The 57,671-nt window shown below is 58.2% G+C and carries 53 protein-coding genes and 2 tRNA genes (1 of these 55 running past the window's edge); 33 read left to right on the top strand and 22 right to left on the bottom strand.

All coding sequences use genetic code 11. The features are described 5' to 3' along the window. A protein-coding gene (locus tag WG915_RS10135; RefSeq protein ID WP_339565264.1) for a YeiH family protein crosses the window boundary here: on the bottom strand, window positions 1–961 show its 5' portion. Its footprint begins 8 nt before the window's first position; the window shows 961 of its 969 coding nt (coding positions 1–961); its start codon is at window positions 959–961; the stop codon falls past the left edge of the window. A gap of 51 nt (window positions 962–1,012) precedes the next feature. Here WG915_RS10135 and WG915_RS10130 point away from each other — a divergent pair, with 51 nt between their 5' ends. The 3 genes from WG915_RS10130 (at window position 1,013) to WG915_RS10120 (ending at window position 3,571) form a co-directional block, all read left to right on the top strand. After that, window positions 1,013–2,290, top strand: coding sequence for an alpha/beta fold hydrolase (locus WG915_RS10130; RefSeq protein ID WP_339565263.1), 1,278 nt, complete (start codon window positions 1,013–1,015; stop codon window positions 2,288–2,290). A 97-nt stretch (window positions 2,291–2,387) separates the two neighbouring features. Next, window positions 2,388–3,374: a bile acid:sodium symporter family protein gene (locus WG915_RS10125; RefSeq protein ID WP_339565262.1), complete on the top strand. Its 987-nt coding sequence runs from the start codon at window positions 2,388–2,390 to the stop codon at window positions 3,372–3,374. Window positions 3,375–3,445: 71 nt separating this feature from the next. After that, entirely contained in the window at window positions 3,446–3,571 is a 126-nt protein-coding gene (locus tag WG915_RS10120) for a hypothetical protein (RefSeq protein ID WP_339565261.1), read from the top strand. Between the two features lie 21 nt (window positions 3,572–3,592). Here the strand turns inward: WG915_RS10120 and WG915_RS10115 are convergent, their stop codons facing one another. Genes WG915_RS10115 through WG915_RS10100 form a run of 4 tightly spaced genes read right to left on the bottom strand, consistent with a single transcriptional unit; the run spans window position 3,593 to window position 8,461 of the window. Beyond that, window positions 3,593–5,167 (bottom strand): dipeptide ABC transporter ATP-binding protein, encoded by a 1,575-nt coding sequence (locus tag WG915_RS10115; protein WP_445227826.1) that lies wholly within the window; start codon window positions 5,165–5,167, stop codon window positions 3,593–3,595. 5 nt (window positions 5,168–5,172) lie between these two features. Next, window positions 5,173–6,003 (bottom strand): ABC transporter permease, encoded by an 831-nt coding sequence (locus tag WG915_RS10110; RefSeq protein WP_339565259.1) that lies wholly within the window; start codon window positions 6,001–6,003, stop codon window positions 5,173–5,175. Beyond that, window positions 6,000–6,944, bottom strand: coding sequence for an ABC transporter permease (locus tag WG915_RS10105; RefSeq protein ID WP_339565258.1), 945 nt, complete (start codon window positions 6,942–6,944; stop codon window positions 6,000–6,002). Before WG915_RS10105 ends, WG915_RS10110 begins: the two co-directional genes overlap by 4 nt. Further along, the gene (locus WG915_RS10100; protein ID WP_445227825.1) at window positions 6,941–8,461 is read right to left on the bottom strand and encodes an ABC transporter substrate-binding protein; all 1,521 of its coding nucleotides are present in this window, start codon (window positions 8,459–8,461) and stop codon (window positions 6,941–6,943) included. The genes WG915_RS10105 and WG915_RS10100 overlap by 4 nt, the downstream gene beginning before the upstream one ends. 91 nt (window positions 8,462–8,552) lie before the next feature. Between WG915_RS10100 and WG915_RS10095 the strand changes: the two genes are divergently transcribed. Then, window positions 8,553–9,083, top strand: a complete 531-nt coding sequence (locus WG915_RS10095) for a hypothetical protein (protein WP_339565257.1) — start codon at window positions 8,553–8,555, stop codon at window positions 9,081–9,083. Between the two features lie 158 nt (window positions 9,084–9,241). Next, window positions 9,242–11,101, top strand: a complete 1,860-nt coding sequence (locus WG915_RS10090) for a BCCT family transporter (protein WP_339565256.1) — start codon at window positions 9,242–9,244, stop codon at window positions 11,099–11,101. 96 nt (window positions 11,102–11,197) lie between these two features. On the opposite strand, the gene brnQ is transcribed toward WG915_RS10090, so the two are convergent. Next, the gene (gene brnQ / locus WG915_RS10085) at window positions 11,198–12,583 is read right to left on the bottom strand and encodes a branched-chain amino acid transport system II carrier protein (RefSeq protein ID WP_339565255.1); all 1,386 of its coding nucleotides are present in this window, start codon (window positions 12,581–12,583) and stop codon (window positions 11,198–11,200) included. A gap of 133 nt (window positions 12,584–12,716) precedes the next feature. Beyond that, window positions 12,717–14,564: an ABC transporter ATP-binding protein gene (locus WG915_RS10080; RefSeq protein WP_339565254.1), complete on the bottom strand. Its 1,848-nt coding sequence runs from the start codon at window positions 14,562–14,564 to the stop codon at window positions 12,717–12,719. 98 nt (window positions 14,565–14,662) lie between these two features. On the opposite strand from WG915_RS10080, the gene WG915_RS10075 reads away from it, so the two are divergent. Further along, window positions 14,663–15,205 (top strand): hypothetical protein, encoded by a 543-nt coding sequence (locus tag WG915_RS10075; RefSeq protein WP_339565253.1) that lies wholly within the window; start codon window positions 14,663–14,665, stop codon window positions 15,203–15,205. Here WG915_RS10075 and crtI read toward each other — a convergent pair. Together crtI and WG915_RS10065 are read right to left on the bottom strand one after the other, a co-directional pair. Continuing rightward, window positions 15,202–16,674 (bottom strand): phytoene desaturase family protein, encoded by a 1,473-nt coding sequence (gene crtI, locus WG915_RS10070; protein ID WP_339565252.1) that lies wholly within the window; start codon window positions 16,672–16,674, stop codon window positions 15,202–15,204. The genes WG915_RS10075 and crtI overlap by 4 nt on opposite strands. After that, a complete protein-coding gene (locus WG915_RS10065; protein WP_339565251.1) occupies window positions 16,674–17,501 on the bottom strand; it encodes a phytoene/squalene synthase family protein in 828 nt (275 codons plus the stop codon). The genes crtI and WG915_RS10065 overlap by 1 nt, the downstream gene beginning before the upstream one ends. Before the next feature lie 116 nt (window positions 17,502–17,617). On the opposite strand from WG915_RS10065, the gene idi reads away from it, so the two are divergent. After that, window positions 17,618–18,172 (top strand): isopentenyl-diphosphate Delta-isomerase, encoded by a 555-nt coding sequence (gene idi, locus WG915_RS10060; RefSeq protein ID WP_339565250.1) that lies wholly within the window; start codon window positions 17,618–17,620, stop codon window positions 18,170–18,172. Here the strand turns inward: idi and WG915_RS10055 are convergent. Both WG915_RS10055 and treS read right to left on the bottom strand, forming a co-directional pair. After that, window positions 18,162–19,319 (bottom strand): phosphotransferase, encoded by a 1,158-nt coding sequence (locus WG915_RS10055; protein WP_339565249.1) that lies wholly within the window; start codon window positions 19,317–19,319, stop codon window positions 18,162–18,164. The genes idi and WG915_RS10055 overlap by 11 nt on opposite strands. Before the next feature lie 9 nt (window positions 19,320–19,328). Next, a complete protein-coding gene (gene treS, locus WG915_RS10050) occupies window positions 19,329–21,080 on the bottom strand; it encodes a maltose alpha-D-glucosyltransferase (RefSeq protein ID WP_339565248.1) in 1,752 nt (583 codons plus the stop codon). A gap of 105 nt (window positions 21,081–21,185) precedes the next feature. Between treS and WG915_RS10045 the strand changes: the two genes are divergently transcribed. Genes WG915_RS10045 through WG915_RS10035 form a run of 3 tightly spaced genes read left to right on the top strand, consistent with a single transcriptional unit; the run spans window position 21,186 to window position 24,908 of the window. Further along, window positions 21,186–22,745, top strand: coding sequence for an FMN-binding glutamate synthase family protein (locus WG915_RS10045; protein ID WP_339565247.1), 1,560 nt, complete (start codon window positions 21,186–21,188; stop codon window positions 22,743–22,745). Continuing rightward, window positions 22,746–24,728 carry a M3 family metallopeptidase gene (locus WG915_RS10040; RefSeq protein WP_339565246.1) on the top strand — a complete coding sequence of 661 codons (1,983 nt, stop codon included), beginning with the start codon at window positions 22,746–22,748 and terminating at the stop codon, window positions 24,726–24,728. Window positions 24,729–24,740: 12 nt separating this feature from the next. Beyond that, window positions 24,741–24,908 (top strand): hypothetical protein, encoded by a 168-nt coding sequence (locus WG915_RS10035; RefSeq protein WP_339565245.1) that lies wholly within the window; start codon window positions 24,741–24,743, stop codon window positions 24,906–24,908. Window positions 24,909–25,172: 264 nt separating this feature from the next. On the opposite strand, the gene malQ is transcribed toward WG915_RS10035, so the two are convergent. Further along, complete coding sequence (gene malQ / locus WG915_RS10030) at window positions 25,173–27,281, bottom strand: 4-alpha-glucanotransferase (RefSeq protein WP_339565244.1); 2,109 nt, start codon at window positions 27,279–27,281, stop codon at window positions 25,173–25,175. Window positions 27,282–27,377: 96 nt separating this feature from the next. Here malQ and WG915_RS10025 point away from each other — a divergent pair, with 96 nt between their 5' ends. The 13 genes from WG915_RS10025 (at window position 27,378) to WG915_RS09965 (ending at window position 40,501) form a co-directional block, all read left to right on the top strand. Then, the gene (locus tag WG915_RS10025; RefSeq protein ID WP_339565293.1) at window positions 27,378–29,204 is read left to right on the top strand and encodes an AMP-dependent synthetase/ligase; all 1,827 of its coding nucleotides are present in this window, start codon (window positions 27,378–27,380) and stop codon (window positions 29,202–29,204) included. 116 nt (window positions 29,205–29,320) lie between these two features. Continuing rightward, the gene (locus tag WG915_RS10020) at window positions 29,321–29,995 is read left to right on the top strand and encodes a hypothetical protein (RefSeq protein WP_339565243.1); all 675 of its coding nucleotides are present in this window, start codon (window positions 29,321–29,323) and stop codon (window positions 29,993–29,995) included. After that, a complete protein-coding gene (hemW, locus tag WG915_RS10015) occupies window positions 29,992–31,101 on the top strand; it encodes a radical SAM family heme chaperone HemW (RefSeq protein ID WP_339565242.1) in 1,110 nt (369 codons plus the stop codon). Before WG915_RS10020 ends, hemW begins: the two co-directional genes overlap by 4 nt. A gap of 10 nt (window positions 31,102–31,111) precedes the next feature. After that, window positions 31,112–32,125: a heat-inducible transcriptional repressor HrcA gene (gene hrcA, locus WG915_RS10010; RefSeq protein WP_339565241.1), complete on the top strand. Its 1,014-nt coding sequence runs from the start codon at window positions 31,112–31,114 to the stop codon at window positions 32,123–32,125. A 15-nt stretch (window positions 32,126–32,140) separates the two neighbouring features. Beyond that, entirely contained in the window at window positions 32,141–33,262 is a 1,122-nt protein-coding gene (dnaJ, locus tag WG915_RS10005; protein ID WP_339565240.1) for a molecular chaperone DnaJ, read from the top strand. Continuing rightward, window positions 33,259–34,014 carry a 16S rRNA (uracil(1498)-N(3))-methyltransferase gene (locus tag WG915_RS10000; RefSeq protein WP_339565239.1) on the top strand — a complete coding sequence of 252 codons (756 nt, stop codon included), beginning with the start codon at window positions 33,259–33,261 and terminating at the stop codon, window positions 34,012–34,014. The genes dnaJ and WG915_RS10000 overlap by 4 nt, the downstream gene beginning before the upstream one ends. A gap of 196 nt (window positions 34,015–34,210) precedes the next feature. Further along, window positions 34,211–35,197, top strand: coding sequence for a PhoH family protein (locus tag WG915_RS09995; protein ID WP_339565238.1), 987 nt, complete (start codon window positions 34,211–34,213; stop codon window positions 35,195–35,197). Next, window positions 35,198–35,743: an rRNA maturation RNase YbeY gene (gene ybeY / locus WG915_RS09990; protein WP_339565237.1), complete on the top strand. Its 546-nt coding sequence runs from the start codon at window positions 35,198–35,200 to the stop codon at window positions 35,741–35,743. Then, window positions 35,743–37,038: a hemolysin family protein gene (locus WG915_RS09985; RefSeq protein WP_339565236.1), complete on the top strand. Its 1,296-nt coding sequence runs from the start codon at window positions 35,743–35,745 to the stop codon at window positions 37,036–37,038. The genes ybeY and WG915_RS09985 overlap by 1 nt, the downstream gene beginning before the upstream one ends. Continuing rightward, a complete protein-coding gene (era, locus tag WG915_RS09980; RefSeq protein ID WP_339565235.1) occupies window positions 37,035–37,955 on the top strand; it encodes a GTPase Era in 921 nt (306 codons plus the stop codon). Before WG915_RS09985 ends, era begins: the two co-directional genes overlap by 4 nt. A 6-nt stretch (window positions 37,956–37,961) precedes the next feature. Beyond that, window positions 37,962–38,699 (top strand): DNA repair protein RecO, encoded by a 738-nt coding sequence (recO, locus tag WG915_RS09975; protein ID WP_339565234.1) that lies wholly within the window; start codon window positions 37,962–37,964, stop codon window positions 38,697–38,699. Between the two features lies 1 nt (window position 38,700). Next, entirely contained in the window at window positions 38,701–39,435 is a 735-nt protein-coding gene (locus WG915_RS09970) for an isoprenyl transferase (protein WP_339565233.1), read from the top strand. Window position 39,436: 1 nt separating this feature from the next. Beyond that, window positions 39,437–40,501, top strand: coding sequence for a VIT1/CCC1 transporter family protein (locus WG915_RS09965; RefSeq protein ID WP_339565232.1), 1,065 nt, complete (start codon window positions 39,437–39,439; stop codon window positions 40,499–40,501). Between the two features lie 72 nt (window positions 40,502–40,573). Here WG915_RS09965 and WG915_RS09960 read toward each other — a convergent pair whose 3' ends face one another. Beyond that, window positions 40,574–41,002, bottom strand: a complete 429-nt coding sequence (locus tag WG915_RS09960; protein ID WP_339565231.1) for a Fur family transcriptional regulator — start codon at window positions 41,000–41,002, stop codon at window positions 40,574–40,576. Between the two features lie 54 nt (window positions 41,003–41,056). After that, complete coding sequence (locus WG915_RS09955) at window positions 41,057–41,383, bottom strand: ArsR/SmtB family transcription factor (RefSeq protein ID WP_339565230.1); 327 nt, start codon at window positions 41,381–41,383, stop codon at window positions 41,057–41,059. Window positions 41,384–41,672: 289 nt separating this feature from the next. On the opposite strand from WG915_RS09955, the gene WG915_RS09950 reads away from it, so the two are divergent. From WG915_RS09950 to WG915_RS09940, 3 genes are read left to right on the top strand one after another with little or no spacing between them, the layout of a single operon-like run. Then, entirely contained in the window at window positions 41,673–43,052 is a 1,380-nt protein-coding gene (locus tag WG915_RS09950) for a glycine--tRNA ligase (protein ID WP_339565229.1), read from the top strand. 4 nt (window positions 43,053–43,056) lie between these two features. Then, window positions 43,057–43,569 (top strand): hypothetical protein, encoded by a 513-nt coding sequence (locus tag WG915_RS09945; RefSeq protein WP_339565228.1) that lies wholly within the window; start codon window positions 43,057–43,059, stop codon window positions 43,567–43,569. Window positions 43,570–43,581: 12 nt separating this feature from the next. After that, complete coding sequence (locus WG915_RS09940; protein ID WP_339565227.1) at window positions 43,582–44,031, top strand: hypothetical protein; 450 nt, start codon at window positions 43,582–43,584, stop codon at window positions 44,029–44,031. Here the strand turns inward: WG915_RS09940 and WG915_RS09935 are convergent. Continuing rightward, the gene (locus WG915_RS09935) at window positions 44,028–46,043 is read right to left on the bottom strand and encodes a TPM domain-containing protein (RefSeq protein ID WP_339565226.1); all 2,016 of its coding nucleotides are present in this window, start codon (window positions 46,041–46,043) and stop codon (window positions 44,028–44,030) included. The genes WG915_RS09940 and WG915_RS09935 overlap by 4 nt on opposite strands. Before the next feature lie 100 nt (window positions 46,044–46,143). On the opposite strand from WG915_RS09935, the gene WG915_RS09930 reads away from it, so the two are divergent. Continuing rightward, complete coding sequence (locus tag WG915_RS09930) at window positions 46,144–47,400, top strand: deoxyguanosinetriphosphate triphosphohydrolase (RefSeq protein WP_339565225.1); 1,257 nt, start codon at window positions 46,144–46,146, stop codon at window positions 47,398–47,400. Window positions 47,401–47,513: 113 nt separating this feature from the next. Here the strand turns inward: WG915_RS09930 and WG915_RS09925 are convergent, their stop codons facing one another. Both WG915_RS09925 and WG915_RS09920 read right to left on the bottom strand, forming a co-directional pair. Continuing rightward, complete coding sequence (locus WG915_RS09925) at window positions 47,514–47,756, bottom strand: hypothetical protein (RefSeq protein ID WP_339565224.1); 243 nt, start codon at window positions 47,754–47,756, stop codon at window positions 47,514–47,516. Beyond that, on the bottom strand, window positions 47,746–48,246 hold the full coding sequence (locus WG915_RS09920; RefSeq protein WP_339565223.1) for a ribonuclease domain-containing protein: 501 nt from the start codon (window positions 48,244–48,246) through the stop codon (window positions 47,746–47,748). Before WG915_RS09920 ends, WG915_RS09925 begins: the two co-directional genes overlap by 11 nt. 38 nt (window positions 48,247–48,284) lie before the next feature. On the opposite strand from WG915_RS09920, the gene dnaG reads away from it, so the two are divergent. After that, window positions 48,285–50,171: a DNA primase gene (gene dnaG, locus WG915_RS09915; protein WP_339565222.1), complete on the top strand. Its 1,887-nt coding sequence runs from the start codon at window positions 48,285–48,287 to the stop codon at window positions 50,169–50,171. Between the two features lie 15 nt (window positions 50,172–50,186). Here the strand turns inward: dnaG and WG915_RS09910 are convergent, their stop codons facing one another. From WG915_RS09910 to WG915_RS09900, 3 genes are all read right to left on the bottom strand, one after another. After that, complete coding sequence (locus WG915_RS09910) at window positions 50,187–50,429, bottom strand: hypothetical protein (protein ID WP_339565221.1); 243 nt, start codon at window positions 50,427–50,429, stop codon at window positions 50,187–50,189. A 167-nt stretch (window positions 50,430–50,596) separates the two neighbouring features. Further along, window positions 50,597–52,912: a nitric-oxide reductase large subunit gene (locus tag WG915_RS09905; protein ID WP_339565220.1), complete on the bottom strand. Its 2,316-nt coding sequence runs from the start codon at window positions 52,910–52,912 to the stop codon at window positions 50,597–50,599. A 269-nt stretch (window positions 52,913–53,181) separates the two neighbouring features. Beyond that, window positions 53,182–53,254 (bottom strand) — tRNA-Asn (locus WG915_RS09900). Between the two features lie 164 nt (window positions 53,255–53,418). On the opposite strand from WG915_RS09900, the gene WG915_RS09895 reads away from it, so the two are divergent. From WG915_RS09895 to WG915_RS09880, 4 genes are all read left to right on the top strand, one after another. Beyond that, a tRNA-Ile gene (locus tag WG915_RS09895) sits at window positions 53,419–53,495 on the top strand. A 160-nt stretch (window positions 53,496–53,655) separates the two neighbouring features. Continuing rightward, window positions 53,656–54,930, top strand: a complete 1,275-nt coding sequence (locus WG915_RS09890) for a dicarboxylate/amino acid:cation symporter (protein ID WP_339565219.1) — start codon at window positions 53,656–53,658, stop codon at window positions 54,928–54,930. A gap of 11 nt (window positions 54,931–54,941) precedes the next feature. After that, window positions 54,942–55,739 (top strand): serine hydrolase domain-containing protein, encoded by a 798-nt coding sequence (locus tag WG915_RS09885; RefSeq protein ID WP_339565218.1) that lies wholly within the window; start codon window positions 54,942–54,944, stop codon window positions 55,737–55,739. A gap of 183 nt (window positions 55,740–55,922) precedes the next feature. Next, window positions 55,923–56,243 carry a hypothetical protein gene (locus WG915_RS09880; protein WP_339565217.1) on the top strand — a complete coding sequence of 107 codons (321 nt, stop codon included), beginning with the start codon at window positions 55,923–55,925 and terminating at the stop codon, window positions 56,241–56,243. Here the strand turns inward: WG915_RS09880 and WG915_RS09875 are convergent. Continuing rightward, window positions 56,240–56,500, bottom strand: coding sequence for an acyl carrier protein (locus WG915_RS09875; protein WP_339565216.1), 261 nt, complete (start codon window positions 56,498–56,500; stop codon window positions 56,240–56,242). The two genes, WG915_RS09880 and WG915_RS09875, sit on opposite strands and share 4 nt — an antisense overlap. A 61-nt stretch (window positions 56,501–56,561) precedes the next feature. Between WG915_RS09875 and WG915_RS09870 the strand changes: the two genes are divergently transcribed. Next, window positions 56,562–57,512 (top strand): alpha/beta fold hydrolase, encoded by a 951-nt coding sequence (locus WG915_RS09870; protein ID WP_339565215.1) that lies wholly within the window; start codon window positions 56,562–56,564, stop codon window positions 57,510–57,512. A 67-nt stretch (window positions 57,513–57,579) separates the two neighbouring features. On the opposite strand, the gene WG915_RS09865 is transcribed toward WG915_RS09870, so the two are convergent. Continuing rightward, window positions 57,580–57,671: IS3 family transposase (locus WG915_RS09865; RefSeq protein ID WP_339564728.1), on the bottom strand; the 92-nt coding region annotated here is incomplete at its 5' end.

Raw genomic sequence — 57,671 nt, 5'->3', positions numbered from 1 at the left:
GGATCGTGCCGATTACCGCAATCGTGATAACAACGCAGGTCACCGCAAGGCCGACCAAGAAGGGCTTCAAACCCGAACGACGAAGCGCAGCGAGCGTCACAGAGGTGCCGAGGGCAAACATCGCAGCAGCAAAGAGCCACGTGCGCAGCGTCTCCACACCGTGCAGGAATTCTCCAGGAAGCGGAAGAAACGTGCGGATAAGCACAGCAAGCAAGAATCCCTGGATGAAGAGTGGGAACATCGTCTTGACGGAGGGCTTCGCGCCCGAACCGAGGCCGATGAGCACCACTACCGGCGCAAGGAGCAGAACGCGGCCGAGTTTGATGGCTACCGCTAACTCCACGGAACCCAAAATGGATCCGGCTGCAACCACTTGACCCACTTCATGGGTGGCGCCACCGATAAACAAACCAGCCTGCTCCGGACTCCAACCCAGTCCCATCGCGGCAACCGGACCAACGAAGATCATCAGCGTTCCCAGCACCACGATGACGGCCACTGCTGAGGCGAATTCTTCAGCTTTCCGCTTAGGTAAGACGCTCTCCACCGCGCTGATGGCCGCGGCGCCACAGATCGAACAACCCGCGCCGATCATCAGCACGTGTTCCTTGGATAGTGAAGAGAACTTGGTGAGCGCATAGGTGCTGGCCAAGCCACCAGCCACGATCGCAACAATAGTGAGCAAGGTGCCCACGCCAAGGTGTGCGAGCGCAGATAAGGAGATGGAGAAGCCGAGGATCGCCACACCGAAGCGCAGGACCTGTTTGGCGGAAAAGGCCAGGCCTGGCAGCCAACGCTCGGAAAGGCGGGCGGAATTACCGAGCACGATTCCTAGCAAGATAGCCAGGAGGATGAGAACGCTGACACCCGTGCTTGCTTTGATCCAGTAATCAAGCAGGTAAGCCACCAGTGCTCCAGCAAAACTCAAAGCGAGGCCCGGAGCAATCTTCTGTACAGTCATGGCCTCCATTGTGCACCTGCCATTGCACAGAGAAAAACTACAGTGGTGGTTATGACTCTTGCTTCGCAACGCACACGCCGCCTCGGCCACACCTTCATCCAGCACACGCTCGAGGTGCCGCTTGATCATGGTGATCCGGCAGGTCCAGCCATCTCGATCTTTGCCCGGGAGATAGTCCGCGATGGTGGCGAAGCGCTCCCAATGCTGGTGTATCTGCAAGGTGGCCCAGGGTTTCCGGCCGCCCGGCCTACCGATCTAGGTGGGTGGCTGGGGCCGATGCTCGCCAACTATCGGGTCCTGCTGTTTGACCAGCGTGGCACCGGCCGCTCCGCGCGGATAGACGCTGACACTGAGTTCGATGCACACACCCTGTCTTGCCTGCGTGCCGACGCCATTTGCGCTGACGCCGAGGCGCTCCGCCAGGCCTTGGGATTGCAGAAGTGGAATCTCCTCGGCCAGAGTTTTGGTGGCTTCTGCATCACCACCTACCTTTCCCAGTACCCGAATGCAGTGGACCGAGCCTTTCTCACCGGCGGGCTCCCGGCGGTCGGGGTGGATGTCGATGATATCTATCGCGCTACCTACACTGCGCTGGGGCGTCGTCACGAGGCTTTCTATCAACAGTTCCCATGGGCCCAGCAGCGGATACGGGAAATCTGTGCACATTTGGATGCTTCAGCTGAGCTATTGCCAACCGGGGAACGACTCAGCTCCCGAAGGTTCCGCACGATTGGCATTGAACTCGGGAGGGGAAGCGGTTTTGACTCTCTAGGCTATCTACTGGAGGAGCCGTTTCGGACGGTGCGCGGTGAAAAGAAGTTGCGATCCGATTTCCTCGTCGATGTTGGACAACGAGTTTCTTTCGCTGCGGCACCACTGTATGCGGCGCTACACGAGTCCATCTATGCGGGTCCGGGGCGGGCTACCGAATGGTCTGCGCAGCGTGTTCGTGCTGAAATGCCGGGTTTTGAGGAGGATGCGGATCCGCGTAGCGCCGATAAGTTTTATCTCACCGGTGAACACATCTATCCCTGGCAGTTTGAGGAGGATCCCGCGCTGCGGCCGTTCGCGGCGGTGGCGCAGGAACTGGCCGCAAAAGCGGATTTTCCGGAGCTCTATGATGTGCGCGGGTTGGCGTCGACAGGCGCTGTAGCGGCGGCAGCGGTCTACCTTGATGACGTCTTCGTTCCCTTCGCCTATTCGATGAATACTGCCGCGATGTTTCGTGATCTGCGTCCGTATGTGACCAATAGGTTCCAGCATGACGGGGTGCGTGTGGACGGGGCTGGGATAGTTGCCGAACTGCAGAGGCTTATCGACGACCATTAAATAGTAGCTTGCATCACAGCACAGCTTCCCATATATTGAGAATATCCAACCGCTAGGTGGGATATATTCTGTTGTTGAGATCGCAGGGGAGTCCGCTATGAGCGTCGAAGTACCGCACACCGTGCCAGAAGAAGATCGTTCCGCCGCGATCGCAGTCGCGGCCTTCCCGGCAGTGATTCTGCTCGCAGCAGTAGCAGCCTTCTTCTTTCCAAGCCCATTTTTGCCGTTGGCCAAGTACGTGACCACGATGCTCATGATCATCATGTTCACCATGGGGCTTACGCTCACCATCCCGGACTTCAAAGAGGTGGCCAAACGCCCCGTCCCCATTTTCATCGGGGTCGTCGCCCAATTCGTGGTCATGCCGCTGGGCGCTGTCTTCGTGGCCAAGATCTTCGGTTTTAGCCCGCAGTTAGCCGTGGGGCTGTTGCTGCTCGGCGCAGTTCCCGGCGGTACTGCTTCCAACGTCATCGCGTACTTGGCTAAGGGAGATGTGGCATTGTCCGTGGCCATGACCTCCGTGTCCACTTTGCTGTCGCCGATCATGACTCCCGCTCTGATGCTGTTGCTCGCTGGCGCAGAAACAAACGTCGATGCCGCCGGCCTTGCGATGGGATTGGTGAAGACGGTGTTGGTCCCGGTTATCGGTGGCCTGGTCATTCATATCGTTGCGCCGAAACTGGTCAACTCCATCATCCCGATCCTGCCGTGGTTGTCCATCCTGGCAATTGCGGCCGTGGTGTGTCCCTCAGTGGCCAAGAGCTCAGCAAAGCTGGCTACAGTCGGTATCGCAGTATTCCTGGCGGTAATAGTCCACAACCTGTTGGGTTATGCCTTGGGATATTTGTCTGCCAAGGCAGCAAAGGAACCCGTCGCGGCGTGCCGAACCACCGCGATTGAAGTGGGCACCCAGAACTCGGGGCTGGCTACCGGCATGGCCGGCCAGTTCTTCTCAGCGGAGGCGGCGCTGCCGGGCGCGGTGGCTACGGTTATTCACAATGTGAACGGTGCCATCATCGCGCACTTCATGCGGCGTCACGACAAAACTGTGGCTACCCGCGAAAAGGTGCGTGTCTTCTCTTAGGTGCATCGGTGGTGGGCTACGCTTTGAGGAAAACGTCTGCATCCTTAAATCTAAGGAGTCAGGAGATTTCCATGGAGTTTCACACGCTGTCTGCCGCTGAACAGCAAGAATTCGATCGGCTTGTCTCTGAGCTCGAGGTACCTGAAGAGCACACTCTCGATATCGCCGTAGTTGTGACTGCGGTGTACACCAGCTAACACCTGCTCCGAATCAGCCAATCAGCCCACCGAAAGCCGCGGAATCGCGGCTAGCAGTGCCTGAGTGTATTCGTGCTGCGGCTGTTCGTAGACCTGTGCCACCGTGCCAGATTCCACGATGCGTCCCTTATTCATCACGAGGACATCCGAACACACCTGGCCCACCACGGACAGATCGTGCGAGACAAAGATCATTGACATCCCATGCGCCGTGATAAGGTCCTCGATCACGTTGAGCACCATGGCGCGCACCGACACGTCGAGCGCGGAAACCGGCTCGTCGGCAAGCATGATTTTGGGGCGTACGGTCAGGGCGCGCGCGATGGAAATACGCTGGCGCTGGCCGCCGGAAAACTCGTGGGGAAAGCGCTCCAGGGCAGTGCTTGGAATACCAACCTCGTCGAGTACCTCGCGTACCCGCCGCTCCCGATCCGGTCGGGACCAGCCCCGCAGCGGTTCAGCAACGGAGTCTGCGATGCGCATGCGTGGATCCAGGGAGGAGAACGGGTCCTGGAACACCATCTGGGTTTCACCGTCCACTTGCACCGAGCCGGTGGTGGGCTGATCTAGACCAGCGATAATCCGCAATACCGTGGACTTACCGGAACCGGAGCCGCCGACTACGCCGAGACGCTGCCCCTCACGCAACGTCAGGCTGATGTCCTCGGCAGCCACCGTGGCAGTGCTGCGCAGTAGGGAGCGATGTCGATAAGTCTTGCTCACGCCCTCCACTCGCACGATCTCTTCGCCCAAGGGTGGGCGCGGTGGAGTGCTGTGCGCAACACCGGGGCGGTAACTCCCATCCTGCGCGGACTTCACTGTGTACAGATGCCCCGAAGCATCGCGTGCACTCAGATCTGATGCTGCGAGCAAGCCTCGCGTGTAGTCGTGCTGTGGTCGCTGCAGCACCTGCTCGGTGGCTCCGTCTTCTACGATCTGCCCATCTTTCATCACTAGGACGCGCTCACAGATCGTGGCGACGAGCCCCAAATCGTGCGTGATGAACAACAGTGCCGTGCCGCGTCGTTGCGCTAGTCGCACGATGAGCTCCACGATCTGCCGCTGTACAGTCACATCCAACGCCGTGGTCGGTTCATCGCAGAGCAACAGTTCGGGTTCATTAGCCAGGGCCATAGCGATGAGCACCCGCTGACGCTGCCCGCCAGACATTTGGTGGGGGAAGCGTCGTGCTAGCTCCGGGCTAAGACCGACATCCTCCAGCAGCTCCGACGTGCGTTGCTGTGCCTCGCTTTTCGACGCCCGGCCGTGCACCGACATGACCTCTGCAATTTGCGCTCCTACCGTCATCAGCGGATTCAGCGCGGTCATTGGTTCCTGGAAGATCATGGAAATGTTCTCGCCACGGAGTTGGGAAAGGTCGCGCTCACTAGTGGTGAGCAGCTCCCGACCCGCAAAGTCTACGGAACCGGTGGCGGTGAGATTACCCGCGAGCAAACCCATGATGGACAGCGCCGTGAGGGACTTTCCTGAGCCAGATTCACCGATGAGCCCCACGCGTTCTCCTGGGGCGATCTGCAGGTTCACATCGCGCACCAACTCAGTGCCGGACTTAGTGGTCACGCGCAGGTTTTCAATGTTGATCACAGGGCTTCCACCTTCATTGCGCGTCGTGACTTTGGGTCCACCGAGTCACGGAGACTATCACCGAGCAAATTGAACCCCAGCACGGTCAGCGCAATCGTCGCGCCGGGCCAGAAGGCAAGCATCGGGGCAGAGGCGAGGGAGCTTTGGGCGTTTTGCAGCAGCCTTCCCCAGGACGGTTCCGGTGGTGGGGTACCCAACCCAAGGAAGGAAAGCGCGGCTTCGGCCAAAATGGCGAGGGCAAAAGACACGGAAGCTTGCACGATCAACATGCTGGCAATGTTCGGCAGCACATGCTTGATAGCGATCAACCACGCGGGCAGATGGGCATCCCGGGCAGCCAAAATGTAGTCCTTGCTCATTACCTGCAGGGTTCCCGAGCGGGTGATTCTGGTGAAGCCAGGAACTGAAGCAATACCGATAGCAACCATCGCTGTCAGCGTCGAACTACCCCAAATTGCACCGGTGACAATCGCGAGCAGGAGAGCAGGAAACGCCAACAACACATCTGTCAACCGCATGATCAAGCCCTCGACTCGGCCACGAGACATTCCTGCCAGAATCCCGAGTGGGGTACCAATAGCAGCGCCAATACCGACGGCAACAACTCCTACCAGTAAGGCGATCTGGGAGCCGGCCATCATTTGGGAAAACACATCGCGTCCATAGCGGTCCGTACCCATGAGGTGTCGCAGCGAAGATCCCTGAAGGCGGTCTGCTGGGATGGCGTGGATTGGGTCATAAGGCGTCCAGAAGAATGACACCACTGCGGCGATGACCACCGTAGCGACGATGCACAGGCCAATGCGGCCAGAAAGATTGAGCCTCATGAGATCCTCGTTCGTGGGTCGATGATCGTGTTGGCCACATCCACAGCTAAGTTCACCAGCAAAGTAAACAGCACCAGGAGCATGACGATGGTCTGAACTGTGGTGATGTCTCGGCCCACAACTGCATCTAGCAGCATCGTTCCTAGGCCGGGGATTGAAAACACCCGTTCGATGACAACGGCACCCACCACCAAGGAGGTTAGCTGTAGGCCTGCGACTGTTACCACCGGCAGCGCTGCGTTGCGCAGACCATGCTTGCGCAACGCTTGGCTGGTGGTCAGTCCCTTGGCACGGGCGGTGCGCATGAAGTCATCGCCGAGGATATCCAGGACGGCACTGCGCACGTAGCGGGTCATGATCGCGCCCTGCACCGCGGCTAGTGCGCCCGCAGGCAGAATCAAGCGGGAGAGGAAACCGCTCAAGGAATGGTTCGGCGGCACCCAGCCGTTAGCAGGAAGCCAGCCGAGCTGCACTGAAAACAATGACACGGCAAGGACCGCAGCGAGGAAGGATGGGATGGCAATGCCGATCTGAGAGGCCGCGGTAATCGCAATGCCGTCGATAGCTCGGGCTCGCATGGCTGCCCAGGTTCCCAGCGGAATAGCGATGAGCAGCGACAGCAGCATCGCTGCGCTAACAAGAATCAACGACACCTGCATGCGATCCCAAACCAGTGGAGAGATTTCCGCACCTGAGGTGAGCGAGGTGCCGAAATCTCCACGCAAAAGCCCTCCCATCCAGGTGAAATACTGTGCAACGAGCGGCTGATCCAAACCCAGCTGAGTCCGCTTCGCCGCGACTGCTTCGGCGGTGGCTGTCACGCCCAATGCGATTTCTGCCGGATCACCAGGCACTACGCGTAGCAGCAAAAACACCACCACGCTGGATACTAAGAAGGTTGCCGCGTAACGGGCCCCGAACCGGGCTAGTTGCAAGATCATGGTCGCTTTCCTAACCGGGCAAGCTCCAAGCCCTCCGTGCGCACATCCGGCTGGATTCCCGTTACATGCGAATCTGCGACCACAATGTTCGGGAAATTAAATAGCGTATCTGCGGCGGCATCGTTCATGATCTGGTCCACTGCCTCACCCATATAACGATTGAACTCTTCCGGGGAACCAGCATCCGCTTTGGCGAACAGCTCAGCGGTAGTCGGGTTGTGATATCCCAAGTAATAATCCGGGCCGAACAATGTCGTGAGGTCACGGGCCTCCACATGGGCGATCAGCGACATATCGTAGTCGTGCCCTTTGAGAACCTTAGCCAGCCATACCGCAGGGAATTCGGTGGATTCGATCGATGCATCCAACCCAACTTCGCGGAGTTGCGAGACCACGAGCTCAGAGATCGCAGCAGCATAGGGGAGAGAGGGGACGGAAATGACAATCTTATTATTGCTCTCATTAACCCCCGCCTCATGCAGGAGGTCGCGGGCACGCTGCGGATCATAAGGGTACTGCGTGGACTCTGCGAACCACGGGTCAGACGGTGGCACGGGCACCCCGCCGGTATCTTGACCGTAACCATCCCATGCGGTGTCGATCACTGCCTGGCGGTCAATGGCATGCATGACCGCTTGTCGCACCCGGATGTCATTGAATGGTGCCCGGGCATTGTTCATTGATAGCAGCACTTCGCCGTTGGTGGTGCCTACCTTCACCTGGTATTCGCCGCGGGCGCGCAGGACGTCGATAAGCTCGGGGCTCTGCATGGCCCACACCATGTCTACGTCGCCCGACTGCAAAGCGTTGGTGGCCCCCACTGCGTCGGCGAAATAGCGGATCGCGGCGGTGGAATTTGCCGGTTGAGTACCCCAATAGTCCGAACGGGCTTTGAAGCTCAAGGACTGGCCCACGGCCCATTGCTCTACTTCATAGGGGCCGGTGCCCACAGGCCGCTGCGCTAAGTCGGATACGCCGGTCGGGCTCATCATCGCGCCGACGAGCGTCCCCATCGCCCACAGCCATTGGTTACTCGGGCGGGAAAGGGTCACTTTGAGGGTGTGGTCATCCATGACTGTGGTCTGAGAAACCACCTTCATCTGCGATTTCAGGCCGTTAGTCCACGCATCCGAATTCACGCGATCTATGGAGAACTTCGCGGATTCAGCATTGAAAGGCGCGCCATTGGAAAAACGAACCCCCTCTCGGAGGTGAAATACGTATTCCAGGCCGTCTTCGGAGCGTTCCCAGCTGCTTGCGAGCATGGGTTGGATCGTACCGTTGTCGTCGATCTGCACGAGGCCTTCGTATACGTTCTTCATCAGCGCGCCGGGGATCGCTGCGCCGGCCGAACGCGTGAAATCTAGGGAGGCGGGCGCGCCGAATGTTGCGACAACCACGGCATCTGCACCCGCGATGCGGCCTACGCGAGTAGCAGTACTCCCAGCTGCGCACGCACTCAGCGTCAACGCGAGGCAGACGGCTATCACCGTCCGCACCACCGGGAATAAGCGAATGTTATCCCGCTCACTGTTTTTCAAAGACACGCTAGCAGTATAGGGGTTTGCTTCCTGCTTAAGAACCCGAGGTGGTTTACACTAACGCGTCGTGGACAAGATTCGAGTGCGTTCCGATTTCGGTGCCCTGTTGCGGTCTCGAGCGACCCGCACCTTTGTCCTGTTGCTGGTACTTCTAACACCATTGACGTGGTTGCTCTACCGCGCGTTTGTCGACGCAAACAATGAGGCCATGCGCGTCCTCTACGGTATCGGGGTCATTGCACCTGCCTTGGGGATCGTGGTGACGGTACTGAGCTTCCTGGTGTTTCTAATCCGGCGGCGTCGCGTGGTGCTTGTAGTGGGGAAATACGTGAAAATTCCCCGTACCCGTATCAAGTTTCCGCTGCAAGAGCTTGCTGCCCTGCAACTGTATGCCGCGCATGGCCGGGACTATCTGGCGCTGATTCCCATTGAGATTTCAGAGCGCTTAGATCCCGCTTCCGCAGCTAGTGGCCAGCATGGGTTACATGACTACATCGTGGAATTTCCCCTCGCCCCGAACACTCCGACCTTTGAAATCGCAGATCGGATACTCCAGGAAAAACCCGCGACAACTGTGCATAAAATTGGCGCTGTTTAGGACCGAGTTTTGAGGTTGTCTAAATAACATCAATGTAACTGTTGTGTCACGGGTTTGCTGTGATGGCCAACTTAGTAGGGAAAGTGCAGCAGAAATTCCATAACGTTGACAGCACTTGTTTTATATCGAATTATTCAGTTATTGGAAAGCGTAGCTACATGGACTCCATCAAAGTGGTCGAAGAGTCTTCTCCGGAGAATCCGGCTGAGAAGAGATTCTTAGGACTTAAGACCGACCCATTCATCTTCCTTGTCGCCACCGGATTCATCGTGGTGTTCGTAGCAGGGACAATTATTTTCGGCGCACGTGCGCAGCAAGCTTTCTCCACAATCGCGGGCAGTCTGCTCACCAATCTCGGGTGGATGTACATCGCAGGTGTTTCGCTGGGATTAATCTTCTTGATCGCCGTGTTCGTCTCCCGTTTTGGCCGGGTAAAGCTCGGTGACGACGACGATGAGCCGGAACACTCCCTCCCTGTGTGGTTCGCCATGCTCTTTGCTGGCGGCACGGGCGCCGTGCTGATGTTCTGGGGAGTGGCCGAGCCGATCAACCACTTCTACAATGTGCCCCGCGCCGACATGGAGAGCGGTACCCGGGAGGCGGCGCGCGAAGCGATGGCCTTCACCTTCTACCACTTTGGAATCCACATGTGGGTGATCATGGTGGTACCGGGACTCTCGCTCGGCTACTTCATCTACAAGCGCAAGCTGCCGCCGCGGATATCTTCGGTGTTCGCCCCGCTGCTCGGCTCCCGCATCTACGGTACGCCTGGCAAGCTTATCGACGCCCTCGCCATCATCGGCACGGTCTTCGGTATTGCAGTCTCGGTGGGGCTCGGCGTACTGCAGATTAATGCTGGCCTCAACAAGCTCTACAACGTTCCTGTCATCAGCTGGGTGCAGCTGTCCATCCTGGTTGTGGTGACTGCGGCAGCGTGTCTGTCAGTCGCCTCGGGGTTGGAAAAGGGCATTAAAATCCTGTCCAACATCAACGTCGGCATGGCTGTGCTCTTCTTGGTGTTTATCCTCATCGCGGGCCCGACGCTGACCTTGCTGCGTGGCACGGTGGAAGCGTTTGGGATCTATGCCGGCGAGTTGCCTGAGTTGATGTTCTGGACTGACTCCTTTGACCAGAACCCCGGCTGGCAGGGCAAATGGACGGTGTTCTACTGGGCTTGGACGATTTGTTGGTCGCCATTCGTTGGCCTGTTCATTGCGCGGATCTCGCGTGGCCGTACCGTACGTGAATTTATCGCCGGCGTGCTTGCATTGCCAAGTATCTTCGGCATGATCTGGTTTGCCATCTTCGGTCGTGCTGGCCTAGAACTCGAGTTCGCCAATCCTGGCTTCCTCACCAAACCGGTAGTAGAAGAGGGCGATGTTCCTGCTGCCTTGTTCAAGTTTCTGGAGGCCTATCCGCTCACCGGGATCGTGGCGCCATTCGCGGTTCTGATCGTGATCATCTTCTTCATTACCTCGATTGACTCCGCGGCGATGGTCACCGACATGATGTCTACCGGCGAGGAGAACCTCACCCCGACGTCCTACCGAGTGCTTTGGGCAGTCTTGATCGGTGCGGTGGCTGGCGCACTGTTGCTTGTTTCTCCGGACACTGGCATCGCCACGCTCCAAGAAGTGGTGATCATCGTGGCCCTGCCGTTCTTCCTCATGCACTTTGTGATGATGTACTCGCTGGTGAAAGGCATGAATGATGACTCAGCTGCTCGCCGACGAGTAGAAACTCGTCGCTGGGAAAAGACTGATACCCCGGAAAAGCTTGAAGCTCATGAAGCAATGCCAGCACCTGGCTATGACGAAGACGGAAACGAGCTGCCAACGCTCAAGGTGGAGCACGATGAAGAAGGTCGGATCGTGATCCCGGGCAACGTTGTTGTCGCCGGTGACCTTGGCGTGGTGGGAGATATGGATGATGATCCCCTGACAGATTCCACCCCACTGGGCGGTGGACACCGCATCATCGAATCCTCCAGGCCAACCGCTCGTGACGAGGACAGCTAGCAGATTCTCAAGCCATGCCCTAAGTGACATCTGAAAGCGTCAAGGCCCGACATCCTAGGTGTGGATGTCGGGCCTTGACGCTTTTGACGCGAGAGCCTACACAGTAGGAAGCTCTGCGGTGACGTCCTTACGGAAAACGATCTCTTCCTTGGGGCGCATGAAGTCCACAATCAGACCAACAACCATGGCGATGAGGACTGGGACGACCCATCCGAGGTCCATGCTATGCATCGGAGACCAAGAGATAAGCGGTTCGATAAAGCTGGAACCCCAGCCGAGCGAGTTAAAGCTCATCAGGGCCGCCCAGATAATGGCAACTGGGAGAACGATTTTGAACACAGTGTTGATGCGGCGACCGAAGATCGGCTCAACCAGGGTCAGGAAGATCAATGCGATGGCTGGTGGGTACAGGAAGCCGATGATTGGTCCTGCCACTGCAAGCACAGCCTCGAGGCCTTGCACAGACAACAGCACTGCGACCAAGGTGAAGACCACGGCCCAAACTCGGTAGGAGATTGCTGGCACCAAGTGGTTGAAGAACTCTGAGGTAGCACCGATCAGGCCGACGGCCGTAGTGATGCAGGCCAAGAGGACGATTGCGCCGAAGACGATCATGCCTGGCTGGCCCATTGTGATCCGGGCGGCGTCGGTAAGCAGCGCGGCGCCGTTCTCGTACTTGCTTGGATCCGGAATAACCTGGCCGATGAAGCCCAGTCCGACATAGATGATGGCCAGGAGCACGCCCGCGATGACTGCGGATACGGACACGCCGCGGACTAGCTGTTTGCCTTCTGGGAATCCCTTGTAACGCAGCGCGTTGACGACGACGATGCCGAACGCCAAGGCCGCGAGCGAGTCCATGGTGAGGTAGCCGACAACAAGGCCATTAGCCATGGGGTGAGTGGCGTAATCCTCGGAGGCGGCGCCGGGGGTGCCGTTCAGGTTCAGCATCGAGAGTACGACGAGGACCACGAGCAGGATGAGCAGCATCGGGGTCAAGACTTTGCCCAAAGTGTCAACCAGACCTGCTGGGTTGAGCGCCAACAGCAGGGAAACGCCAAAGAAGACGAGAGAGAAGATCACTGCGGACGTGGTGTTGTCCTGGCCGGTGATTGGCACGATTGCAGTCTCAAAGCTAACGACGCCGGTGCGAGGAAGGGCGTAGAAGCAGCCGATAGAAAGATAAACGAGGACCGGGAAGATGAGGCCGAACACCCAGCCGCCGCGCTTAGCGAGGTCCTGGACGTTGTTACCGGTCAGTGCGATGGCAACGACGCCGATCACTGGGAGAGCAACGCCGGTGAGGCAGAAGCCGATAATTGCTGGGGTGAAACCGCTGCCGGATTCTACGCCCAACATGGGTGGGAAGATCAAGTTTCCAGCACCAAAAAACATCGAAAACAGCATCAAGCTGGTTGCGACGATGATCAGTACGGGCGACTTTAAGCTCGCTGGTGTCGCTGTGGATTCAGCGTTGGTCATTGGATACCTTTCAAGAATTCCGTATCTCGTGCTGGTGACGAGGTCAACTGGGTGTGTGACCTGGATCATAGCAAGCATTTCTGAGAGATGAGCGGTAATTGGTATCCTAGTTTTTGTCCCACAGAATAGGAAATTACTCGGATTTTAGTCCAAATTTTTGAAGTTTCCTACGGTTTTCTAGGGAATTGCTTGCAGTAAGGGCCAAAAGCTCTGCATAAATGCCGCCGGTGTGCGCGAGTTCCGCGGGGCTACCGATCTCATCGACATGGCCGTCGACAAGCGTGATGATTTTGTCCACGCTGGCGATGGTGGACAGGCGATGCGCGATGATCAGAGTAGTGCGACCCACCATGAGCTCATCTAGACCCTTTTGTACCGCCCGTTCCGCCTTAGTATCCAGCGCCGAGGTGGCCTCATCCAAGACCAGCACGGGAGCATCCTTCAAGATTGCCCGGGCGACCGCGACACGTTGTTTCTGACCTCCCGAAAGTCGGAGGCCGCGCTCGCCGATGACTGTGTCGTAGCCATCGCTAAACTTCTCGATGAAATCGTGTGCGTTTGCTTTCAGCGCCGCCGCCATGACCTCGGCATCGCTCGCCCCAGGACGACCGTAGGCGATGTTCTCCCGCACCGTCCCAGAAAACAGTGCAGCCTCCTGGAACACCACGCCAACGGAGGAGCGAAGTGTGGCATTATCCAGCTCATCCACGTCCCGGCCACAGACCAGCATCCGACCAGCACTTGGTCGATACAATCCGAGCAGCAGATTGACCAGAGTAGATTTACCGCCACCGGATTCGCCGACCAGAGCGATCCTTTCGCCAGCACTAGCGGCGAAGCTGACGTCGTGGATTACCTGCTGCTCGGTGTATCCAAAACTCACCCCCTCGAAGGCGATGACTGGCAGCGCCGGTGCTGGCGTCAGCGGTACTGGCTGCTCGGGGCTTATCGACGGCACATCCGAGGCCTCCGCGGCGGCAAGCAACTGGCTATTGGCAGTGTGCTCGGGCAACTGTTCCATTACCTCGAAGTAGTCTTTAGAACCTGCGACAGCGCGCTGCGCACTGTCAACGAGGTAGCTCATCATGGACACCGGCTGTTTTGCCATGTTGATTAGCTGGAGCAGGAGGACCAAGTCTCCTAGCGAGAAGTAGCCATGCAGTGTGCGCCAAAACAGGAGAAGGTAGATCCCGAAGAAGATTAGGTTCATCACCCCGCCACGAGCGAAGTCCATGACATGCCAATGCTGAGATTGCTCCCGGGTGAGCGAAACTGTACGCGCATACCTGTGGCTGAAACTACCGAGCTCCCGTAACTCGGAAACAAAGGACTTTACTACCTTCACCTGCCCAATGACCTCGGCAAAGCGACCTCCCGCGGCATCAATGTCCTTGTTCTTATCGCCCTCGATACGCTGCCATTTTTTCGAAGTCAGGGTGGTGAGCCACATATAGAGCGGAAACACGATCGCGAGCAGTAACGCCAACGGCCAGTAGTACCATCCGGTGATGCCGAGCACCGCGAACGTGGTGATGAGCATGGGGAAGAAATTGTTCGAAAAGGACTGCAAGAATTGCGTGATGGACGTGATCGAACGATCCAGGCGTGCGATGATCGTGCCCGTAACTTGGTTGTCGAAGAAACTCTGCGGCAAGCTGAGCAGCCGCGCAAAGTAACGAGTAGACAGGATTTGCCGCATCCGCCCTGCCATCACATCACCGATGTAACCACCCACATTGTGAATCAGGGTGTTGGCCAACTCTGCGACAAACAGGCCGATCGCCAGTGCAATGATGACGGACGTGACGCTATCGGCCGTGACTTGGCCACTCACTGCGGAGACGATCGTGTTGGTGGCCGAACGCAAAATAAACGGCGTTACGAGGGAGAGCGCAGCCACCGCTACGGAGGAGAGAATGACTCCTAAATAGTAGGGCCACAGCGCTGAGGTACTGCGCAGAATTCGGGCTAAAGATCGCATGCAATATCAATTCTAATAGTTGGTGACTTAGCTACAATATCGCTTAGGGGCGGTGCTTCGCCTGCCCAACCGTACGACACCGAAAAATAAGAGGCATCATGACGTTGACACCACTGGTCCGTACCGCCGGCATCGTCCTGGTCACGCTCACACTTGCAGCCTCCTTAACAAGCTGCGCCGCACTCGGTAGAAGAATCAATGGCGAGGTGCCCGGAGCCATCTCTAACACGAAGGAAGAGGTGCAGGTTTCCGAGACACCGGAAGCGACCTTTGCGCCGCAAAACGTTGCCCCAATTAAAGCCAGTAGCACCACGGCTGCAGTCGAAGACACTGGTCTGGGAGTTCAGTGGCGCATCCTCACCGTCTATCAGGGCAACCAGGGCGGGGCGAAGTTCATTATCGCAATGAAGAACCTCAACGAGCAGGTAGCAGTCCCGCCCGCAGCCATTGGAACTCCCAAGCTCACTGTCGCTGGCAAGGAAATCGAATTGATGCAGGTGGAAGACCAAGGTCTCGATGCACCACTCGGTGCGTTGTCTGAAACCAAGATCAGCTACACCTTTAACACCACGCCCTGGAATCTCAGCAATGCGGAGCTAACGCTGGGTAACGCAGTGTTCAGTGGCAACCTGAACATTTAGAGTTTGCCCTGTTCTCGCAGCCGGGTAATCACGTTGTCGGCGCTGATCAAACACATCGGTAGCCCTACTCCTGGCGTCGTGGTGGCACCGGCGAAATAGAGGCCGTCCACCTTGCGGGAGGCATTTGTTCCGCGCAGGAATGCGGACTGTCGCAGGGTATGCGCCAGTCCAATGGCATTTCCCTCCCAGGCGTTGTAATTGCTGACAAAGTCACTGGGACCCAAGCTATGCCGAACCACGGTGTGCTCCGCGATCACGGCACCCGTGCGGGACTCGATGAGCGCGATGACGTCGTCAATGATGCGCTCCACCTGTGGATCGCCACCCCGGCCGAAATCGGCCCGGGCCTGGACAGGAATAAGAACGAACACGTTCGAATGCCCTGCAGGAGCGCAGCCCGGATCAGTTGCAGATGCCTTGCAGACGTAAATCGATCGCGAATAATCGCCAGCACCGGAAATCGCAGCGAAGTCTTTGTCCCAGTCCGCACTGAACAACAATTGGTGGTGGGTGAGCTCGGGGAGATCTCCGCGCACCCCGAGCATAGCCACCACACAGCTGATGCCCGGATCTTTCTTCTCCCAGCGCACTTCGCGCAAGTGCTTCGGAAGTAACGTTTCAGTATGGTGCAGATCAGCACCGGAAACCACCACTGCTGCAGGGAGATGCTCTATGCCCTCCTGCGTGCGGATTCGCACACCTGTGACCGAGCCAGCCGAGGTAGTAATAGCCTCGGCGCTACACCCAGTGCGGATAGTAACGCCGCGGTCCACGGCGATCCGGGCGATCGCCGCAATCAACGCCGAGAATCCACCCATGGGGTAGCGCACCCCCTCCACTAGGTCGGTGTGCGAGAGCAGGTGATACATTGCCGGCGTCCGCTGCGGGAAGCTCGAAAGGAACACCGCTGGGTACTCAAGGACTTGCTGGATCCGTGGATCGGAAAAATCTCGAGCCACCCACTGGTGCAAGTTCAGGGTGAGCAATTGGGTGAGCAAGGCAAGGTTTCCGAGCACGGTTGCGTTCAGGAACGGTAGCGGTGAAGAAAACGTGGTGTACAGGAAAGTGTCCACTGCCACCCGATAAGTAAATGAGGCCCGCTCCAGGTACGCCTTCAATTTCTCGCCCGCGCCGGGTTCAAACTCTTCAAACAACTCCGGTACGCATCCGGTGACAATATCAAAGGAAGGCTTGCCCTCTGGAAAGACTCGGTAGGCGGGCACAAGATCCACCAGCTCCAATTGCTCCGCCGTACTCGTGCCCAGCGATTCGAAGAATCGATCGAAAGCCTCGGGCATGAGGTACCAACTCGGGCCGGTATCAAAAACGAACCCGCTATCGCTGATGCGTCCTGTGCGGCCGCCAACCTCGGTATTCTTCTCCACGAGGGTGACATGGCAGCCGGCGTCGGCAAGCAGTGCGGCGGAGGCGAGCCCGGCAATGCCGCCGCCGATGACGCAGACGTCCATTACTTCTCCTTCATTCGGGGTGCGATCGCCGCAGCGCGCGCCGCCAAAATCGCCTTCTTTGCGGCTGGGACGCGAACTCGTTCAGCCTTAATATCAGCAACGCTGGCAGCATCGAGGCGGTCGCTCAGCTCACTAAACAACAAATAGGCGGCGAGCACTCCGGAACGGGCGCCCAGTGGCAGCGCAGGAATCCCAAGGTAGGCGATGCGTAGGTCCTCGCGGATCTCTTGGATCAGCGCGTCCTTGCTGCCCGGAGTGAGATCAACATAGTGGCGGCCAAGAGCGGCATCGTCGGTGTGATAGTCACGCAGGAAATTGATCAGTTGGAAAGCCTTGCCCAAGTGGCGCGCCGCGACGCTACAGTTAGCGCGGGCGCGATCAGAAAGTCCATGCCCTGCGGTGAAAATGCTCAAGCACATCAGGCCAATAACCTCGGCTGAGCCAAAAACATAAGTATCTCGGGATTCTTCGGTGTGTACACAAGAAGTCACGTCCGCCCGCATGGATTCGAAGAAGGCCCTGAGATGAGCGCGCTCAATGCTGCAGGCACTGGCGGTGTGTGCAAAGGCGTGCAGCACTGGATTGGTGGAAAAGCCAGTGTCGAGAGCAGCGAAAGTTTCGGCTTCGAAGCGATCCAAGGTGTGCGCGATTTCCTGGCAATTGAAGCCAGCTGCCGCCGCGACGCCATCCACGATCTCATCAGCGATGCGAACCACGGCATAAAGGTTGCGAATATGACGACGCACCGGTGGGGCCAAGAGTGAACTCGCGAGGGAAAAGCTGGTGGAATACGTTGCGATGACGGCGCCAGCTGCCTGGGTAGACATGGTGGTGAATTTTTCCAAAGGAGTCACAGCCTAACTCGCCTCGCTCTTCGTCATGTATTCCATAATCTCATGCCCCGTCCCCCAAGCTGCACATCGACCGGCTACGGTGGGGAGCTATGACTGACAGCGTTGAAATGGTTGTGCTGACCGACCTCGCAGGAAACCCGACAGGTACCGCGCCGAAAGCCAACGTACACACCACAGACACCCCGCTCCATCTCGCGTTTTCCTGCTATGTGCGAGACAGCGCCGGACGACTGCTGATCACCCGGCGGGCGTTGCAGAAGCTGACGTGGCCGGGAATCTGGACCAATTCGATGTGTGGGCACCCCGCGCCGGGGGAGGATACGCTCGCTGCCATCCAGCGCCGCGCCCAGGTGGAACTCGGCCTGCCGCAGGGCGCACTTATCGACGTCCACCCCGTGCTGCCAGAATTCTCCTACCGGGCCACCGATTCTTCCGGGATCGTTGAGTGGGAGATCTGCCCCGTCTTCATCGCTACCTTGTCGGAGGGGATGGAGGTGCAGCCTTCGGCCGCCGAAGTGGATTCGCACACCTGGGTAGATCCGGCGGATCTCATTGCGGCCGTACAAGGCGCACCGTTCGCATTCAGTCCCTGGATGGTGGAGCAGTTGTCTTATCAGCAGCTGCGGGAAGCCATCACTCGTTAGTAACCAAGCGTTTGACAGCTTCCAGCGGAATGTGGATCCAGTCTGGCCGGTTGTTGGCCTCGTACACCACCTCGTACAGGGCTTTGTCTAGGACTAGGGCGTCGAGTAGCGGGCTGGGCTGGATGCCATATGACTCCAGCATCGCGGCGGAACACTCCGCGGCCCAGCCCTCCGGATCAGCCAAGCCGTTGGTGAAGTGGGCGGCGTAACCGAAGGACCGAATCAAGCCGGCGAGGTCCTGTAACGGGGAGAAATTGCCGCGACGCTCCGCCAGCGGGCGCGCAGGCTCGCCTTCGAAGTCGATGAAAAGGTAACGATCCGGTGTGCAGAGGATTTGGCCTAGATGCGCATCGCCGTGGATCCTTTGGACTTCAGTGCTGCCTTGCGCCGCCATCTTATAGGCCGCGCGGATAGCGCCTCGATACGGTGCAAGGACGCTGGCTTGGGCGACCAGGTTATCCAACCGCTGCTCTAGTTGACGAACCACCTGTTCCGCCGGGACGGTCTGCGTGCCAAACGCTGCAGCCAAGTCCCGGTGCACGCCCCGCAGCGCCGTTCCTACGTATCCGGCTTCGTGGGCGAAGGAACGGGACTCGGAGGCAAAATGGAGCGCCTTATCCCAGCCCTCCTGTGAATCAGCGGCGAAATCCTGGATCATTGCGGTGACATAGGTTTCACCCTCCCACTCCAGGGTGGAATAGCCGCGCAGTGCTGGCACGAAAACACATTGCTGCTGGGCGAGCCCTGCGAGCAGCTCGACCTCGGGATTGATGCCGGGCTCTAAGAGTCGGAAGAACTTCGCGATAGCCGGGGAGCTCTCGCCCGAAAAAACCATGGAAGTATTGGACTGCTCTGCGGTAGAGACCTTCGCCTTAGCGTTCTTCGGAAGTAGGGGAGGAGAGATCACATGCATTTCCCCGGCGCCAAAAGCGGCATCAGATTCGAAAGCACGCTGCACCTCGAGCAGCAGATCCGGAGCAGTGAGCACATCGTGGTCATCGCTCAGGACCAGCTGATAGAGGTAGCCATCGACGTCGGCAAGCACCCAGCGAGCTGGACCTACTTGAGTGGAGCGCAGCTCGGTGAGCGAGGTGATGCCGGATTGCTTCGCCCGGAAAAAGCGGGCGGCAGCGATGCTTTCATACATGAGTGATCCTTAGCGGGTGAGGTCGAACCAGAAGAAGCCATGTGGGGCAAGCGTGACGGTCCATTCGCGGTCGTGAATCTTGGGGAAGTCTTCGCCGCCGGTCAATTCCCGCGGTGTCACGCGGACGAACTCGGACAGATCCAAGGACACCGCCTGCGGACGCTTAGAGAGGTTATTGACGCACAAGATGGTCTGGTTTCCGTATTCCCGCAGGTAGGCGAATACTGCCTCGTTCTCAGATTCCACCTCTCGAAAGTTCCCTAGCCCGAATGCCTGATGCTGCTTGCGCACGTGGATGAGGGCGCGGGTCCACTTGAGCAGGGAGTTCTCCTGGTCGGCCTGCGTTTCCACATTGACCGCGGCGTAGCCGTACTGCGCATTCTGGATGGCCGGGAGGTAGAGGCGCTCGGGATCAGCTTTGGAGAATCCGCCATTGCGGTCATCGCTCCACTGCATCGGCGTGCGCACACCGTCACGGTCATGCAGCCAGATGTTATCGCCCATGCCGATTTCATCGCCGTAATACAGCACGGGGGAGCCAGGCAGAGAGAGCAGCATGGCGGTGAACAACTCGATTTGGTTGCGGTCGCCGTCGAGCAAAGGCGCTAGTCGACGCCGAATGCCTACGTTCGCGCGCATGCGTGGCTCCTTCGCATACTGCGAATACATGTAGGCACGCTCGTCATCGGTAACCATTTCCAAGGTGAGTTCGTCATGATTGCGTAGGAAGATGCCCCACTGCGCTGACTTAGGGATGGCCGGGGTATCGCGGATGATGCGGGAAATCGGGGTGCGGGATTCTTTACGAACCGCCATAAACAGGCGCGGCATCAGCGGGAAATGGAAGGCCATGTGGCATTCGTCGCCGATTTCGGGTTCGCCGAAGTACTCCACTACTTCCTGGGGCCACTGATTGGCCTCGGCCAGAAGCACACGGCCCGGGTACTCTTCTTCCACTACGCGGCGGCACAGCTTGAGGAATTCGTGCGTCTCCGGAAGATTCTCGCCGTTGGTTCCTTCTCGTTCGTAGAGATACGGCACCGCATCGAGGCGGAACCCGTCCAGGCCGAGGTCCAGCCAGAAACGCATCGCGTCGAGCATCGCGTCCTGCACGGCAGGGTTGTCATAGTTCAGGTCTGGCTGGTGGCTAAAGAAGCGGTGCCAGTAGTACTGCCCGCGCACTGGATCGTAGGTCCAGTTTGAGGTCTCCGTGTCGATGAAAATGATGCGGGCCTCATTGTAGAGTTCCTCGGTGTCGCTCCACACGTAGAAGTCTCCATAAGGGCCATCGGGTTCCCGGCGGGACTCCACGAACCACGGGTGCTGATCAGAGGTGTGGTTCATCACCAAGTCTGTGATGATGCGAATGCCACGCTGGTGTGCCTGGTCCATGAGTTCCACGAAGTCATCCACTGTGCCGAACTCGGGGAGGATTTCGCGGAAATTGCGGATGTCGTAGCCGCCGTCCTTGAGCGGGGAATCATAAAACGGCGGGATCCAGAGGCAATCCACTCCGAGCCATTGCAGGTAGTCGAGCTTTTTAGTCAGGCCTTTGAGATCGCCGATGCCGTCATTATTGTCGTCGGCAAATGCGCGGACCAGCACCTCATAAAAGACTGCTTCCTTGTACCACTCTGGTTGAGGACGCTCCCATGGCTCCTCGCCAGGGGCGGGCGCTGGGGTCCGGAAATCGTCCGAAGATGGTTCAACAACGAAGCCGTGATCGTCAACAAGCGGGGTGGTCGAAATAGGTTCGGTCATAAGATCAAGAGTAGGCAAAAGACTCGGAGCGTGTCAGATTGATCACTTTCCCCGCCGAATTCACATATGGTTAGACGTAACCAATAGGCAAAGGGAGACACCACCGTGAAGAAACGCAATTTGGGTGCAATCGCGCTGGCTGCAGGCACATCCGCACTCGCAGCCTACGACCTCATTCAGCCCAAGCATTCCATCCGACGTAACTTTCCAGTAGTCGGCCGTGCCCGGTGGATCGCTGAATCTTTACGCGATCCAATCCAGCAATATTTTGTCGAATCGGACACCGATGGTGCTCCTTTTGACCGTGAGACCCGAACCATGGTCTACCAGCAGTCCAAGAACATCGGAGCAGAAGAAGCCTTCGGTACCGAGCGAGACCTACTCAAACCGGGGCGCGACCACATTCTGCACTCCGTGAACCCTGCCCCGATGCTTACCCACGCCCCCAAGGTGCGCCTCGGTGGACCGCAGTGTGCGAAGCCCTTTGATATTCCACTGTTCAATGTTTCTTCGATGAGTTACGGATCTTTGTCCAAGAACGCGGTCTTGGCTATGAACAAGGGCGCCGCGATGGGTGGCTTTGTGCATGAGACTGGGGAAGGTGGCCTCACCCAGTACCACCTGGAATATGGTGCGGACGTCGTGTGGGAGATTGGATCCGGCTACTTCGGGTGCCGTAATGAGGATGGGACCTTCAGCCCGGAAAAGTTCGCTGAGAAGGCGCAGAAGCTGCAGATCAAAGCAATTTTGATCAAGCTGAGCCAAGGCGCAAAGCCTGGTATGGGTGGCATGCTGCCAGGAGATAAGGTCACCGCTGAGCTCGCGGAGATTCGTGGAATCCCAGAGGGGAAAGACTGCTTGTCTCCGTCCAGCCACAGCGCATTCACCAATCCGACTGAGATGATGCACTTCATTCAGCAGCTGCGTGAACTCTCTGGTGGAAAGCCAATCGGTTTCAAACTGTGCGTTGGTACCCGACACGAAGTGCTATCCATCTGCAAGGCCATGCTGAGCACCGGGATCATGCCCGACTTCATCACAGTGGACGGTGCAGAAGGCGGCACCGGTGCGGCGCCACTGGAGTTCCTGGACCGCGTGGGTACTCCGCTGTCCGAAGGTTTGATCATCATGCACAATGCGCTCGTGGGTTGTAACCTACGCCAGCACATCGCCATCGGCGCTGCCGGCAAGATCGTGGGCGGCGCCGACATCATCCGCCGCCTCGCGATTGGCGCGGACTTCACAAACTCGGCGCGCGGCATGATGATGGCTGTGGGCTGCATTCAGGCCAAGGCCTGCCACACCAATGAGTGCCCAGCTGGAGTGGCCACCCAAAACCCACGCTTCTACCGCGGCCTGGATGTTGATGACAAGGCCGAGCGTGTGAAGAACTACCAGGCCAACACCCTCAAATCTGCGATGCGTATCCTGTCCGCCATGGGTTTGACAGACTTCCGAGACTTGGGCCCAGCGCACATCGTGCGCCGTATCGACCCTACGCAGGCCCGTGCCTACGAGGACATCTTCGATTGGCTGGCCCCGGGCGCATTGATCAATAGCGAAGCCCCTTACGATTGGCAGCGAGACTTTGATCGCGCGTCTGCAGAGACGTACACGACTCCGCCAACACGCGCCGGACTCGTGCGAACCACCACTGGAGAATAAGTGAACCCCCTGCTGGAACCCTCGGCACTGCCGTACGAATTGCCACCATTTGCGGACATTGAAACGAAGCATTTCCTGCCCGCCTTCTTGGCTGCGCTGGATGACCACGACGCTGAGATCGCTGCCATCGTGGCCAACCCGGCCACCCCGAACTGGGAAAACACCATGGAGGCCTTCGAGTCCGCGGGGCAAGCCCTGGGGCGCGTCGCGGCAGTATTCTTCAACCTATCTGGGACTGACTCTTCGGAAGAACTCACGGCGATCGCTTCCGAAGTGTTGCCCCGACTGTCTGCACACAGCTCGGCGATTTACCACAACTCCGCGCTGTACCAGCGGCTGCAGTCTGTTCAAGCTCCCGAAGACGAGGAAAGCCAGCGCCTGCACGCGTACACCCTGCGCGCTTTTCGACGCCGCGGCGCAGACCTGCCCGAAGAAGCAAAGCAACGCCTGACCGACATCGATGCTGAGCTTTCGCAGCTGTCCGAGGATTTCCGCAACAATTTGCTGGCAGATACCAAGCGGCTTGCCGTCTCCTTCAGCAGCGAAGAATTGGCAGGTTTGTCTGCCGAACGGGTAGCCTCCGCGGCCGCCTATGCCGCGGAGATCGGGCGCGATGGTTACGTGATCCCGCTCGAACTGCCCACTATTCAGGCGGCCCAATCAACCCTGGACTCTGCAGCAGCGCGTCAAAAGCTGTACACGGAATCGCAGCAGCGCGGCGAGGCCAACGGTGCGGTCGCACTGACAATGGCACGGTTGCGTGCGGAGCGAGCCGAACTACTTGGCTATGAGAGCCATGCCGCTTATGTGATTGAGGAAGAAACCGCTGATGATGTCAGCGCCGTATGGTCGTTGCTGCGAGACCTCGCACCAGCTGCCTCGGCAAATGCGACGGGGGAGTACAAGCTCCTCTGTGAGGCCGCCGGTTCAGACATCAATGGTGCCGATTGGCCCTATTGGGAAGCCAAGGTCCGAGCGCGTGACTACGCACTTGATGAGGCGGAACTGCGGCAATACTTCCCGCTCCGCCGCGTGGTTGAAGATGGCGCGTTCTACGCCGCCCAGTTGTTGTACGGCATTAAGATCACCGCACGCCCTGACCTGCAGGGCTATGCTCCCGGTGTCGATGTGTGGGAGGTAAAGGAGGCAGATGGCACCGGCGTTGGCCTGCTCCTGACCGATTACTTTGGGCGGCCGTCGAAACGCGGCGGGGCGTGGATGAGCTCCTTCGTGGACCAAAACCACCAGCTGGGGCAGCAGCCAGTAGTGGTCAATGTGATGGGGGTGACCAAGCCAACCTCCGGCGAGGCCTACCTGTCTCTGGATGAGGTCACCACCGTGTTCCACGAGTTCGGCCACGCGCTGCATGGGCTGTTCTCGGACGTCCGCTACCCGTCCTTCTCCGGTACGAGCGTGCCACGCGACTACGTGGAATTCCCCTCGCAGATCAACGAAAACTGGGCGTTCCACCCCGCAGTGCTGGCGAATTATGCGCCCGACATGCCCCAGGCGCTTATCGACGCCATCAGTGCCGCAAAACAATTCGGCCAAGGCTTCGCAACCTCCGAATACCTTGCTGCCGCAATCATCGACCTCGCCTGGCACAGCCTGAGTTCAGAAGAACTAGCCGAACTCACCCCATCCGACATCGACTCCTTCGAAGAACGAGCGCTGGCAGCAGCCGGGCTCTCCGTGAACCACCTCAAGGCTCGCTATCAGACCCGCTACTTCAACCACATCTTCGGCGGAGGCTACTCTGCGGGCTACTACTCCTACCTTTGGGCGGAAGCACTCGATGCCGACGGATTCGACTGGTTCTCCGCCGAACCCGATCTTCGGGCTGCGGGCCAGCGTTTCCGCGATTTGGTGCTTTCCCGCGGCGCATCCCGCGATTACACCGCTGCATTTACAGCACTACGAGGTCGAGAACGAACCCTCGCGCCACTGCTACAGCGACGTGGACTCGCTGGTACCAAGGTGTAAGGTTTAAACCCTATGCAAATTCTGGACTTCCTCAGCTCAGCGCCATTGTGGCTGCAGGCGCCCATTGTGGTTGCGGTGGCCGCGGTGCTGTGCGGAGTCTTGGCTTTTGTTTTTCTCCGCGTGATCGACATCCTCGGAGCAAAAGCGACGCGATGGTTTGAAGGGAACAATGAAGAATAAATACCCACAATCCCGGGTGAAGCTCGCACTGTACGTGCTGCTCGCCTTAGTCATCCTCGCTTGGGCGATCAGCTACATCTAAGCGCCGGAGGTTTCTGCCGCTGGGGTGGCGTGCGGTGGTGGCGCTGAATTTGTCACTCCTTAACGCCTCAAATCAGCCGAAATCTTCCATTCGGAGTGAGTTTTTCGGCCAAACCGCCAAACCGCCAAACAACAAGCTCAGCCCACCAAAAGTGAGCTGAGCTCTCGGCTGTAGCGAATCGCCTACCTGCGTTGCGAAGCAGCCGCAATCCTCTTGAACAGGGGTTGCTTAGCTAGGTCTTCAATAAGCACTGGTTTGCCGGCAGAATCGCAAAGTGGCACGCACCAGTTCGGGTACATGTCCCGTGAAGTGCCCGGCTGGTTCTGGGCGCGGATGTCGCCAACCATGTCCACCAGTGAAACGCAACTGAGTAGGGCTGGGGTTTGTGCGACGAAGCGGTGCAGCCCGATGAGTAGGCCTGGGTAGTCGCCGTCGAAACGCGTGTCGCCGAACTCTACGCCGTGTACTGCCGTGTCTGCGAAGCAGCCGGTTTCCGCGACTTCACGGAAAACCTGATTCTGCCATGCGACATCTTCGGACTCTTCCAGTTCTGCGGAGCGAGTAAGCACACCGAGGTTCTCGCGCAAGGTGATGTGGGAGCCCTGGACGTACCCCATCGTTGGAGGCAAGTCGTGGGTAGTGACTGAGGCGAGCGCCAACTCGCGGTATTCGGAGGCTGGCTTCGGAGTATCGCCATTGTTCTCGAACCACAGGATCGAGGTGCCCAAGATGCCCCGGCCCTGGAGCACTTCTTGTACCCAAGGCTCGAAGGTGCCGAGGTCTTCACCAATGACAATTGCGCCCGCGCGTTCGGCCTCAAGCGTGAGGATTCCGATGAGGGCTTCGTAGTCGTAGTACACGTAAGTGCCGCTCAACGGGGATTGCATCCGGGGGATCCACCAGAGTCGGAAGAGGCCCAACACGTGGTCGATGCGGATGCCGCCGGAGTGACGGAGCACGGTGCGCAACATGTCGCGCCAGGGTTTATAGCCAGCTTCAGCAAGCTTGCGCGGGTGCCACGGTGGCTGGGACCAGTCCTGGCCTTGCTGGTTGTATCCGTCAGCTGGCGCGCCAACGGAGGCTGCGGGAGCTAACACGGAGGCCAGATTCGTGGCGTCGGCGCCGCCGGGGTGTACGCCGACAGCAAGATCGGCCATAATGCCGATGCGCATGCCAGCAGCTTTGGCGCGAGCTTGTGCCTGGGAGAGCTGCTGGTCGCAGATCCACTGCATCCAGCGGTAGAAGTCCGCCGTTTCCTCTAGTGCTGGTTCCACACCGTGGTTGTTGTCTTGAGGTTTGTCGGTGTGCTCACGCTCGGCGCACCACTTGGCAAAGTCGTCAAGGCCGGAGCCTTCGAGCGCGCAGTACTCTTGGTATGCCTGTTCGCGCTCCGGGGTGCGCTTGACATGGTAGATCTCGTGCAGCACCTGCAGCTTTGCGGCAAAGATGGGGTTTCGCTCGATCATGGCGTCAGAGGTGTTCAGCTCTTGGAACTCGGTTGCCATTTCCCGGACGTCGCTAAGCAAATCAGCGTCCAAGCCCGAGATCTCCGGGATGTCCTCGATACGGATGTAGATCGGATTGGTGAAGCGACGCGTCGTCGGCAGATAGGGGGAGTCTTCGAGTGGCGGGAACGGTTCGGCAGCGTGCAGGGGGTTGATCAAGAGGAAGTCAGCGCTGGCTTCCTTGGCCAGGACTTCGGCGGTGTGACCGAGGTCGTTGAGGTCGCCCATGCCCCAGGACTGTTGCGAGCGAACGGAGTAGATCTGGCTCATCACGCCGGTGACCTTGCCGGTGTGGAGTGATAGGCGAGCAGGCGTGACGACGAGTGTTGCAGTAGCCCTCAGCTCGTCGGAGTTGAGGGAAATGGTGTGCCAACCCAACGGGGTGTCACCGGGAATCGCGAAGGATGCTTCTCCCCACGACACGCCGTTAACCTCGCGGGGTGGTGCCCAATTCTCGCGCTGTTCGGGGACGAAGGTGGTGCCATCTTCGAGAGTGATGAGCACATCTGCTGGCGCCCCGTCATGGACGTGGACATTAATGATGTGGTCGTCGCCAGCTTTCATCACCACAGTTGGTGGGAGCATCTGCGTGGCTGCTGCATCGTGAAAGGTCATGATGGCCTCGGCGATGCTCTCTCGATGTGGTTCCACATCAATATCGAGGGCATGCAAGGTCTTCAAAAGGGTGTCTTCGGACACCTCAATGAATTCGCCATCGGCAGACCAATATGATGTTGCGACGCCATGGAGGTCTGCTAGTTCCTTAAGGGATTCGAAGTAGCTCACAAGATTTCATATTGCCATCTATGCGTGCGCTGTGCCCGACAGTTGGCGGAAAAGTGTACCGTGAACATGAATGAAGCCTCATGAAAAGGACCGATGATGCAGGAATATGAAAGCCCCGCCCAGTACACACTTGATCCCGAGGACACGGTATTGAAGTTGTTATTGGCGCAGGCAAAAGCGCGTCCTCATGGCCTGTTGTTCACCCGGCCACATAACTACGAATGGGTGAATGTTACTGCGAAGGAATTCGTGGAGGAGGTTTTTGAGGTCGCGAAGGGGTTGATCGCGAATGGTGTCCAATTGGGGGACCGGGTGGTGTTGCTGTCGGAAACTCGCTACGAGTGGGCGCTGATGGACTTTGCCATCTGGGCCGCCGGCGCCGCCTCCGTTCCTATCTACGGATCTTCCTCCCAATCGCAGGTTCAGTGGATCATCGAAGATTCTGGTGCTGTATTCGCCATCACCGAAAGCCGTGCTCACACTGAGCTGATGAGTCATTTGGTGCTACAACCGGACGGCACGCCTCAATTGGTTGGATCGCCGTCGAAATTGCGCCGGATCCTGGAGATCAATGCCTCCGCTATTGCAACGCTCAAATTTGAAGGGCGCGACATTAGCGATGCAGAAGTAATGTCGCGGATTAACGACACTGTTGGTGAGGACCTGGCATCGCTGGTGTACACCTCGGGCACTACAGGCCGTCCGAAGGGCTGCTATCTTACGCACACCAACTGGGCCGCCGAGGTTCGTGGACTGTTGTCTCATCCGATCGGTGGCATCGCAGTGCCGGGGACCCGGGTGCTGACTTTCCTGCCCATGGCGCACGTGCTAGCGCGCGCAGTGTCGCTGGCGGTAGTCGTAGGCGGTGCAACCCAGTCGCACTGGTCTGATTTCAGTTCGCTGAGCGTGGAGTTCCAGCGCGCCCGTCCGAACATGATCCTTGGCGTGCCACGCGTTTTTGAGAAGGTTCGAAATGCTGCGGCGGCAAAGGCCGCAGACAAGAGCCCGGTATCAGGCGCGATTTTCCTGGAAGCTGAAAAGGTAGCCATCGATTACTCGCGCGCTTTGGATGCTGACGGTCCGTCGCGTTCCCTCAAGCTGAAGCACAAAATGTTTGACAAGTTGGTGTACAGCAAGGTGCGCGCAGCGATGGGTGAGGAAGTTAAGTACTGCATTTCCGGTGGATCAGCCATTAGCCATGACCTGTTGCACTTCTTCCGTGGGCTCGGGGTGCCGATCTATGAAGGCTATGGTCTGACGGAAACCGCCGCCGCAGCGGCTGTGGACTTCAAGCCACAGCGTATTGGTACCGTCGGTCGCCCAGTCGGAGGTATGGCTGCACGCGTTAACGACGAGGGTGAAATCCTCCTTAAGGGGGAGATGCTGTGCAAGGGCTATTGGAACAATCCGGAAGCTACCGCCGAAGCGATTAAGGACGGTTGGTTTAATACCGGTGACCTTGGTGAAATTACCGAAGATGGCTACCTCATCATCTCGGGGCGTAAGAAAGATCTCATCGTCACCGCAGGAGGTAAGAACGTATCCCCAGGCCCACTGGAGGACCTGCTGCGTTCCCACCCATTGATCAGCCAGGCATTGGTGGTTGGTGATGGCAAGCCTTTCGTTGGTGCGCTGATTACCCTCGATGAGGACGCTTTCCGACGTTGGAAGCTCATCCACAATCTGTCGGAGAAGGCAACCGTCTCCGAGCTGGCGCTGAATCCGCAATTGCGCGCTGACATTCAGGACGCAGTTAACTCCGCTAATAACACTGTGTCCCACACCGAGGCGATCAAGAAGTTCTACATTCTGGATCGAGATTTGTCTGAGGAAGCCGATGAGCTCACCCCGACGATGAAAGTTAAGCGCAACGTGGTCACCCGCCGTTTTGCCAAGGAAATCGCACACATTTATCGGCGATAATTTAAGTTCTCGGCGGGGCACACTAAATTTGCTCCGCCGTTGACTTATGGTTGTCCGTGTTACTGCGACCCGCGGGCCCGACATCCGTACAACCTTCACAAGTCAAGGAGCGAAACGTGCATCTTATCGACGCCAAGCTGCGCCATCGTGAACTGACCCAAGAAGTCTATGACATCGGTGACGAGGTTGTGCAGTACTTGGAGCACTTGATGGAGGCGATCTCCGACTGGGATGTGGAACTGGTAGAGGATTGCCACACCGAGTTCACTGAGATCGTCGAAGAGGCTCGAAGTGATTCACGTCGCGTCGTTGCAGAGTTAGCAGGCCTGCGCCAGGCCCTTACCTCAGGGCTGCGCTCCGGTACTGTGAGCGTGCGCGCGAAGAAGCGGGAACAGGTTGTGGCCGCCCCTGAGGCGGTTACCGCCGAGGACTTGCTCAGCGCATTCCCGCTCGAAGCTCCGGTGCTGATCCGCGAAATGTCGCAGGCGATGAATTCCCGCACCCAAGCTGTGTTGGAACGGTTGGAATGCGTGGTGGAATGGGTTCTCGATCGCACTGCCGTTGCTGCGGATGATCTTGATTCCTTGAGTTTGCCGGTGCTCTATAGCCGTACCCAGCGCACTGTGGATACCACGCTCGATGCATGGTTTAGCGCCGTGACGGGGGAGCATCCGGAGTATGTGCGTAGTATGCGGGGCAGCAACCCGCCGCGATTCCTGCTCGAGCGTGCGCGTATCGACGCCATCGTTGCTAAGGTGGCCGCCAAGCGAGCCAAGGGTCGAGCTTCGTGACCTTCGGGATTTACATCCACGTCCCGTTTTGCGCCTCTCGTTGTGGCTACTGCGATTTCAACACCTATACGCCCGGCGAGCTCGGCATGGGGCCAGCCGCTTACCAAGATGCGCTGGAATTAGAATTGGCGCTCGCTGCGGAGCGGGTTGGCGATCGCCCAGTGGACACGGTTTTCATTGGTGGCGGCACACCGTCGATGTTGGGGGCCGAGGGTTTAGGGCGGATCATGCGTGCAATCAACGCCAATTTCACCCTCCAGCCCGGAGCTGAGGTGACTACCGAATCCAATCCAGAAAGCACCAGCCCGGAGTTCTTCGCGGAACTCAAGGATGTTGGGTACACGCGGGTGTCGCTGGGCATGCAATCTGCTGCTCCCCACGTGTTGCGAGTATTAGAGCGCAAACATACGTCGGGGCGGGCCGTCGCAGCGGCAAAGGAAGCCCGCGCCGCAGGATTCGAACACGTCAACCTAGACATGATCTACGGCACCCCGACAGAAACCGACGATGACGTGCGTCGCACCGTTGACGCGATTTTGTCCGCTGAGGTCGATCACGTTTCCGCCTACTCGCTGATCGTGGAAGAGGGCACTGCCATGGCCCGAAAAGTGCGCAAAGGTGAGCTGCCTGCACCAGATGAGGACGTGCTGGCAGACCGCTATCACATCATCGACACCATGCTCGAAGGCTTCGACTGGTACGAAGTGTCCAATTGGGCGAAGCCAGGTGGCCAATGCCAGCACAACCTCGGCTACTGGCGTGAGGGTGACTGGTGGGGTGCAGGCCCTGGTGCACACTCACATATTGACCACACTCGCTTTTATAACGTCAAGCACCCGCGTCGCTACAACGAGATCCTGGGGCGCGGTGAGCTGCCGATCCAGGAAAGCGAGCTGCTGACGCCAATGGACATCCACACCGAGCAGCTCATGCTGGGGCTCAGGCTGAAAGAGGGAGTGCCTGCGAGCTGGGTGAATGCACCTGAGGTCGTCGCCAAGCACGTGCGCGGCGGGCTACTCACGGCGGGCGAGCGTGTCGCCGTGACTGAGGCCGGACGCCTGCTTGCCGACGGCATCATCGCAGAACTACTGGCAGCCGAAGGCTAGACTGTTGGCCATGGCAGGGTCTACTAGGTCTACAACGGCGCGACGGCTCCAAGTTCTCAACGCCATCGTGGCCGACTACATTGCATCCCAGGAACCTGTGGGTTCCAAGGCGCTCGTGGAACGGCACCACCTGCAGGTGTCCTCGGCTACGATCCGCAATGACATGGCGGCGCTGGAGTCCGAGGGGTACATCTCGCAGCAGCATGCTAGTTCTGGTCGCATCCCCACGGAAAAGGGCTATCGGATTTTCGTGGATTCGCTCAATGAGGTCAAGCCTCTGACCGCGCCGGAGCGAAGCGCTATCCTCGGTTTTCTTGAGGGCGGCGTTGATCTGGAGGATGTGCTGCGTCGCTCCGTGCAGCTTCTGGCCCAGTTGACTAGGCAGGCAGCAGTAATCCAGCTACCTTCCTTGCGGACCTCGCGAGTCAAGCACTGCGAGGTAGTTGCGCTGACTCCGACCCGGCTGCTGCTAGTGATGATCACGGATCTCGGCCGGGTGGAACAACGCAATGTGGAACTCGTACAGCCGATCGAGGATGTTGCTCCGCTGCGTTCGCTACTCAATAATGCGTTGGCAGAAAAGACGATGGCGGACGCAAGCGTCGCGCTCGCGGATCTGCTGGAGCACACCCCGAGCGAATTGCGTGATGTGATGCTGCGCTGCGCGACGGTCCTGATCGAGACCCTGGTGGAAGCGCCATCGGATCGACTGATCCTCGCCGGAACATCGAACCTATCTCGCATTTCTCCGCTAAGCACCTCCGTATTGGAAGCGCTGGAGGAGCAAGTAGTAGTTTTGAAACTGCTGTCGCACGTGCAAGAAGGCGAAGTGAACGTCAGCATTGGTGCGGAGAACATGGATCACGGCCTACACTCCGCCTCAATCGTGTCCACGGGATACGGCGACGAGGATGCCACTTTCGGTGCCCTCGGGGTGGTCGGTCCCACGTTTATGGACTACAGCGGAACTATTTCTAAGGTTTCCGCCGTTGCACAATATGTCAGCAGAGTCTTGAAGAATTAGAAAGGGTTGAAGTCAATGGCGCGCGACTACTACGGCATTCTTGGGGTCGACAAGGGGGCATCCGACTCGGAGATCAAGAAAGCCTATCGTCGGCTCGCTCGCAAGTACCACCCGGACGTCAATAGCACCGAAGAAGCCGCAGAGAAGTTCCGCGAGATTTCTTTGGCAAATGAGGTCCTGACGGATCCGGAGAAGCGTCGCATCGTTGATATGGGTGGCGACCCAATGGAACAACCTCAGGGTTACGGCGGTGCGCCGGGTGGCGGTTTCGGCGACATCTTCGAAGCCTTCTTTGGCGGAGCTGGTACTCGTGGCCCACGCTCCCGCGTCCAGCCGGGCAACGACGCGCTCCTGCGCACGCGCATTGAGTTGGCTGAGGCTTTTGCCGGTGTGAAGAAGGAAATCACCGTGGATACAGCGATCCTCTGCGATGCCTGCGCGGGCTCCGGATCTGGTTCCAAATCCAAGCCACACACCTGTGGGCATTGTCAGGGTTCCGGTTCCATCCAAGAAGTTCAGCGTTCATTCCTGGGCAATGTCATGACCACCCGTCCCTGCCACGTGTGCCAGGGCACCGGCGAGGTCATTCCGGATCCCTGCGAGAAGTGCCATGGCGACGGCCGCGTGAAGTCTCGCAAGGACCTGACCGTGAGCATTCCAGCGGGTATTTCGGACGGTATGCGCATCCGCATGGCTGGACGTGGCGAGGTAGGCCCGGGTGGCGGACCTGCAGGCGACCTCTATGTGGAGATCAGCGTCGCCCCGCACCCGATGTTCATCCGTGAAGGAGACAATCTGCACGTCACCGCTAAGGTTCCGATGATCGATGCAGCGCTGGGCGCGCAGGTCCAACTGGAGGGCCTTGATGGCAATCCGATCGACATCACAATCCCGGCCGGATCTCAGCCCGGTCAGCAAATCCATGTAACCGGGGCGGGCATGCCGGTGCTGCGCTCGGAGACCACCCACGGCGATCTCATTGCTCACGTGGACGTTCAAATTCCTACCGACTTGGACTCACACACCCGCGAGGCGTTGGAGAAGCTGCGTAACCGAAGCAAGGAGACCACCGAGATTCACACCGAGGGTGGCGAATCCTCCGTATTTGATCGATTGCGCAACCGTTTCCGCCGATGAGCCTGCCCACCTTTGTCTATGACCTCGACGCCGTCCTCGCCGGCAAGCGTCCCGAGCTGCCCGCGACTGTCGGCGAGCTCAGCGGCCCGGAAGGCCGGCACGCGGTCACTGTGAAACGGCTCGGTGTTGGGGAGCAGCTGCTGCTTATCGACGGCCATGGGGCGGGCATTGAGGCAACGGTGACTTCCGTGTCTAAGGCTGCGCTGCAGTTTGACGTCGATAAGCACGTCGAATTTCCCGACCGACCTCCGGTGACCATCGTGCAGGCTCTCCCCAAATCCGAGCGCTCAGAGCTCGCGGTTGACCTGATGACTCAGGGTGGGGCCGATGTCATCGTGCCTTGGCAGGCTGCGCGGTCGATCGCGAAGTGGGGCGCAAAAGCGGAGAAAGCTGGTGCTAAATGGCGCTCGATGGCTGTGGCCGCCTCCAAGCAATCGCGCCGGATGCGTATCCCCGAGATTGCGCCGTTGGCCAGCACAGCGGATGTTATCGCTCAGGTGCAGCAATTGGTGGCAGCTGGGGGAGTCGCGGTGGTGCTGCATGAGGATGCGGCCGTGCCGTTTTCCACAGTCGAATTCGGTGCGCGTGCGGCGCTGTTCGTGGTGGGGCCCGAAGGTGGCCTGAGCCCGGAAGAGGTTTCACAGCTGACGGCGGCCGGCGCGGTGTCGGCGCTGCTTGGGCCCGAGGTGCTGCGTACCGCGAGCGCCGGGCTGGTCGCGCTGGCCGCGCACGGGGCGTTGGCGCGGTGGTGATGCTGGCAGCCATGCCCAACTTGCAGAGCACTGCCACAACGAGGAACAGGCTCTTGTCGCCGAATTCAACTCAGTACGGCGGGGCTTAATGCGAGCGCCATTCTAAATTTCAATGGCAGGTTGTTGCGGAACAAACTTGATAGAGTTGGCCAGCATAGATGTACAGACCTGCCGCGACCGGGAAGACTAGGTAATTTTGGCGATTTATAAGCGTGATGACATCATCACTCAGCAGTACGTGTTGAACGAGGATTTCGCGAACACAGTACTGGGCATCGAAGATGAAAATCTGCGGGTGCTGGAGAACCTTATCCCCGTAGACGTCTTTGTGCGGGGGACGGAGGCAACTCTGACTGGGCCGGACTACGAAGTAGCTCGGGTTAAGAAGGTGCTGGATGAGCTGCAGGCGATTGCGCGCCACGGTCACGTCATCAGCCCAGACTCGGTGAAAAACGCAGTGAGCATAGTGTCCAAGGAAGCACCACAGTCCGTGCGAGAGGTGCTGGCGGCGGACATCATCGCGCGCAAAGGCAAAGTGATTCGCCCAAAGACTTTGGGGCAGAAGATTTACGTCGATGCGATCGACGAGAATACGATCATTTTCGGCCTGGGACCGGCTGGTTCCGGCAAAACCTATCTCGCCATGGCCAAAGCCGTACAGGCATTGCACGCCCGCCAAGTCAATCGCATTATTTTGACTCGCCCCGCTGTTGAAGCGGGGGAAAAGCTCGGTTTTCTTCCCGGCACGCTGGATGAGAAGATCGATCCCTACCTGCGCCCACTGCATGACGCGCTGCGGGATATGGTGGATCCGGAAATCATCCCCAAGCTGATGGAATCCGGCCTCATTGAGGTGGCCCCGCTGGCGTATATGCGTGGTCGTACTCTCAACGATGCTTTTGTCATCCTTGATGAGGCGCAAAACACTACGCCCGCGCAAATGAAGATGTTCCTGACCCGATTGGGCTTCGGCTCGAAGATGGTGGTTACTGGCGACATCACCCAAATCGACTTGCCGAGTGGCCAGCGCTCGGGGTTGCGTATTGTGCGTGACATCCTCGCCGATGTGGCAGATGTGCACTTCTCGGAACTGACGAGCGAGGACGTAGTGCGTCACTCCCTAGTTGGGCGCATCGTGGAAGCCTATGATGAGTACGAAGCAGAGACGGGAGAGGGGTACTAAATGAGCATCGAGGTTTTTAATGAATCGGGCTACCCGGGCGTCAACGAAGAGATGCTCATCGACGTAGCCTCCTATGCTCTCACGCGCATGGATATTCATTCTGCGGCGGAAATGAGCATGCACATCGTGGATCTAGATACGATCGCCGACCTGCACGTGCGATGGTTGGATCTAGAGGGGCCGACCGATGTGATGAGCTTTCCGATGGATGAACTCACGCCCGGTTCGGGCCGCCCCGATGCCGCTGAACCAAGCCCGGCGATGCTCGGAGACATTGTGTTGTGCCCCGAATTCGCGGAAAAGCAAGCGCACAAGGCCGGACACGACCTCGGACACGAGCTATGTTTGCTTACTGTCCACGGTTGTTTGCACCTACTGGGATATGACCACGTCACTCCGGCCGAGGAACAGGAAATGTTCGCGCTACAAAATGAGTTGCTAGCGGATTGGTATGAGGACATTGCCGACCGCGGGGTGACTTATCAGCCGAAGCCGACTGGCGCCGGCGCGTTCCCAAGTGCGGCAGATCGGGAGCAACTCGGCTAATGCTCAATGCCTTAGGGCTGGTTATCGCACTTATTGGGTCGGGCGCGCTGACAACGGTGGAATCGGCAGTCTCCTCGATCTCCCGTGCGCGGGTAGAGGAGCTGGTCAAAGATGATCGCCCGGGGGCAGAAGCGCTCCTAAAGGTGGTGACTAAGCGGGCTGAACACATCAACTTGTTGGTGCTGTTGCGCACGCTTCTCGACGCCGTGGCGGCAGTCTTCACCGTGTCGCTGTGCATCGAAATCATCCACTCCCGTCCGCTGGCCATTACTGTCGCCGTGGCGGCACTCACGCTGGTGACCTTCGCCGTGATCGGTGTGTTTTCTCGTACGGCCGGACGGCAGAATCCCTACACTGTCTCGCTCAACTCGGCGATCTTCCTTAACTCGATGTCCTATGTGTTGGGCCCCATTCCGAAGGTCCTGATTTGGCTGGGCAATAAACTCGCCCCGGGCTCCGGCTTCCGGGATGGCCCCTACGCTACGGAAATTGAGCTCCGCGAGATGGTGGACATCGCACAAGAGCGCGGCATCGTGGAAGTAGAAGAGCGCCGGATGATTCAGAATGTGTTCGACCTCGCGTCGACCACCGCGCGCTCGGTGATGGTGCCGCGTACTGAAATGATCTGGATCGAAAAGGACAAGAACGCTGGTCAAGCCACTGCGCTGTGTGTGCGTTCTGGGCACTCTCGCATTCCAGTCATCGGGGATACCGTGGATGACATCATCGGTGTGGTCTACCTCAAGGACCTAGTGCAAAAGACGTATCATCTGCCAGACGGTGGCAAGAGCGTGCTGGTGGAAGACGTGATGCGTAAAGCAACGTTCGTTCCGGATTCGAAGAACCTAGACGGGTTGCTGCATGAGATGCAGTTGCACCGTAATCACATCGCGATGCTGGTGGACGAATACGGTGGCATCGCTGGTCTGATCTCCATCGAGGACATCTTGGAGGAGATCGTCGGTGAGATCGCAGATGAGTACGATCACACTGAGGTTGCCCCTGTCGAGCGCCTCAGTGAGCGGGAATTCCGTGTTGTCTCTCGACTCTCTCTTGATGATCTGCAGCAGCTCATCGATGAAGAATTGGACTTGGAGATTGACTTCGATGAGTACTCTGAGCAGGTAGACACCGTAGGTGGGCTGATTGCCTACGAGCTCGGTAGGGTACCGCTGCCCGGCGCACAGGTTGAGATCGCTGGGCTCAAGCTGACAACTGAAGGGCGAAGAGATCGGCGTGGGCGCATGCGAGTGACCTCAGCGATTGTTGAAGTCATTGCTACACTCGACGCATGACCGAACTTGGATTTACCAACGAAAACTTCCGCTCCGGATTCGTCAGCTTTGTGGGGCGGCCGAACACCGGTAAATCCACGTTGACGAATGCGCTGGTCGGCGAGAAGATCGCGATCACCGCCAACCAGCCGGAAACCACACGACACCCCATTCGTGGCTTAGTGCACCGCCCGGATGCACAGATCATTGTCGTCGATACGCCCGGCCTGCACCGTCCGCGCACGCTGCTCGGCGAGCGCTTAAATGAGATTGTCAAGGAGACCTACTCTGATGTTGACCTCATTTGCTTGGTGATTCCCGCCGACGAAAAGATTGGACCTGGCGACCGCTGGATCCTCGACGCCGTGGGACAAGTGGCGCCAAAGACCAAAATCATGGGCGTGGTGACTAAGATCGATAAGGTTTCTCGTGATCAAGTGGGCGCTCAGCTCATGGAGCTGCACGAACTGCTGGGTGGTGACTGTGAAGTCGTCCCGGTCTCTGCGAAAGAATCCGAGCAAATCGACGTACTAAGCGACGTCATCGTCTCCCAGTTGCCCCAAGGGCCAAAGTTCTATCCTGACGATCACATCACCGACGATGACACCGAAAAGCGCATGTCCGAACTGATTCGTGAGGCTGCGCTATCGGGACTCAAAGACGAACTCCCACACTCCGTGGCTGTGGAAATCGATGAGATCCTCCCCAACGAGGACCGCCCCGGTGTCCTCGACATCCATGCCGTGATCTATGTCGAGCGTCCGGGTCAAAAGACGATTCTGATGGGTAAGGATAACCGCCGGATGGGGCGCATCATCCATAATTCGCGCCAGTCCATCATCAAGCTGGTGGGGCGCAACGTGTTCCTGGATCTGCGCATCAAGGTGCTCAAGGATTGGCAGTCCGACCCGAAGGCTCTCGGGCGCCTGGGCTTCTAATTAGACATGCATTCCTATCGTGCCCGCGCCCTCGTCGTGCGCACGTATGATTTCGGCGAGGCAGACCGGGTTGTTGTGTTGCTCACCCCATCCGGCATCGTGCGCTCGGTGGCGAAAGGCGTGCGCAGGGCGAAGTCCCGGTTCGGATCCCGAGTACAGCCGTTTGTGCTTCTCGACGTCCAGCTGTACCCCGGCCGCAACCTAGACACCATCACTGCGGCTGACACGGTCGAATTCTTCGGCTCCGGGATAATTGCAGACTATGCCAAATACACCGCCGCCAGCGCTGTTTTAGAGGCCGCGGAACAGCTCAGCTTCCATGAAGGCGAACTGTTTGAACTCACTGTGCGGGCCCTACGCAAGATACAGAACGCGTCTTATCCGACAGCAGTCCTGGATGCGTTCTTGTTGCAAGCGATGGATGTTGCCGGCTGGGCTCCCAGCTTGTTCGATTGCGCGCATTGTGGCGCGCCCGGTCCACATTGTGCTTTCCATCCTGGTGCCGGAGGCGCACTGTGTGAGAATTGCCACCTGTCCGGATGTGCCACTCCGCCCACGGAGGCGCTGCGCTTGATGTGGTGGCTGTCCCACGGCGCGTGGGATGCAGTGGGTGCCCTTTCCGAACAACCTGAATTTGAATCGCTGCTGGCCGCCGCGCATCAGCTCACGCGCGCTCACCTACAGTGGCATTTGGAGCGTTCAATGCATGCCCTAAACTTCGTGGATACTGGCTGGACACACTAAGATGGGCCAAGTGAGTGCACCAAACATCCCGCAAGAGTTTCGCCCCAACCACATCGCACTGGTGATGGACGGCAATGGTCGCTGGGCCCAAGAGAGAGGCCTGAAGCGTACTGAAGGCCATAAGCGGGGGGAGGCGGTGCTCATGGATGTGATCGATGCCTGCCTCGAACTGGAAATCCCGTACCTTTCCGCTTATGCCTTTTCCACCGAAAACTGGCGGCGTTCCACAGAGGAGGTGCGCTTCCTCATGGGCTTTAACCGTGACGTGCTGCGGCGCCAGCGAGATACCCTCAATGAAAAAGGGGTTCGCGTGCGTTGGGTCGGCCGGAGGCCACGTTTGTGGCGCGCTGTTATCAAGGAACTTGAGGCTGCCGAGGAACTCACCCAGCACAACACTCGGATGACGTTGGCGATGTGCGTCAACTATGGTGGCCGGGCAGAGATCGTGGATGCGACCCGTGAAATCGCCCGCCGGGCGGCGGCAGGTCAGTTGCACCCGGATCAGATCACCGAGAAGTCTTTTCCGAACTTCCTCGACGAGCCCGATATGCCGGACGTGGACCTGTTCTTGCGTCCCTCTGGCGAAAAGCGCACCTCAAACTTTTTGCTTTGGCAATCGGCCTACGCAGAGATGGTGTACCAAGACAAACTGTTCCCTGATTTCACTCCGGAAGATCTGTATGCCGCGGTGCTGGAGTACGCCAAGCGGGATCGTCGATTCGGTGGGGTGAAATAGTGTGCCCGACAAAGCTCAGATCAAAAGGTGGCAAAAGCACCTAGCTAACGAGCGCGCCGAAGCCGCAGTGTACCGGCAGCTAGCCGCGCGCAAGGCTGGCGAGGAACGGGAGATCCTGCTGACGCTAGCGGAGGCAGAATCCCGGCACGAGGCCCATTGGATGGGGCTATTGGGTGAGCATGCTGAGAAGAAGTGCAGCCCGGATCTCGCCACGAAAATCAAGGGCTTCCTCGCTCGGCACTTCGGCTCTGTTTTCGCCCTTGCGTTGATGCAGGCCGCCGAATCCCGTACCCCGTACACCACCGATGCTGATGCCACGGAACAGATGTCTGCCGATGAGCGCATTCACGCAGAGGTGGTACGTGGTCTAGCGGAGCGGGGGCGGGAGCAAATGTCCGGCAACTTCCGGGCTGCTGTCTTCGGCATGAATGATGGCTTGGTTTCCAACTTGGCATTGGTGCTCGGCATTGTGGGTTCCGGGGTGAGCAACAGCTATGTGCTGCTCACCGGTATCTCTGGGCTCCTTGCGGGGGCGTTGTCGATGGGCGCAGGGGAGTACGTCTCGGTTTCTTCACAGCGCGAGCTACTCGACGCCTCCAAGCCGAATCCCGAAGCGATGACGGCTATCCCGGCCTTGGATGTGGATGCCAATGAGCTGGCATTGGTCTACCGTGCGCGCGGATTGAGTCCTGCGGAGGCCGCAGACAAGGCTGCCGTGGTGATTCGCTCTTTTAATCACCCTTCGGCGGCCTCAGCGTGGGAAGGTAATTTGGGAAGTAATGAGGTGGTGGGCAGTGGCGCTGCTGCGGCGATTTCTTCCTTCTTGTTTTTCGCCTCTGGCGCACTTATCCCGATTGTGCCATTCCTTCTTGGTCTTTCAACCACTGTGGCAGCACTGATCGCATGCGTGCTTGTCGGCCTTGCGCTGATGCTCACCGGCGGCGTGGTGGGAGTGCTCTCGGGTGCCTCGCCGTTGGCACGGGCGCTGCGCCAGGTGGCGATCGGGCTGGGCGCTGCCGCAATTACCTATGGTTTGGGCTGGCTTTTCGGAGTCTCAGTAGCCTAGACCGCAGCAATTAGTTCCCGTTGCAGGGCTGCAAGTTTTCATCCGTGCAACGGGTTAAGTCGTGCGAGAAGGCTAGGAGGCCTTTCCGGCGCACTTGCGGCAGAGGCCAAAGACTTCTGCGGTATGACCGACGAGTTGGTAGCCGTTTTCCTTTGCAACGCGCTCTGCCCATGTCTCAACGGCATCGCCTGCAATTTCCACAGTGTTCCCGCACTCAGTGCACACCAAGTGATGGTGGTGATGCTCGGATTCGCAGTGGCGGTACAAGGTTTCACCGGTAGCCATGTGCAGGACATCTACGGCGTCGATATCCGCGAGGGACTGCAGAGTGCGGTAGACGGTGGTGAGGCCAACCTTCAGGTTCCTCTTGGTGAGAGCCTGGTGGATAGACTTAGCGGATGAGAATGTATCGATGTCACGGAGAACCTCGATAACGGCAGCGCGTTGTCTAGTACTACGTTGGCCCAATTTCGGGATGGGGGACTCGCTACGCGTGGTCATAAGTGGCTGCCTTCCGGACAAAAACCGTTATTTTTCACTATTAAGTTACCACGTCTACAACTTGCGGTAGTTGACGTGTACCCCCAATTCGAAAATGGAATCCAAGATTGGCATGACATTGATGCTGGATAGGGAGTAATACATCTCTCTTCCTCGGCGTTCAGCAGTAGCTAACCCCGTTGTGCGCAGGACCTTGAGATGCTGACTGATCAGGGGCTGACTGGACTCCAACTCACTCACCAATTCATGCACACAGCGTGGGGAAGCCTGGAGCAGATACAGGATTTTCATTCGCAGCTGCGAATCTAAAGCGCGGATCAATAGCTCAGCACTGGCATAATCTCGCTGGGCCACTACGGGGTCTGGTGCCTGCGTTTTCAATTTTGCTCACTCCTTGGTAAGGCTCACTTCCTGGCCCGCAGTAATGAGCAAGAAAGTGCTTATAATTCCAAGTAAAGCCCACATTAGAATCGCAGGTCAAGGGGTAGTTAAGGGAGATTGCGCACACTTGGATACACTGAAAGGACAAGTAAAGCTCGGCAGCCAGTCGAGTCCAACCTTATTTAGCTGTAGCCGCCCAGTCATCGTGTGTCGCCGGTTCACTCCGGAATTAGGCGTACCGACGGATTGTGGGGGATGAACTGCAGCAGTAAACCACTCAAGGAGTGTCGTGGCTTCAGTAATCGATTCCGTAGTTAGCCTCGCGAAACGTCGCGGTCTGGTCTACCCATGTGGCGAGATCTATGGCGGTACCCGTTCCGCTTGGGATTATGGTCCGCTCGGCGTGGAGTTGAAGGAAAACATCAAGCGTCAGTGGTGGCGCACCTTCGTGCAGGGGCGTGACGACGTCGTCGGACTCGATTCCTCTATCATCCTGCCACGCCAAGTCTGGGAAGCCTCCGGACACGTTGCTACCTTTACTGACCCCCTGGTGGAATCTCTGCATACGCACAAGCGTTACCGCGCTGACCACCTCATTGAAGCGTATGAGGCTAAGCATGGCCACCCACCAGCTAACGGCCTGGCGGATATTAAGGACCCAGAGACGGGACAGCCGGGCAACTGGACTGAGCCAAAGATGTTTTCTGGTCTGATGAAGACGTATCTCGGCGCTGTCGATGACAAGGAAGGCCTGCATTACCTGCGGCCAGAGACCGCGCAAGGCATCTTCATTAACTTCAAGAATGTTGCCACCACCGCGCGTATGAAGCCGCCATTCGGTATTGGCCAGATGGGCAAGGCTTTCCGTAATGAGATCACCCCGGGCAACTTCATCTTCCGTACCCGTGAGTTCGAACAGATGGAGATCGAGTACTTTGTTCACCCATCCGAGGTAGAGGCTAAGTTTGACGAGTGGGTCACTGCTTGCTGGAATTGGTTCACTGATCTGGGCATCAAGGAAGAAAACCTGCGCCAGTTCGATGTTCCTGCCGATGAGCGTGCTCACTACTCAGATCGCACCATCGACTTCGAGTACAAGTTTGGCTTCAGCGGCAACCCGTGGGGCGAGCTGATGGGCGTCGCAAATCGTACCGACTACGACCTCTCACAGCACACCGAGCACTCTACCGATGACATGAAATACTTTGACCAGGTCACTGGTGAGAAGTACCACCCTTATGTCATCGAGCCGTCCTTTGGCTTGACCCGTTCCCTAATGGCATTCTTGGTCGACTCCTACACCGAGGATGAGGCACCGAACTCCAAGGGTGGAGTAGATAAGCGAGTTGTACTCAAGCTGGATCGTCGTCTCTCCCCAATCAAGGTGGCCGTCCTGCCACTGTCCAAGAAGGAAGAGCTTGCCCGCCCAGCGGAGGAGATCGCCGCTAAGCTGCGTGGACTGTGGAACATCGACTATGACACTTCCGGTGCCATTGGGCGTCGTTACCGCCGCCAAGACGAAATCGGTACCCCGTTCTGCGTCACCGTGGACTTTGACACCCTCGAGGACAATGCAGTGACGGTCCGTGAGCGGGATACGATGAGCCAAGAGCGCGTACCCGTGGCAGAACTCGAAGGCTACCTAGCGCAGCGTCTGGTAGGTTGCTAACCCTATGAGCACTGTGCAGTGGGGCAAGCGTCACGATCATCGAATTCAGCTGAGCGCAGGCGATCAGCTGCTCGCAGAATTCGAGATCGTCGACGAGAATAAGGAAACTGCTGAGGTCGCTGGAAAGCAGTGGACTTACGAGCTTTCCAGTGATGAAGCTCGCGCTACTGATGGCAGCGTCGAATGGGTCGCGCAGGCACCGAAGGGTTTCAAAAAGTCGAAGCGCTTCGTTGCCACCATCGGAGAGCGCAGCATTGACTTCATCAATGAGCAGAAGTCGGACTGGATCATCGACGAAAATGACACCAAGCTCGGCCAGTTCTCTGGGGCTAACAACGGTGTCCGAAACGTTGCTGTTGAGTTCGAACCAGAGGTAGCACTGGACAAAGCTGAACAGGTGTACCTCGCTTGGCTCTCGCGCATCGCGCTTGAGCAGCGACTTGTCGGTTTGACATGGATATTGACGCTAGTATTGCTTATCCTGACTCCGTTGGTGCTATTTCTGTTCTTCAACTAAGGATTTGACGCGATGACGGATTCGCTACCGCGCTGGACATGGACCGGGAACGAATTACACAATTCGAACGGTCACTTACTGGCGATGGTGCGATCCGACGTCATCGACACCGAAGGCGAACGTCTCCTCATTGAATCCACCCCTGGCCCGATGCACTTTCGGGCCAGGGCAACTACGTCCAATGGTGAGGTATTTACCGTTAACCAGCGCGGCTTTACTGTTGGAAAACTCGTGGCCACCTGTGGTGAGACATTCTATGTGCTGGAGCGCACTACCGTGTGGCGCAAAGAACGCGCAGTTCGGGCTACTTCGGGCGTACTGGCTTATATTCGCCCGATGATCAGTGGACGCGTGGAACTAGTAGGCACCGAGCTGGCAAACCAGCTCCCGGACCTACACGCAATTTTTCTTAGCTGGGCCTGCGTCTTGGTGGACTCACCAGTGCGCAGGCCACGCTACTAGAACTTGCCGCCGGTAAAGCCGCCACCGCCGCCACCGAAGCCGCCACCAAAACCGCCGCCGAAGCCACCGCCGAAGCCACCCCGGCTACCGCCGCTGAGCATCTCATTGATGAGCATTCCTGTGACGATGCCACCCATGTTGGAGCCACCGCCGGAATTGCGGCGACGGTAATCATCGATATCATGCTGCGCGGATTTGGCGGCTCGCTGCGCTGCGGTGAGAGATTGGCGCGCGAAATCGATGCCTTGGCGAGTATTGCTCGTGCGAATGTTTAGGGCTTGGGCAAAGAGGTTTTTGGCGTCGGCAAGCTGCGTACGCGCCTGTGCTCGCACTACCCGGCCACGGGTGGCGATGAGGTCCTCGGCGGCCTGAATCGAGCTCTGAGCGGTGCGCATCGTGTTGTCGAAAACCTGCAAGGTGCGGGCCTGATCCGCGGCGGATGCCCGCACCTTATCCAGCTGCTCGTCAAGGTGAGAGTCTGCGGTTACTAGCTGGTCATAGGCGTCGAGGGGATTGCTTTCGTAGCTGCCCTGAGTCTCGGAAAGGACACGTTTCGCGTCATTGACTGCACTGTTCAAAGCGGACCAATCAGCCTGGATTCCTTGGCTGGCTGCCTGCTGCTCGAGCTGGGCTGCCTCCTGGATCTCAACCTGTACCTCGGAGACGAGGGCCGGGTACTTGTCGCGGGCGACGGCGATGTTCTCCTCGGCATGCTCGATGCCTGCCAGCAGCTGATCGGCTTTGGTGACGGCATTCTCGGCGCGACGGATGTCTTCAATGAGGCGTCCTTGTTGTCCGGCCGGCAGGTGGACGGTGCCGCGGGCGGATTCTAAGGACTCCTCGGCCTCGCTGAGTGCAGCAGCAGCCAGGGCAGGGTTATCCGCGAGGTTTGCTATCACCGAGGACTCATATCGGCTTTGCAACCCGCTGAGCGTCTCCTCAACCTTAGGCATGCGGGTGCGTAGGTCGATGGTGGTGCGGGTGAGTTCATCTACTCGGGTATCGGCGTTGATGAGCAGATTGCGCATTTCCGCAAAGTCGGCGGCTTCCTTGTCCAAAGCTTGGTCGGCTTGGCCGCATGAGGAGATGATGTCTATGAGCATGGCGCGACGTTCGGTTTCGGATTCCGGGATGGAATCGTCGAGGCGTTGCTGGAGACCAAAAGCACGCTGCAAGGTGGTAGTAGATTGATTCATCGCCTTGGTGAAATTACGAGCGCGTTCCGCCCCGAACTCGGCGATAGCAATGTCGAGTTCTTCCCGGCCACGGCGGATGGACTCATCGGTGGAAACGAGCTCTTCCCGGGCGCGCTCATCCAGAATCTCAGTTGGTAATGCGTTCAACGCGCCGAGGTCCTTGGGATCGATACTGCGGGCATCTGCCACCATGGTGCTGTTGGACTTCTTCTTGTTCCGCTTGCTCATGGCATAAGCGCCCACTCCGAGCGCACCGACGGCTGCGGCGCCGCCACCGAGCCAACCAAGCGATTCACCGTCCATCGCGGCGCCACCCGATCCGGAACTACCCTTGCCGGACACCGCGATGACAAAGTTCTCAGCGGCGCCATAGAAGTCACGATCGACCAACTTGTCGTAGGCTGCCTTTTCAATGCGCTGTTGGTCTGTGCTGCTGAACGCGTTGCCGAAAGAGATCCCGTAGTCGTTGGTGGCAGGTGAGACGGCGAAAACGACCACGTTTTGCCCCTGATTCAACTGGCGGGCCTGTTTCGCCCAATCTTCACCGGACTTGCCCCCAAAATCCTTGTTGAAGACAACATACACCTTCTTCTGGGTGTCCTTCTGGACTTGCTTAATCTGCTCTTCAAGCTGCGCTTCTTGCTCCGGCGTGAGCACATCGGCGTTGTCTGTGATGGTCTTGGAATACTGGGTTGGGGCTTGCGCCAATACGGTGTCCCCAGTGGTCGGTGCCATGGCGAAGGCGGGGCTGAGGCCTCCCAGACCAATGCCGAAGGTGCATAGGGATAGTGCGCTGAATTTCCGAAGACCGCTCATAGCATTCAAGGATACTGGACGTTTTCGGTGCTTGACGGCGGGGTGTGGCCGGTTTTGGCTAAAGAGTGGGGCAAGATTGGGCGTAGAAAGGGGAACTCCAGTGCAGTTTGAATACACAGCTGCGGACGTCGAAAGGCGGCATGCAGAAGCGCCCAAGGGAAGTGCAATGGCAGGCGCTGAGCCAGAGCATCGGGGTGCGTTCTCGCGCGATCGCGCCCGGGTGCTGCACTCTGCCGCTTTGCGACGGCTGGCAGACAAAACCCAGGTGGTCGGCCCGCGCGACGGCGATACGCCACGCACTCGGCTCACGCATTCCCTAGAAGTGGCTCAAATCTCGCGGGGGATCGGGGGCGGACTCGGCCTCGACCAAGACCTGTGTGAACTCGCTGCGCTATCTCATGACATTGGACACCCGCCTTATGGGCATAACGGAGAAGTGGCATTGAACGCGCTGGCTAACCAGTGCGGGGGCTTTGAAGGTAACGCTCAAACGCTGCGGATTCTTTCCCGACTAGAACCAAAGGTCCTGGTGGGGGAGGTGTCCCATGGTCTTAACCTCACTCGGGCTTCATTGGATGCCGCATGCAAGTATCCCTGGACACGGGCGAAGAACCCTCGCAAGTATGGTGCCTACGACGATGATCGGGAGCTGTTGGTCTGGCTGCGCGCTGGCCATTCAGACCTGCGCAAGCCGATGGAAGCACAGGTGATGGACTGGTCGGATGACATCGCCTATTCGGTGCATGACGTGGAAGACGGCATCGTTGCGGGACGGATCTCCTTATCGGTGCTGTGGGATCTGGTCGAGTTAGCCGCGCTCGCTGAGAAAGGTGCTCGTGCCTTCGGCGGTGAACCGGAGGCGCTTATCGACGCCGCCGACCGACTCCGTCAGCTCCCCGTGATCTCCCAGGCTTCCGAATACGACGGCTCGCTGTCCTCCCTGGTGGCATTGAAAGCGATGACCTCTGAGCTGGTGGGACGCTATGTTGGCGTAACCATCTCCGCTACGCGTGCCGCAAATGAATTGATTGGCCGGCAACATGGTGATCTGGTTGTTCCAGACACCGCGGCGGCAGAAGTGCAGCTGCTCAAGACTCTTGCGGTGCTCTATGTGATGGATGATCCTGGGCATATCGCCCGCCAGGATCGGCAGCGTGAACGCATCAGCCGTGTCTATGACTACCTGGTGCTCGGTGCACCGGGAACCCTGGATCCGATGTTCCGGTCATGGTTCCAGGCAGCTGATACCGATGCCGCACGGCAGCGAGTGATCATTGACCAGATTGCCTCGATGACTGAGACCAGGCTGGAGCGGGTAGCAAAGTTCAGCTCTGGGGTGTCGGGCTTCTTTGGTTAACGTGGGGCTGCGCGAACCCCTTTTGCCGAGGTTCCCTGGATGTCAGTGATGTTCATTAGTGTTGACCTGGGAAGTTCGCCAAAAGGGGTTCGCAGGGGAGGCAGGCAGCTGGCCTAGCCAGTGGCCACGCGTATCCCGAGATCTTGGCACACATCGGCAAGCTTCTTATAGTCTGCAATGCTCAGGCGACATTGGCTGAGAACTAGGCAATTCAACCGTGCTTCGCGCAGCAGATCAGCTAAACCGTCCAAGTTTCGCGGGATCGGGTGGTAATTAATACCTGCAGCGAGGGCCGCGTAGAGCTCTGCGAGGTTGGTGGCCGGGCGGGCGTCGATAAGCAATGTCTTATTCGGCATCGGGGATCTCACAGAAACTCTCGTAGTGGTTGTCGGTGTAGTACCACACATCGGGGTCGGTTTTGCTGCCGCCGCCGGTGATGATGCGGCGTTCGCCGCGGTGATTCAGGCCTGGGGTGTCCACCGTGTACTCACGGTAATAATTGCGGTCTTGTCTGGGAAGGACGCCTTCGTAGTTTCCGAATCGGACGCCGTCATTGTCCGGATACTTCGGTTGCTTGCCGGCCACAATGCCCTCAATGACGGGGTCAACCTGGTCCGGCAGCGTATCCACGGGGCATTGGCCCGCTGTTTCCGAGGCTGCCTTCTTAGCCGGAGTTTTCGGGGCTGCAGGCTTTGGAGCTTGGGAAGCCTTTGCAGTGTGGGTGGCGGTGGGTTGTGTGGCAGATTTCGTGCCACCGCCGTCGCCGAGATCAAGTCCGAAGAACGCGGCAGCTAGGACGACGAGCGCGCCGCCGATGCCCGCTAGTGCTTTGGGTTTAGATGCCATGAGGATCATCTTCTCATGAACCCACTATGGTAGTAAGCATGGCTAAAGGCAGGATCCCGGAGAGCGACATTCAAGCTATCCGCGAACGCACACCTATCGAGGAAATCGTTGGGGAATACGTGCAGCTCAAACCTGCCGGGGCAGATTCTCTGAAGGGGCTATCACCTTTCAAGGATGAGAAAACTCCGTCTTTCCACGTGCGCCCAAACCGTGGTTACTTCCACTGCTTCTCTTCGGGGGAGGGCGGTGACGTGTTCTCATTCCTGATGAAGATGGAGCACATTACCTTTCCCGAGGCGGTGGAAATTTGCGCTGACAAGATCGGGTATCACATCAACTACGAGGGCGGCGGTCCGGGACGTCGAGAAGAGCCGGGCACTCGCCAGCGCTTGGTCTTGGCGAACCGTCACGCCCACGAGTTTTACCGGACCCAGCTGGAAACACCAGAAGCGGCACCAGCACGTGAATTCCTGGCGCAGCGTGGTTTTGCGGCAGAGCATGCGCATCAGTTCGGCTGCGGATATGCGCCGGCCGGCTGGGACACCATGACCAAACACATGCTCCGCAAGGGTTTTACCTTTGAGGAACTTGAGGCTGCGGGGCTGTCCAAAATGGGGCGACGCGGGCCGATTGACCAGTTCCACCGGAGGCTGCTGTGGCCGATCAAGAACCTGGCCGGTGATGTGATCGGCTTCGGAGCTCGCAAGCTTTTCGACGACGATAACCTCGGCAAGTACATGAACACCAAGGACACCTTGCTGTACAACAAGTCCAAGGTGCTCTTTGGTCTTGACCTCGCCAAGAAGCAGATTGCCGCCAGGCACCAGGCCGTTGTCGTGGAAGGCTATACCGATGTGATGGCAATGCACGCGGCTGGCATCACCACTGCGGTGGCCTCCTGTGGCACCGCTTTCGGCGAGGAGCACCTCCAGATGCTGCGTCGACTGATGCTCGATGACAATTACTTCCGCGGAGAGTTGATTTACACCTTCGATGGTGACGAGGCAGGGCAAAAGGCCGCCATGCGTGCCTTCGAAGGCGATCAGCAGTTCACCGGGCAGTCTTTCGTTGCCGTTGCGCCAGAGGGCATGGATCCTTGCGACCTCCGACTTGCACGGGGAGAAGCCGCAGTGCGGGAACTGGTGGCGTCGCGGATCCCAATGTTCGAGTTTGTGCTGCGCGCGATCATCGCTGAATTTGCTCTCGACACGGTGGAAGGCCGACTCCAAGCGCTGCGCCGTGCGGTTCCCGTGGTCGCGGACATTCGCGACGAGACCCTGCGCAATGAATATGCCCGACAACTAGCAGGCTGGGTGGGATGGGCAGAACCAATGGATGTGGTTCGGCAAGTGCGCGATGCGGTTTCTAACCCGAAACCCAAAAAAGAGCTGCGCCGGATGCGCCGCGATATGCCGGCCGCTGTGGCACCTGAACCGGCTCGGCCATTACCGAACCCGCGAGATCCTTCGCTGTGGCCAGAGCGTGAATCACTGAAGCTGGCGTTGCAGTATCCGGCCTACGCTGGGGACTACTTCGATGGGCTGTCTGAGAGTTCTTTCCGTAACGAGGCGTATCGCGAAATCAACGCAGCGATTGTTGCCGCGGGGGGAGCCGCTGCTGGGCTCGAGCTGGGAAGGGAATGGCTCCCAACGGTGGGCGAGCATCTTGATCTACTGCTGCGCTCCCTGCTCACCGAGCTAGCAGTTGAGCCGATCAATGTGGAGGAAGAACAGCTCGAAGCCTATACCGACAGCGTTCTTTCTAGGCTGCAAGAAGTCCGCGTCGGTAATCAGATTGCGCAACTCAAGGGGCAGCTGCAACGCATGCGCCCCTCAGACGATGAGGAAGCCTATAACTCACTCTTCGCTGATCTACTGGCGCTGGAACAGGCACGTAAAGAGCTGCTGCGCAGGGCGTTTAAGTAGCTCGAAATCGTGGGGTTAATCGTGGTCAGGTTCGAGCACTTGGCTGCCGTCGTCGCGACGCAAATTCTTGACCTCTTTCATGCGTGGCTCGGGGTCAAGTTTGTTTGCGATGGCGCGGCGGGTGGCCTTCATTGCAGCTTGAGAGGCTGGGGAGTTCACGGCTAGATCGTAGCCCTTCTTGATCTGCTCGAAGCGTCGGCGACCAGCCTTAGTTCCGAGGACATAGCCAGCGGCTGCACCAACAACTAATTGGATCATGGGGGTTATCGCACCTCTTTGCTCGACGACGGTAGATCTCTACTTTAGCGTCATAATGATTGTTTTGCCGTTATGCGGCTAGCGATGGCCCAGACGGAACAAACCGCCGGGCCCGTGATCGAAATCGCCACAGGCCCGGCGATCTTTTCCTAACTCGCTTTCATCGGCTATTTCTTGTGAGTTACTAACCTCACCATGAAGACGCCGATGGCCAGCGAACCGATTCCGAAGATGACATCGCCGGGAACCCGCAGCCAGCGTATGAATGTCAACACTGGCGTATAGAGGAACGCATCGCTGCGTGCGTACCACAGGCCGGTATCGATGGATGCCCATGCCTGCGCCAGACCAAGTGGCAAAAGGGAAAGGAAGGACATAGCTAGCAGGCCGCCGTTGAGCCCCCAAAAGCCCCACTTCAGCCACCGGTCATCCCACTGGGCGTTGGGCATGAGCGAGCGCACGCAGAACAGCATCAGGCCGATCCCGAGCATGCCGTATACGCCGAATAGGGCGGTGTGACCATGGAGTGGCGTGAGGTTCAATCCTTGGACGTAGAACAGTGCGATCGGCGGGTTGATGAGGAAACCAAAGACTCCGGCGCCGAGCATGTTCCAGAAGGATACTGAGACGAAGAAGTAGATCGCCCACTTGTAGCCTGCCACCCACGGCTGCAGCTTGAGCAGGTTGAGGTTGCGGAAGGCTTCCACACCGATTAGGGCAAGAGGGACAACCTCCAGGGCGCTAAATACAGCTCCGAGCGCCATGACGTGTGCCGGAGCGCCGGAGAAGTACAGGTGATGGGCTGTGCCGATGATGCCACCGGAGAGGAAGATTGTTGTGGAAACAATCACCGACGTCGTGGCAGCTGCGGGGCGCACCAGGCCGATTCGGGCGAAGAGGAATGCGATAACGGTAGTGGCGAAGACCTCAAAGAAGCCTTCCACCCAAAGGTGTACGACCCACCAGCGCCAGTATTCGGCGATGGACAGGTGCGTTTCATGATTCACGCCAAAGGCTGCGCCGTAGAAGCCAGCAATTGCTAGACAGCTCATGAGGAGCATTGCGGTCAGGGAACGTTGCGTGCCTGCCGCTAATGGGGCTTCCGGCGTAGGGGCGATTTTTCCTGGGGTGTTCTTGGCCTTGCGGATGGCAGGTGCCAGGGCGCGCCACATCAAAATGAACCACAGTGCGAGGCCAATGAAGAGGCCGATCTGGAATACGCGACCGAGATCCACGTATTCGTAGCCTTGAGTGCCCAGCCAGAAGTTAATCGGGTTGCCGTAGCCCATCTTTCCCATGATGGAGAGCCATTCGCCGGCCATGGATCCTAGGACAACGAGGAGGAGGGCCCCGAAGAGGACGTTGACGCCGAGCCGTTGGAACTTGGGTTCCTTGCCGCCAACTGCGGGGCCAACGTACAGGCCAGTGGCGAGCCATGCGGTGGCGATCCAGAAGATGCCAAGCTGGGTGTGCCAAGTTCGAACCACCGCGTACGGCAGGATCTTGTCAATCGGTACGCCGAACAGCGCGCCTCCCTCCACACCGTAGTGGGCGGCAATGATGCCACAGGCGATTTGCAACACAAACAGTAAGCCGACCACAAAGAAGTACTTGAGCGTAGCGCGCTGCGAAGGCGTTGGGTCGAAACCGACCAGTGGATCCTCTGCTGGAATGACATCCGGCGTTTCGTTTTCTTCTCCCTTCCAGCCTTGGTACCAAACGAGGCCACCAATGCCGGCAAGCAGCAGGATGAAGCTGATGATGCTCCACAGGATGTTGCTCGGCGGTGGCACGTTGTCAATCAACTGTTCGTGGGGCCAGTTCTGCGTGTAGGTGGCTTCGCTGTCTGGAGCGTTGGTGGAGGCGGCCCAGCTGGTCCACCAGAAGAAGGCCGCCATGTCCTGGGCAGCGCCCGCGTCCTTGATGGAGTCCTTGGGGATGGCGTAGTTCTCGTGCCCGGTGGTGAACAGGTCAGCGTAGTACTGCTTGTTCGCCTCGAATGCCTCGACGCGGGCGTCGGAAAGCACGATGGTGCCGGTCTCGGCGTTGTAGCCGTTGGTGCGCATGAGGGCCTTCAGGCGAGCCTTGAGTGCGGCTTGCTTTTCGACGTCCAGAGCATCGTAGCTATCGGCGCCTTCGGCCTGCGCCCACGTGTCCAGAATGTGGGTGGCCTCGCGGTGGAGCCAGTCTGCGGTCCAGTCGGGTGCCACGTAGGCTCCGTGGCCCCAAACCGAGCCGACCTGCTGGCCGCCGATGGACTGCCATACTTGCTTACCGTTGATGATCTGGTCGTGGGTGACGAGCACCTCGCCCTGAGAAGTCTCGACCTTTTCAGGGATTGGTGGCTTGTGGACGTTGATTTGCTGGCCCATCCACAGCAGTACCACGAAGGAAGCGATGATGACCGCGGCTAGTGCCGTCCACCATCGCTTGTCTCGTGGGGACATTCGCTGTGGGGCGTGCGTGGCTTCTTGTACTGCCATCGCCTGTGTCTCCAATCAAAAATGGGTGAGTGTTTTAACCATTCCATTAAAACATGAATCTCAAATACATCTTTAATTTGGTCGAGGGGAGGCGTGGCGATCATGATTTCGCGACCATGATCTTCAAGGTGGGGGTTGAATTTTTGGGGATCCGGCATAGGGGGGGGATCCTGTAAATCATGATCGTGAAATCATGATCGTGGGGCGCGTTAGGGGTCACTTAGTGGGAACGCAAAAAGGCCCGCTGTTGCCAGCGGGCCTTTCTCTTGCTCCTCCAACTGGGCTCGAACCAGTGACCCTTCGATTAACAGTCGAATGCTCTGCCAACTGAGCTATGGAGGAATGCTTTGGTGTTGTTAGTTACTGTGTCCAGTTCCTTGCAACGAGTCATAACTATATAGCTGGCTCTTGTTTCAAATCAAATCGGCAGGTAGAACGGCTGTTTGGGGGCAATTTGTTATGGGTGGGTGGCCGCTGGATATACTGAGCTAGCTTCTTGTGAAGTTGGGGCTATAGCTCAGTCGGTTAGAGCCGTGGACTCATAATCCATTGGTCCCGGGTTCGAGCCCCGGTGGCCCCACCAAAGGACCAGGTTTCAGCCTGGTCCTTTTCTTTGTCCGGAAACGATAGACCGAATGGTCTAAATGTGCGCTTGCCAATTCGTAACTAGCAGCGTAATCTCCACTAAAATAGAAAATCTACTTTATAGACCAATACGTCTATTGTGAGCTAGGGAAGTACGCATGAATAAGCGTTTCACCAGTTTTGGTGCACAGATTATCTACGGTCTGCTCGTCGGCCTCGTCCTCGGCTTCATTGCCCGAGAAATGGGGGAGGGGAGTTGGTTGACCACGGGGCTGGTAGAAGTTGGTGGCGCATATGTCAGCTTGCTGAAGGTGCTCATTCCGCCGCTCATTGTTACGGCGGTTGTGACGTCGATAGCCAACTTGCGCGAGGTAACCAACGCGGCGCGCCTTGCGTGGCAAACGATTCTTTGGTTCGCCATTACGGCTTTCGCTTCCGTGCTTGCAGGAATCGGGGTGGGATTGCTTGTGAATCCTGGCAAGAATTCCAGCATCGATCCCACCGTCGCGCAGGCGCCCAGCACCGTGGGGTCGTGGTGGGCCTTTCTGCAGGGGTTAGTGCCCAACAACATCATGGGGCTGACTGTTTCGCTGAAGGGAGATACAGCGACCCCGGGGTTCAATGTGTTGCAACTGTTGCTGCTCTCCATTGCTTTCGGCATCGCTGCTGTGCAGGTGGGTAAGAAGGCGGAGCCCGTGCTCGAGTTTGCGGCATCATTACTCGAGATCGTGCAGAAGGTCTTGTGGTGGATTATCCGGCTCGCACCCATTGGTACCGCGGCCCTTATCGGCAAGGCAGTGGCTGTTTATGGCTGGGATGCGTTGGGCTCGCTCGGCAAGTTTGTGCTTGCCATCTACCTAGGCTTGGCCATTGTGATCGGCGTGATCTACCCGGTGGTGCTGAAGCTACATGGGATCGGTGTTATGCAGTTCTTCCGCAAGGTATGGCCCGTTACGAGCCTTGGTTTTGTCACTCGTTCCTCCATGGGGGTCATGCCGGTTACCCAGCGTGTCACGGAAGAGGGGCTCGGTGTGCCTCGCTCGTACACTTCCTTTGCGGTGCCGCTCGGTGCGACCACCAAGATGGACGGCTGCGCATCGATCTACCCTGCTGTGGCCGCGATCTTTGTCTCGCAGTTCTATGGAATTCCGCTGAGCGTGACGGACTATGTGCTGATCGCATTCGTGTCCGTCATCGGGTCTGCCGCCACTGCTGGCACGACCGGTGCGACGGTCATGTTGACTCTGACGCTGTCCACCTTGGGGCTCCCCTTGGAGGGTGTGGGCTTGCTGCTTGCAGTCGAGCCGATCGTGGATATGGGGCGCACGGCGGTAAACGTCACGGGGCAGGCGTTGGTGCCGGTGGTCGTCGCAAAGCGGGAGCGAATCTGGGACCGGGGGATTTTCGCGTCCGTCGCGGCCCACGCGCAGTAAACTATTAGATCATGAACGTCTTTGAGGAACTCGCGCACTGGCCCGTCGATGACGTTGCGGCTGGAATGGTAGGCAGCAGTTCGGATACCTTCGGCGACATTGATCGAGTGTTTGAGCTGGCCAGTGTGACAAAACTCCTCTCGGCCTACGGGTTTCTCATCGCCTTGGAAGAAGGCATTTTCGAGCTGGACACTCCCATGTGGCCCGCCACCGTCGAGCATCTGCTGGCGCATGCCTCGGGGGTCGCCTTTGCCAAGCATGAAGTGGAACGGGCACCCGAGGATCGACGTATCTATTCTTCCGCGGGTTTTGAGATTCTGGCGGAGGGCGTCGAAAAGCTTGCGGAGATGCCCTTTGGCCAGTACCTCGAGGAAGCCGTGTTTCAGCCGCTCGGGATGACTAACACTGTGTTGCCAGCGTGGGCAGGGCATGGCGCAAAGTCTACGGTGCGCGACCTGCAGGTCTTCATTGCAGAGCTGTTGGAACCAAAGTTGATTCACGCCACTACGCTTAACGACGCCCTGAGCCCGCACTTCCCGGAACTATCGGGAATCGTCCCTGGGTATGGTCGCCAAGTGCCCTGCCCGTGGGGACTTGGGTTTGAACTCAAGGGGTCCAAGTCGCCGCATTGGACGGGGCCTACAATGCCTGCGGACATTGCTGGGCACTTCGGGCAATCGGGGACTTTCTTGTGGATTCATCCGAAGACAAACCAGGGATGCGTGGTGTTGACGAACCGCGTCTTCGGCGAGTGGGCCAAGCCCCTGTGGTCGGATTTCAATGAGAAGTTGTGGCTAACCCTGAACTAAAACTTCAATAAATGGGGGAGTCAAGCGGCACTTTAGGGTTGTCGCTGGTGTTTGTGGTGCGTAAGAATGCAGGTGTTGCACAACGCAGTTCAAGAGGCGCATCGAGTCCGTTGGGGAAGACGTTCTCGTCTTGGCTCGGCAGGAGAAGCCGAGTTACGCACCACATTCTTGAAGGCTAACTCCGTGACAACTTTTATGACTAGGGAAGCCGTCGCATGCACGGCTGTCCTCGCAATTGATGAACTCCCACGACGGCTTCGCCCCGTTGTGGAAGAGCTCATGGTTGACTGTATTCCAAGCCCGCCGGGGTTGGACATTCCAGGTGCCGACCCGCTGACAGTGGATTGGTTTACTCGCTGGGAACGCTCTGCCAGCAGCCCTGCCAAGGTGGGGACTCGCCAAGTGATCACTGGCCATTCCCACGAGATCGAAGATTTGGGCACTGCCTTGGAACAGTTGCGTCAAACCTGGGGATTTGAACTGCGCTTGAGTATCGTGGATTAGGAAGCGAGCTTGCTGTGAATGTACGTTACAGCGTCTCCAACAGTGTGGAAACTGGCGGCGGCTTCGTCATCAATGTGGACACCAAAGGAATCTTCGGCGCGAACGGAAATTTCCACAAGAGAGAGGGAGTCCACGGCAAGCTCACCCGCGATGTCGGAGTCCAAGGTGATTTCTTCTGGATCGTAGCCAGTGCTTTCAACGATGATGTCTCGAAACGCGGTGAAGATGCTCTGTGCATCCTGCTGTGATTCGGTCATGATGATCTCCTCTAGCCATAGAAATTGATTCCTCAAGAATACCCATAGAAAGCAGTACCCCATGGCAATGCCCCAGTTCTTGGCCCGGTTTGCGCGTGGCATCATACCCGCAAAATCTGATGTTCCTGGTTTGCAGGGACTCTGCGAACCCGGCAGCGTGCCTGTCAGCTGCACCCAGGTGGCCAGCTATGTGGCGGGACCAGAGCATCCGCGAGCCACCGTGGTGTTCGTACACGGCTTCACACTCGCTGCTGACTCCTACTTCCTGCAGGTCAAGCATTTGCTGGACAACCATCCTGAGGTAAGAAGCGTGCTCATGGACTTGCGCGGGCACGGCAAGACAGGGGAAGTACCACCAGAGCAGTGCACTATCGACGGCGCAGCGGACGATGTCCTCGCTGTCATCGAGGCCTACGCGAAAACCGGCCCCATCATTTTGGTGGGACATTCTCTCGGCGGGCACGTGGTACTTAACTTGATTAGGCGTTGCCAACCAGAGGTATATGAGCGGATTCACGGTGTGCTACTGATCGCGACCTCAATCGAATCTCTCTCCGCGCAAGGCTCGCCACGCCTGCTGACCACCAAGCTGGCAGATAAGGTCTTTAACGCCATGGAGGATACCCCGGCTGAGGTGGATAAATTCCGGGGTGAAATTGCTAACCTACTTGCTCCAGCTCTGGCAGCGACCGTGTTTAAACGCCTCAGCACCCCGTACAACCTAGTGAAGTTCCACGCAGACATGATCAAGGAGACCCCACTTGCTACCTTCGTGGGGTACTTCGATGACCTGGAAACAAATTCCGAGGTGGGTGCTGCGGAGCGCCTCAGCACAATCCCTGGATTCGTGTTGGTCGGCGATGATGACCATGTGACACCGCTTTCCCAAAGCAATCGGATCATGGAGCTATGGACACGAGCGGAACTACGCAGCACGGATCGCTGCGGGCACATGCTCATCTTGGAGGATCCCGAGCTGGTCAACCAGGCCCTGGACGAGATCCTGGCCTAAAAGCTAAAGAAAACCACCCGCGGAGGCAGCTTTTGAACTGGCCCCCGAAAGTTGGACTGGTTTAATTCTAGGCGGTTAGGGGTTCAAGGGTCTGGTTCCGGTAGTGCATCGGAGTCAGACCCTTGAGTCGTTTCTGGAGTCGTTCGTGGTTGTACCAGT

Source organism: Corynebacterium sp. H128, from assembly GCF_037482625.1.
Classification (GTDB): domain Bacteria; phylum Actinomycetota; class Actinomycetes; order Mycobacteriales; family Mycobacteriaceae; genus Corynebacterium.
The sequence above is the reverse complement of the archived record's forward strand: the minus strand, read 5'-3'. Positions and strand labels throughout refer to the sequence as shown.

Excerpts from the sequence above, each read along its gene's own strand:
- era (WP_339565235.1), top strand. The coding sequence starts at position 37,035 with ATGACCGAACTTGGATTTACCAACGAAAACTTCCGCTCCGGATTCGTC.
- WG915_RS09945 (WP_339565228.1), top strand. The coding sequence starts at position 43,057 with ATGAGCACTGTGCAGTGGGGCAAGCGTCACGATCATCGAATTCAGCTG.
- WG915_RS10090 (WP_339565256.1), top strand. The coding sequence starts at position 9,242 with ATGGACTCCATCAAAGTGGTCGAAGAGTCTTCTCCGGAGAATCCGGCT.
- WG915_RS10120 (WP_339565261.1), top strand. The coding sequence starts at position 3,446 with ATGGAGTTTCACACGCTGTCTGCCGCTGAACAGCAAGAATTCGATCGG.
- WG915_RS10080 (WP_339565254.1), bottom strand. The coding sequence starts at position 14,564 with ATGCGATCTTTAGCCCGAATTCTGCGCAGTACCTCAGCGCTGTGGCCC.
- WG915_RS09890 (WP_339565219.1), top strand. The coding sequence starts at position 53,656 with ATGAATAAGCGTTTCACCAGTTTTGGTGCACAGATTATCTACGGTCTG.
- hrcA (WP_339565241.1), top strand. The coding sequence starts at position 31,112 with ATGGCAGGGTCTACTAGGTCTACAACGGCGCGACGGCTCCAAGTTCTC.
- WG915_RS09885 (WP_339565218.1), top strand. The coding sequence starts at position 54,942 with ATGAACGTCTTTGAGGAACTCGCGCACTGGCCCGTCGATGACGTTGCG.
- WG915_RS10125 (WP_339565262.1), top strand. The coding sequence starts at position 2,388 with ATGAGCGTCGAAGTACCGCACACCGTGCCAGAAGAAGATCGTTCCGCC.
- WG915_RS09870 (WP_339565215.1), top strand. The coding sequence starts at position 56,562 with ATGGCAATGCCCCAGTTCTTGGCCCGGTTTGCGCGTGGCATCATACCC.
- WG915_RS09985 (WP_339565236.1), top strand. The coding sequence starts at position 35,743 with ATGCTCAATGCCTTAGGGCTGGTTATCGCACTTATTGGGTCGGGCGCG.
- idi (WP_339565250.1), top strand. The coding sequence starts at position 17,618 with ATGACTGACAGCGTTGAAATGGTTGTGCTGACCGACCTCGCAGGAAAC.
- WG915_RS10110 (WP_339565259.1), bottom strand. The coding sequence starts at position 6,003 with ATGAGGCTCAATCTTTCTGGCCGCATTGGCCTGTGCATCGTCGCTACG.
- WG915_RS10000 (WP_339565239.1), top strand. The coding sequence starts at position 33,259 with ATGAGCCTGCCCACCTTTGTCTATGACCTCGACGCCGTCCTCGCCGGC.
- crtI (WP_339565252.1), bottom strand. The coding sequence starts at position 16,674 with ATGGACGTCTGCGTCATCGGCGGCGGCATTGCCGGGCTCGCCTCCGCC.
- WG915_RS10075 (WP_339565253.1), top strand. The coding sequence starts at position 14,663 with ATGACGTTGACACCACTGGTCCGTACCGCCGGCATCGTCCTGGTCACG.
- WG915_RS10065 (WP_339565251.1), bottom strand. The coding sequence starts at position 17,501 with ATGTCTACCCAGGCAGCTGGCGCCGTCATCGCAACGTATTCCACCAGC.
- dnaJ (WP_339565240.1), top strand. The coding sequence starts at position 32,141 with ATGGCGCGCGACTACTACGGCATTCTTGGGGTCGACAAGGGGGCATCC.
- ybeY (WP_339565237.1), top strand. The coding sequence starts at position 35,198 with ATGAGCATCGAGGTTTTTAATGAATCGGGCTACCCGGGCGTCAACGAA.
- brnQ (WP_339565255.1), bottom strand. The coding sequence starts at position 12,583 with ATGACCAACGCTGAATCCACAGCGACACCAGCGAGCTTAAAGTCGCCC.
- WG915_RS10105 (WP_339565258.1), bottom strand. The coding sequence starts at position 6,944 with ATGATCTTGCAACTAGCCCGGTTCGGGGCCCGTTACGCGGCAACCTTC.
- WG915_RS09935 (WP_339565226.1), bottom strand. The coding sequence starts at position 46,043 with ATGAGCGGTCTTCGGAAATTCAGCGCACTATCCCTATGCACCTTCGGC.
- WG915_RS10130 (WP_339565263.1), top strand. The coding sequence starts at position 1,013 with ATGACTCTTGCTTCGCAACGCACACGCCGCCTCGGCCACACCTTCATC.
- WG915_RS09910 (WP_339565221.1), bottom strand. The coding sequence starts at position 50,429 with ATGATCCAATTAGTTGTTGGTGCAGCCGCTGGCTATGTCCTCGGAACT.
- WG915_RS10025 (WP_339565293.1), top strand. The coding sequence starts at position 27,378 with ATGCAGGAATATGAAAGCCCCGCCCAGTACACACTTGATCCCGAGGAC.
- WG915_RS09920 (WP_339565223.1), bottom strand. The coding sequence starts at position 48,246 with ATGGCATCTAAACCCAAAGCACTAGCGGGCATCGGCGGCGCGCTCGTC.
- WG915_RS10055 (WP_339565249.1), bottom strand. The coding sequence starts at position 19,319 with ATGTATGAAAGCATCGCTGCCGCCCGCTTTTTCCGGGCGAAGCAATCC.
- WG915_RS09925 (WP_339565224.1), bottom strand. The coding sequence starts at position 47,756 with ATGCCGAATAAGACATTGCTTATCGACGCCCGCCCGGCCACCAACCTC.
- recO (WP_339565234.1), top strand. The coding sequence starts at position 37,962 with ATGCATTCCTATCGTGCCCGCGCCCTCGTCGTGCGCACGTATGATTTC.
- dnaG (WP_339565222.1), top strand. The coding sequence starts at position 48,285 with ATGGCTAAAGGCAGGATCCCGGAGAGCGACATTCAAGCTATCCGCGAA.
- WG915_RS09970 (WP_339565233.1), top strand. The coding sequence starts at position 38,701 with ATGGGCCAAGTGAGTGCACCAAACATCCCGCAAGAGTTTCGCCCCAAC.
- WG915_RS09940 (WP_339565227.1), top strand. The coding sequence starts at position 43,582 with ATGACGGATTCGCTACCGCGCTGGACATGGACCGGGAACGAATTACAC.
- WG915_RS10035 (WP_339565245.1), top strand. The coding sequence starts at position 24,741 with ATGCAAATTCTGGACTTCCTCAGCTCAGCGCCATTGTGGCTGCAGGCG.
- treS (WP_339565248.1), bottom strand. The coding sequence starts at position 21,080 with ATGACCGAACCTATTTCGACCACCCCGCTTGTTGACGATCACGGCTTC.
- WG915_RS09960 (WP_339565231.1), bottom strand. The coding sequence starts at position 41,002 with ATGACCACGCGTAGCGAGTCCCCCATCCCGAAATTGGGCCAACGTAGT.
- WG915_RS09905 (WP_339565220.1), bottom strand. The coding sequence starts at position 52,912 with ATGGCAGTACAAGAAGCCACGCACGCCCCACAGCGAATGTCCCCACGA.
- WG915_RS09875 (WP_339565216.1), bottom strand. The coding sequence starts at position 56,500 with ATGACCGAATCACAGCAGGATGCACAGAGCATCTTCACCGCGTTTCGA.